At 53.3% G+C, this 57,671-nt stretch carries 50 protein-coding genes and 3 pseudogenes (1 of these 53 only partly in view); 28 read left to right on the top strand and 25 right to left on the bottom strand.

What is annotated here, in order from left to right; genetic code table 11:
• Positions 1-227 precede the first annotated feature (227 nt).
• Both AAH446_RS12365 and AAH446_RS12370 read left to right on the top strand, forming a co-directional pair.
• Positions 228-1,109 carry a dihydrodipicolinate synthase family protein gene (locus AAH446_RS12365; RefSeq protein ID WP_342906980.1) on the top strand — a complete coding sequence of 294 codons (882 nt, stop codon included), beginning with the start codon at positions 228-230 and terminating at the stop codon, positions 1,107-1,109.
• A gap of 57 nt (positions 1,110-1,166) precedes the next feature.
• Positions 1,167-2,063, top strand: coding sequence for a PhzF family phenazine biosynthesis protein (locus tag AAH446_RS12370; protein WP_342906981.1), 897 nt, complete (start codon positions 1,167-1,169; stop codon positions 2,061-2,063).
• 184 nt (positions 2,064-2,247) lie between these two features.
• On the opposite strand, the gene AAH446_RS12375 is transcribed toward AAH446_RS12370, so the two are convergent.
• Complete coding sequence (locus tag AAH446_RS12375) at positions 2,248-3,483, bottom strand: MFS transporter (protein ID WP_342906982.1); 1,236 nt, start codon at positions 3,481-3,483, stop codon at positions 2,248-2,250.
• Between the two features lie 802 nt (positions 3,484-4,285).
• On the opposite strand from AAH446_RS12375, the gene AAH446_RS12380 reads away from it, so the two are divergent.
• Both AAH446_RS12380 and AAH446_RS12385 read left to right on the top strand, forming a co-directional pair.
• Positions 4,286-5,197 carry a LysR family transcriptional regulator gene (locus tag AAH446_RS12380; RefSeq protein WP_342906983.1) on the top strand — a complete coding sequence of 304 codons (912 nt, stop codon included), beginning with the start codon at positions 4,286-4,288 and terminating at the stop codon, positions 5,195-5,197.
• An 828-nt stretch (positions 5,198-6,025) separates the two neighbouring features.
• Positions 6,026-6,958: a DMT family transporter gene (locus AAH446_RS12385; RefSeq protein ID WP_342906984.1), complete on the top strand. Its 933-nt coding sequence runs from the start codon at positions 6,026-6,028 to the stop codon at positions 6,956-6,958.
• A gap of 39 nt (positions 6,959-6,997) precedes the next feature.
• Here AAH446_RS12385 and AAH446_RS12390 read toward each other — a convergent pair whose 3' ends face one another.
• Complete coding sequence (locus tag AAH446_RS12390; protein WP_342906985.1) at positions 6,998-7,264, bottom strand: hypothetical protein; 267 nt, start codon at positions 7,262-7,264, stop codon at positions 6,998-7,000.
• A gap of 458 nt (positions 7,265-7,722) precedes the next feature.
• On the opposite strand from AAH446_RS12390, the gene AAH446_RS12395 reads away from it, so the two are divergent.
• Entirely contained in the window at positions 7,723-8,586 is an 864-nt protein-coding gene (locus AAH446_RS12395; RefSeq protein ID WP_342906986.1) for an alpha/beta fold hydrolase, read from the top strand.
• An 83-nt stretch (positions 8,587-8,669) separates the two neighbouring features.
• Here AAH446_RS12395 and AAH446_RS12400 read toward each other — a convergent pair whose 3' ends face one another.
• The 4 genes from AAH446_RS12400 to AAH446_RS12415 all read right to left on the bottom strand — a co-directional run bounded on the left by AAH446_RS12400 (position 8,670) and on the right by AAH446_RS12415 (position 10,935).
• Positions 8,670-9,065 carry a VOC family protein gene (locus AAH446_RS12400; RefSeq protein WP_342906987.1) on the bottom strand — a complete coding sequence of 132 codons (396 nt, stop codon included), beginning with the start codon at positions 9,063-9,065 and terminating at the stop codon, positions 8,670-8,672.
• 182 nt (positions 9,066-9,247) lie between these two features.
• A complete protein-coding gene (locus tag AAH446_RS12405) occupies positions 9,248-9,748 on the bottom strand; it encodes a GNAT family N-acetyltransferase (RefSeq protein ID WP_342906988.1) in 501 nt (166 codons plus the stop codon).
• 192 nt (positions 9,749-9,940) lie between these two features.
• Positions 9,941-10,369 (bottom strand): organic hydroperoxide resistance protein, encoded by a 429-nt coding sequence (locus AAH446_RS12410; RefSeq protein ID WP_342906989.1) that lies wholly within the window; start codon positions 10,367-10,369, stop codon positions 9,941-9,943.
• 101 nt (positions 10,370-10,470) lie between these two features.
• Positions 10,471-10,935: a MarR family winged helix-turn-helix transcriptional regulator gene (locus tag AAH446_RS12415; protein ID WP_342906990.1), complete on the bottom strand. Its 465-nt coding sequence runs from the start codon at positions 10,933-10,935 to the stop codon at positions 10,471-10,473.
• A gap of 63 nt (positions 10,936-10,998) precedes the next feature.
• Between AAH446_RS12415 and AAH446_RS12420 the strand changes: the two genes are divergently transcribed.
• Both AAH446_RS12420 and AAH446_RS12425 read left to right on the top strand, forming a co-directional pair.
• Positions 10,999-11,595, top strand: a complete 597-nt coding sequence (locus AAH446_RS12420) for an HD domain-containing protein (RefSeq protein ID WP_342906991.1) — start codon at positions 10,999-11,001, stop codon at positions 11,593-11,595.
• A gap of 148 nt (positions 11,596-11,743) precedes the next feature.
• Positions 11,744-12,376 carry a hypothetical protein gene (locus tag AAH446_RS12425; protein ID WP_342906992.1) on the top strand — a complete coding sequence of 211 codons (633 nt, stop codon included), beginning with the start codon at positions 11,744-11,746 and terminating at the stop codon, positions 12,374-12,376.
• A 114-nt stretch (positions 12,377-12,490) separates the two neighbouring features.
• Here the strand turns inward: AAH446_RS12425 and AAH446_RS12430 are convergent, their stop codons facing one another.
• From AAH446_RS12430 to AAH446_RS12440, 3 genes and pseudogenes are all read right to left on the bottom strand, one after another.
• The gene (locus tag AAH446_RS12430; RefSeq protein ID WP_342906993.1) at positions 12,491-13,132 is read right to left on the bottom strand and encodes an RpiB/LacA/LacB family sugar-phosphate isomerase; all 642 of its coding nucleotides are present in this window, start codon (positions 13,130-13,132) and stop codon (positions 12,491-12,493) included.
• Between the two features lie 25 nt (positions 13,133-13,157).
• The gene (gene kduD, locus AAH446_RS12435; protein ID WP_342906994.1) at positions 13,158-13,919 is read right to left on the bottom strand and encodes a 2-dehydro-3-deoxy-D-gluconate 5-dehydrogenase KduD; all 762 of its coding nucleotides are present in this window, start codon (positions 13,917-13,919) and stop codon (positions 13,158-13,160) included.
• A gap of 251 nt (positions 13,920-14,170) precedes the next feature.
• Positions 14,171-14,278, bottom strand: a pseudogene (locus AAH446_RS12440) (IS6 family transposase); the annotation flags it as partial.
• A gap of 530 nt (positions 14,279-14,808) precedes the next feature.
• On the opposite strand from AAH446_RS12440, the gene AAH446_RS12445 reads away from it, so the two are divergent.
• Positions 14,809-16,188 carry a colicin-like pore-forming protein gene (locus tag AAH446_RS12445; RefSeq protein WP_342906995.1) on the top strand — a complete coding sequence of 460 codons (1,380 nt, stop codon included), beginning with the start codon at positions 14,809-14,811 and terminating at the stop codon, positions 16,186-16,188.
• A 29-nt stretch (positions 16,189-16,217) separates the two neighbouring features.
• On the opposite strand, the gene cui is transcribed toward AAH446_RS12445, so the two are convergent.
• The 5 genes from cui to AAH446_RS12470 form a co-directional block, all read right to left on the bottom strand.
• A complete protein-coding gene (gene cui / locus AAH446_RS12450; protein ID WP_342906996.1) occupies positions 16,218-16,736 on the bottom strand; it encodes a colicin immunity protein Cui in 519 nt (172 codons plus the stop codon).
• Between the two features lie 307 nt (positions 16,737-17,043).
• Positions 17,044-17,583: an isopentenyl-diphosphate Delta-isomerase gene (idi, locus tag AAH446_RS12455; RefSeq protein ID WP_342906997.1), complete on the bottom strand. Its 540-nt coding sequence runs from the start codon at positions 17,581-17,583 to the stop codon at positions 17,044-17,046.
• Between the two features lie 32 nt (positions 17,584-17,615).
• Positions 17,616-18,464: a class I SAM-dependent methyltransferase gene (locus tag AAH446_RS12460; protein WP_342906998.1), complete on the bottom strand. Its 849-nt coding sequence runs from the start codon at positions 18,462-18,464 to the stop codon at positions 17,616-17,618.
• Positions 18,461-20,689 carry a cytochrome P450 gene (locus AAH446_RS12465; RefSeq protein ID WP_342906999.1) on the bottom strand — a complete coding sequence of 743 codons (2,229 nt, stop codon included), beginning with the start codon at positions 20,687-20,689 and terminating at the stop codon, positions 18,461-18,463. The genes AAH446_RS12460 and AAH446_RS12465 overlap by 4 nt, the downstream gene beginning before the upstream one ends.
• Positions 20,690-21,614: 925 nt before the next feature.
• Complete coding sequence (locus AAH446_RS12470) at positions 21,615-23,177, bottom strand: MFS transporter (RefSeq protein WP_342907000.1); 1,563 nt, start codon at positions 23,175-23,177, stop codon at positions 21,615-21,617.
• A 372-nt stretch (positions 23,178-23,549) separates the two neighbouring features.
• On the opposite strand from AAH446_RS12470, the gene AAH446_RS12475 reads away from it, so the two are divergent.
• From AAH446_RS12475 to AAH446_RS12495, 5 genes are all read left to right on the top strand, one after another.
• Complete coding sequence (locus AAH446_RS12475) at positions 23,550-24,734, top strand: oligogalacturonate lyase family protein (protein WP_342907001.1); 1,185 nt, start codon at positions 23,550-23,552, stop codon at positions 24,732-24,734.
• Positions 24,735-24,743: 9 nt separating this feature from the next.
• A complete protein-coding gene (locus AAH446_RS12480; RefSeq protein ID WP_342907002.1) occupies positions 24,744-25,070 on the top strand; it encodes a cupin domain-containing protein in 327 nt (108 codons plus the stop codon).
• A 324-nt stretch (positions 25,071-25,394) separates the two neighbouring features.
• Complete coding sequence (locus AAH446_RS12485; RefSeq protein WP_342907003.1) at positions 25,395-25,859, top strand: STM2901 family protein; 465 nt, start codon at positions 25,395-25,397, stop codon at positions 25,857-25,859.
• Positions 25,853-26,179 carry a DUF1493 family protein gene (locus AAH446_RS12490; RefSeq protein WP_342907004.1) on the top strand — a complete coding sequence of 109 codons (327 nt, stop codon included), beginning with the start codon at positions 25,853-25,855 and terminating at the stop codon, positions 26,177-26,179. Before AAH446_RS12485 ends, AAH446_RS12490 begins: the two co-directional genes overlap by 7 nt.
• Before the next feature lie 20 nt (positions 26,180-26,199).
• The gene (locus AAH446_RS12495; RefSeq protein WP_342907005.1) at positions 26,200-26,685 is read left to right on the top strand and encodes an Hcp family type VI secretion system effector; all 486 of its coding nucleotides are present in this window, start codon (positions 26,200-26,202) and stop codon (positions 26,683-26,685) included.
• Between the two features lie 597 nt (positions 26,686-27,282).
• On the opposite strand, the gene AAH446_RS12500 is transcribed toward AAH446_RS12495, so the two are convergent.
• Positions 27,283-27,807 carry an RcnB family protein gene (locus tag AAH446_RS12500; protein WP_342907006.1) on the bottom strand — a complete coding sequence of 175 codons (525 nt, stop codon included), beginning with the start codon at positions 27,805-27,807 and terminating at the stop codon, positions 27,283-27,285.
• A gap of 383 nt (positions 27,808-28,190) precedes the next feature.
• Between AAH446_RS12500 and AAH446_RS12505 the strand changes: the two genes are divergently transcribed.
• The gene (locus AAH446_RS12505) at positions 28,191-28,733 is read left to right on the top strand and encodes an isochorismatase family protein (protein ID WP_342907007.1); all 543 of its coding nucleotides are present in this window, start codon (positions 28,191-28,193) and stop codon (positions 28,731-28,733) included.
• Between the two features lies 1 nt (position 28,734).
• Complete coding sequence (locus tag AAH446_RS12510) at positions 28,735-29,658, top strand: GlxA family transcriptional regulator (RefSeq protein ID WP_342907008.1); 924 nt, start codon at positions 28,735-28,737, stop codon at positions 29,656-29,658.
• Positions 29,659-29,680: 22 nt separating this feature from the next.
• On the opposite strand, the gene malM is transcribed toward AAH446_RS12510, so the two are convergent.
• The 3 genes from malM to malK form a co-directional block, all read right to left on the bottom strand.
• On the bottom strand, positions 29,681-30,568 hold the full coding sequence (gene malM / locus AAH446_RS12515; RefSeq protein ID WP_342907009.1) for a maltose operon protein MalM: 888 nt from the start codon (positions 30,566-30,568) through the stop codon (positions 29,681-29,683).
• Between the two features lie 102 nt (positions 30,569-30,670).
• Positions 30,671-31,969, bottom strand: a complete 1,299-nt coding sequence (locus tag AAH446_RS12520) for a maltoporin (protein WP_463322806.1) — start codon at positions 31,967-31,969, stop codon at positions 30,671-30,673.
• Positions 31,970-31,993: 24 nt separating this feature from the next.
• A complete protein-coding gene (gene malK, locus AAH446_RS12525) occupies positions 31,994-33,103 on the bottom strand; it encodes a maltose/maltodextrin ABC transporter ATP-binding protein MalK (RefSeq protein ID WP_342907010.1) in 1,110 nt (369 codons plus the stop codon).
• Between the two features lie 365 nt (positions 33,104-33,468).
• Here malK and malE point away from each other — a divergent pair, with 365 nt between their 5' ends.
• The 3 genes from malE to malG all read left to right on the top strand — a co-directional run bounded on the left by malE (position 33,469) and on the right by malG (position 37,196).
• A complete protein-coding gene (malE, locus tag AAH446_RS12530; RefSeq protein ID WP_342907011.1) occupies positions 33,469-34,668 on the top strand; it encodes a maltose/maltodextrin ABC transporter substrate-binding protein MalE in 1,200 nt (399 codons plus the stop codon).
• Positions 34,669-34,736: 68 nt separating this feature from the next.
• Complete coding sequence (malF, locus tag AAH446_RS12535) at positions 34,737-36,296, top strand: maltose ABC transporter permease MalF (protein WP_342907012.1); 1,560 nt, start codon at positions 34,737-34,739, stop codon at positions 36,294-36,296.
• A 9-nt stretch (positions 36,297-36,305) separates the two neighbouring features.
• Positions 36,306-37,196: a maltose ABC transporter permease MalG gene (gene malG, locus AAH446_RS12540; RefSeq protein ID WP_342907013.1), complete on the top strand. Its 891-nt coding sequence runs from the start codon at positions 36,306-36,308 to the stop codon at positions 37,194-37,196.
• Between the two features lie 481 nt (positions 37,197-37,677).
• On the opposite strand, the gene malQ is transcribed toward malG, so the two are convergent.
• Together malQ and malP are read right to left on the bottom strand one after the other, a co-directional pair.
• Complete coding sequence (malQ, locus tag AAH446_RS12545) at positions 37,678-39,765, bottom strand: 4-alpha-glucanotransferase (protein WP_342907014.1); 2,088 nt, start codon at positions 39,763-39,765, stop codon at positions 37,678-37,680.
• Positions 39,766-39,774: 9 nt separating this feature from the next.
• On the bottom strand, positions 39,775-42,177 hold the full coding sequence (gene malP, locus AAH446_RS12550; RefSeq protein ID WP_342907015.1) for a maltodextrin phosphorylase: 2,403 nt from the start codon (positions 42,175-42,177) through the stop codon (positions 39,775-39,777).
• Positions 42,178-42,488: 311 nt separating this feature from the next.
• Between malP and malT the strand changes: the two genes are divergently transcribed.
• On the top strand, positions 42,489-45,215 hold the full coding sequence (gene malT, locus AAH446_RS12555; RefSeq protein WP_342907016.1) for an HTH-type transcriptional regulator MalT: 2,727 nt from the start codon (positions 42,489-42,491) through the stop codon (positions 45,213-45,215).
• A gap of 9 nt (positions 45,216-45,224) precedes the next feature.
• Here the strand turns inward: malT and AAH446_RS12560 are convergent, their stop codons facing one another.
• Both AAH446_RS12560 and AAH446_RS12565 read right to left on the bottom strand, forming a co-directional pair.
• Positions 45,225-45,545 (bottom strand): CcdB family protein, encoded by a 321-nt coding sequence (locus AAH446_RS12560; RefSeq protein WP_342907017.1) that lies wholly within the window; start codon positions 45,543-45,545, stop codon positions 45,225-45,227.
• Positions 45,542-45,787, bottom strand: coding sequence for a type II toxin-antitoxin system CcdA family antitoxin (locus AAH446_RS12565; RefSeq protein ID WP_342907018.1), 246 nt, complete (start codon positions 45,785-45,787; stop codon positions 45,542-45,544). The genes AAH446_RS12560 and AAH446_RS12565 overlap by 4 nt, the downstream gene beginning before the upstream one ends.
• Positions 45,788-46,061: 274 nt before the next feature.
• On the opposite strand from AAH446_RS12565, the pseudogene AAH446_RS12570 reads away from it, so the two are divergent.
• Positions 46,062-46,456 (top strand): annotated as a pseudogene (locus AAH446_RS12570) (type II toxin-antitoxin system RelE/ParE family toxin).
• Positions 46,437-46,766, top strand: a complete 330-nt coding sequence (locus AAH446_RS12575; RefSeq protein ID WP_342907019.1) for a helix-turn-helix domain-containing protein — start codon at positions 46,437-46,439, stop codon at positions 46,764-46,766. The pseudogene AAH446_RS12570 and the gene AAH446_RS12575 overlap by 20 nt, the downstream one beginning before the upstream one ends.
• Before the next feature lie 67 nt (positions 46,767-46,833).
• Here the strand turns inward: AAH446_RS12575 and AAH446_RS12580 are convergent, their stop codons facing one another.
• On the bottom strand, positions 46,834-47,829 hold the full coding sequence (locus AAH446_RS12580; protein ID WP_342907020.1) for an acyltransferase: 996 nt from the start codon (positions 47,827-47,829) through the stop codon (positions 46,834-46,836).
• 162 nt (positions 47,830-47,991) lie between these two features.
• On the opposite strand from AAH446_RS12580, the gene glyQ reads away from it, so the two are divergent.
• From glyQ to AAH446_RS12595, 3 genes and pseudogenes are all read left to right on the top strand, one after another.
• Positions 47,992-48,900 (top strand): glycine--tRNA ligase subunit alpha, encoded by a 909-nt coding sequence (glyQ, locus tag AAH446_RS12585; protein WP_342907021.1) that lies wholly within the window; start codon positions 47,992-47,994, stop codon positions 48,898-48,900.
• A gap of 9 nt (positions 48,901-48,909) precedes the next feature.
• Positions 48,910-50,979, top strand: a complete 2,070-nt coding sequence (gene glyS / locus AAH446_RS12590; protein ID WP_342907022.1) for a glycine--tRNA ligase subunit beta — start codon at positions 48,910-48,912, stop codon at positions 50,977-50,979.
• 125 nt (positions 50,980-51,104) lie between these two features.
• A pseudogene (locus AAH446_RS12595) lies at positions 51,105-51,440 on the top strand (NAD(P)-dependent alcohol dehydrogenase); the annotation flags it as partial.
• A gap of 33 nt (positions 51,441-51,473) precedes the next feature.
• Here the strand turns inward: AAH446_RS12595 and AAH446_RS12600 are convergent.
• Entirely contained in the window at positions 51,474-51,767 is a 294-nt protein-coding gene (locus AAH446_RS12600; protein ID WP_342907023.1) for an HTH-type transcriptional regulator, read from the bottom strand.
• 509 nt (positions 51,768-52,276) lie between these two features.
• Here AAH446_RS12600 and AAH446_RS12605 point away from each other — a divergent pair.
• Positions 52,277-52,993 (top strand): DUF3053 domain-containing protein, encoded by a 717-nt coding sequence (locus tag AAH446_RS12605; protein ID WP_342907024.1) that lies wholly within the window; start codon positions 52,277-52,279, stop codon positions 52,991-52,993.
• A 248-nt stretch (positions 52,994-53,241) separates the two neighbouring features.
• Positions 53,242-53,664 (top strand): GNAT family N-acetyltransferase, encoded by a 423-nt coding sequence (locus AAH446_RS12610; protein WP_342907025.1) that lies wholly within the window; start codon positions 53,242-53,244, stop codon positions 53,662-53,664.
• A 43-nt stretch (positions 53,665-53,707) separates the two neighbouring features.
• Here AAH446_RS12610 and AAH446_RS12615 read toward each other — a convergent pair whose 3' ends face one another.
• The gene (locus tag AAH446_RS12615) at positions 53,708-54,178 is read right to left on the bottom strand and encodes a GNAT family N-acetyltransferase (RefSeq protein WP_342907026.1); all 471 of its coding nucleotides are present in this window, start codon (positions 54,176-54,178) and stop codon (positions 53,708-53,710) included.
• A gap of 483 nt (positions 54,179-54,661) precedes the next feature.
• Between AAH446_RS12615 and AAH446_RS12620 the strand changes: the two genes are divergently transcribed.
• Positions 54,662-56,596, top strand: a complete 1,935-nt coding sequence (locus AAH446_RS12620; protein ID WP_342907027.1) for a PTS mannitol transporter subunit IICBA — start codon at positions 54,662-54,664, stop codon at positions 56,594-56,596.
• Positions 56,597-56,697: 101 nt separating this feature from the next.
• Positions 56,698-57,671, top strand: the 5' portion of a protein-coding gene (mtlD, locus tag AAH446_RS12625; RefSeq protein ID WP_342907028.1) for a mannitol-1-phosphate 5-dehydrogenase. It continues 175 nt past the right edge of the window; 974 of the gene's 1,149 nt are visible here — the first part of the coding sequence; its start codon is at positions 56,698-56,700; the stop codon falls past the right edge of the window.

The raw sequence follows: 57,671 nt of genomic DNA on the forward strand, positions 1-57,671 counted from the left end.
TCACGCATCACACTGGTATGGCTGCTGATAACAGGCCATGCCAGTTTCCTTCAGCAGATAGATGATGGTTCTGAATCAGCCGGTTGAATATATTTCATTTACCCCCAGCAAAAATTTGCCGCTCTAATAAAGGAGAAACGACGATATGGCGAACTCTTCGCCTATTTACAGCCCCTTTCCGGCGCGTCAGGGCACTGGCTCCGGTGATTCTTAAATAAGGATATCCAGTGTTTAACGGCTTATGTGCTTTTCCCCTGACTCCGATGAACGAATCCGGAACGGACGATCGCGCTTATTTACAGCTCCTGAGTCGCCTTGTGGATGCCAGCGTGGACTCAATATGCGTATTGGGATCCACAGGCAATTACGCCTACCTGCCGCCTGAAGAGCGCGTAAGGTTAATTAAGCTCGCTACAGAGACGGCTGGTCCCATACCTGTCATGGCCAGCATCGGCGCATTGCGCACCCGCGACGTGCTTAATGCTGCGGAAGATGCTCAAAAAGCCGGTGCTCAGGCCCTGCTTCTGGCTCCCCTTTCCTACCAGAAGCTGACGGAAGAAGAAGTTTATTCTCTCTATCAAACCGTGGCGCAATCTCTATCCGTACCTTTATGCGTCTATGAAAATCCGGGAACCACGCATTTTCATTTCAGCGATGAGCTACTTATCAGAATTGCTCAACTCCCTGCTGTCGGTTCAATCAAGCTGTCAGGCGGCTATCCCGATAAGGAAGGCTATCTGGACCGCATCAGAAAACTGCGTTCGGCCCTTCCTGAGCGGGTTTCACTGGGTATCAGTGGAGATGTTTTTGCGGCGTCAGCATTGAATGCTGGATGCGACACCTGGTACTCCGTTACCGGCGGCCTTTTCCCGCAGGCAGCAATGACTATGACACGCCAGGCTTTAAACAGGGACGGCGATGAAGTTAACAGGCAGCTTGAACCCGTCTGGGAATTATTTCGCCAGTACGGCAGCCTGCGGGTTATTGCCGCTGCTGCAGCCATTCTTGGATTGACGCAAAAGAACAATCTTCCCCTGCCTCTCACTCTGCCCGGAGAAGAGGCAATTCAGAGGATTAGCAATATCCTGCGTCATCTGAACCTGGCTTAACCTGTCTGTCGTTAGCCTCTGCCAGTGACTCATTACAAATAAATCTCAGGTGAAATAATGAAAAGACGTTATGTTATTGCGGATGTTTTTACAGATAAGCCTTTTAGCGGAAATCCCGTCGCCGTTGTTTTAGATGCAGAGGGAATGACCAGCGGGCAAATGCAGCTGCTCGCCGCTGAGTTTAGCTACAGCGAAACGACTTTTGTGCTTCCTCCTGAAGATTCATCAAATACGGCCCGCGTGCGAATTTTTACCCCGACGCGTGAGATCCCTTTTGCCGGCCATCCTAATGTCGGAACGGCTTTTGTGCTGGCAAATCAGGCCTCGTTAAATGATAAGCCGCTGCCTGAGACGCTGCTGTTCGAGGAAGCAGCCGGACTGGTGCCAGTCAGTCTTATTAAAGATAACGGTATCATCACCGGCGCGGAACTCCTTGTCCCTGAAACGTTATCCTGCCGCTCTGAAGTCAGTCCGGAAAAGGTTGCCGCCTGCCTTTCTCTGGAACCGGGTGATATTCGCACCGAAGTGCACATGCCGCTTGTCGCCTCGGTTGGGCTGCCTTTTCTTGTGGTGGAGCTGGCTACCCGCGATGCGCTTCGTCGCTGCGTACCGAATCTACAGGGTTTCCGGGCGGTACTGCCTCTCGACGGTGCGGTTTCCGTTTATGCCTACACGCTGGAAACGAATCCAGAAGATCGGTGTGAGCTACAGGCCCGCATGTTTACTCCCCGCATGACGGAAGATCCGGCGACGGGCAGCGCGACAGCCGCCGTTACCGCCCTGCTGGCACAGCGTCGTAATAGCACCGTGCTTTCGCTTCGGGTACGCCAGGGCGTTGATATGGGACGGGCAAGCTTGCTGCATGCAAACTATGACGCTACCGCTGCAAAACCTTCTGTCCGGGTGGGCGGTAACACCGTCATCGTGATGGAGGGTACATTTCACCTGCCCTGATACGCGTCGTTCATGAAGATAGCGTCACGGGTAACAGGCTGAATGCTTTCGTCTGACTTTCAGCTACGGGCGACAGCTCAACCTGCTCGCCTGGCCTGCACAGGGATATTTAACTAATCCTGATAGGGAATTGACGACAGGGCCGCAAAATATTTTTACCGGATTGCGCACTATTTTATTTGCATTAATCCTCGTAACATCCGTTTGTTCTTCCTTTTATATTCCTGAACCCTACAATATAAATTATAATTGTAGCTAATAACAGAACATACCATGAAGCATTTTTATCAAAATCCATAAGTAAGCCAAACAGGGCGGGTGCTAATGTCATTCCAACAGACCACGTCATCTGAAATGCCGCCATATAGCTCCCATTATTTGATTTTGGCGCTAAATGAATACTTAAAATATTTACAGATGGAGTAGATAACATCTCTGCAATGCTATAAATGATCATAGCAACAATCAAAATAAAGAAAACTATTGCCTGATGATTTATCACTAAACTTGCTGCCCAAAAAAGGATAAATGAACTAACATTAAGTAAATATGAATTTCTAATATTCTTTACCGCATCACTTTTTTTCGTCCAGGATGCAACGTGAGTACTCATTACAGCCACCATACCCGTATTTAAAATAATGAGTGCACCAGAAAATAAGGGAGGGAGCCCAAGTTGCCCGGTGGCATAGATCACTATTATTAGTGGAATTACCATTGCTGCCAGAACTAATCCAAAATTTATTATTAGTAGACCCCGGTATTTTCCATCAGAAATGACTTTTCTTACGCTGTATCTTTCCTTAATGCAATTTTGATTGCTTTCAATAACCTCCTCTTCAGGGCGCCATAGAAAGAGAGCAATGCAAGAAAGAATATAGAGGGAGGCGGAAGAAAAGATAACGAAATATAAATCTTCCAGGGCATTTCTTGAGAAAGCCAACGAAGCAATAACCGTCCCCGAGCCCAGGCCTATATTTCTTATTGAAGCGATAAGGCCAAACCATGTTTGCATACCCTCTCCCTTTGATGCCAGTGAAACCAGTCCCCGGTTACTAGTCCAGAAAACATGGGATCCAGCTTGCGTAAGAAATTGGGTAAGCATTATCGTCACGGGATCCTTAGCGAAAATACATAAAATAAACCCCACTCCGCTAACAAAATCGCCCCATATCGATAATTTCCTGGGCCCAATACTATCAAGTAAGCGACCAATAAAGAGAGGGGCAATAGAAGATAAAGCTCTACCTGTAGCGATTGCAAACCCAATCACTGACAGACTAAGCGTCGTTGTTCGCTCAAAGTAAATCATCATAAATGCCATAATAAGCCCGCCTCCTGTTGCATTTAAAACGGTTGATGCAACAAAAAGCCTGGAACGGTGAATATTTGGCACTGTTACTTTAAATATTTTTTTCACACAGATCCCCAATCGGATGAAATAGTTAAAGATTATTTTCAGAATCCCCTATCATTAAAAATTCCTCATAACCCGAGTCGTTATATTATTTCTCCCTTTTGAAGTTCCCTAACATTTACATTTCCGGCTAAGATATATAAGTGCGAATATATGAAAATAAGAACCACCCCTCCATATAACCCATAATTATATTTTTACTAAGATACAATCTCATAACCAATATTAAGGCCAGGGTGTCATCACTTTCGCGATCAGAACCTGAGAATGCAACAGCCATTGCAGGTTTTTGTCATGAATAAATTTATCGCTAAGGTAGAATTTCCTTCGATTGATGAACTGTAATCTCCCATATGTTCGGCCAGAACATTAGAATAGCCTTTTGCATATTAATGAATTTCAAAGAATTTGTGACATCATGCATCCAGACCAAAATTTAACCTGAAAAATGGATCTTCGACCTATTACTTAATGTATTAATAGGGATAATATTATGCGAAATTTCACCCATAAAACCCCTATAAAAAAAGTCTCTATAAAAATATGTCAGGCATTCCATCTGATTTAATGAAAGATGATAATTCATTATGTGAAAATACATTTTCCTATACTTAATAACTTATCTGACTCTTCTATAACTTTCTGATGTAACAGTCAGTTTAAGATGTCCTTTTTGCAATTCAGAAATGCTTTCATTTGACTATTTATTTTAAGTTCTTACCAAGACTAAAATCACTATGGCTCATTGTAAATATCTGTCACTGTACTTACATTAAGGAAAAAAATTCCTCAATACGGTGCGCTAATGGAAAGCTTAAAAAGTATCAATGTTTTCGTCTATGCTGCAGAACTTAGAAACTATGCTGCTGCTGGCAGGGTATTGGGCATCTCTTCTTCCGCGGTTGCTAAGAGTGTGGCACGTCTTGAAGATGAACTTGGTGTAAGGCTCTTCCATCGAACAACTCGCAGTATTGGCCTGACAGAAGAGGGCATCGTTTTTTATGAACGGTGCAAAATCATCCTTGATGAAATCCGTCATGCCCGGGCACTTATAGCTGAAACCAGGGCAAGGCCTAAAGGCAGGTTACACGTAAGCGTACCGCAAATTTTTGGGCACACTCTATTGATGCCATTACTTCCAAAATTTCTGCAAAAGTATCCAGAAATACAACTCGACATTGATTTTAAGGATCGTGTTATTGATATTATTGCTGAGGGAGTTGATGTCGCGGTACGAAGCGGAGAGCTGGCCGACTCACGCCTGGTTGGAAGGAAACTAGGCGAACAATATTTTGTTGTTTGCGCTAATCAAGATTATTTTAAAAGTTATGGCATTCCGGAGTCGCCAGCTGAGTTACTGAGCCATCGTTGCATTCATTTCAAATATCCTTCAAGTGGCCGTATAGCAAGCTGGTCTTTTAAGACTCCTTATGAAAATTTAGAGCTTCCGGTAAATCTTATATTTAATAACACACATGCCGGTTTGAGAGCCGCTATCGACGGATTAGGTATCGCTCACCTTCCTGTTTATGTCGCTGAAGAAGCATTTAAAAACAGATTACTATTACCTGTTTTAACAAAATATATGCTACCTCTGGGCTCCATGTCGTTAATATGGCCATCAAATCGACACTTATCTCCAAAAGTGAGAGCTTTTGCAGACTTTATGAGTAGTGAGTTGCCTCAGACTCGTTATTTTAGCGAAAAATCTGTCTGACTGCGAAAGCTATAATGTTCAGGATGCAACCATTCCATACTTCCTTATAAAATTATTTCTTACCCATCTGCGCTTAAATTAAGGCATTTTACTCCACAATAGCTCTCTATTATTTACGTTGGCTTAATGCTAACCTCATGAGTTGTAACAAGTATGATGAAGTTTTCGCATAAAAAAGCGTGTTAATTGAACTTTTCACCGAAATACCTTACATGTTTATGGAGTCTCTATTGATTATGTGTCATTGATGATCATTTATTACCCTCACCTAAAAAAGTAATGAATATTTCTCGACAGCCCTTCGATTTAAAGAGGATTATAATTTTTATTTATTAGAACTAAAAATGCGAGATCTTTTCCGATATCGTAAGTCATTGTAAAGTAAGTTACTGGCAGAAATAATATTGTAGTCAATGCGATGGTACTTTCGGTCTATTCTAAGGGAATTACGCTGGGCCTAAATCCTTACGTACAACTATCAGAAAATAGTAGGTTCGTAGCTTCGCTAACATTAGTGATAAGCACACCCGCTTTTATCCTCCTCCGCACGCTTCCATGTCAAACGCGGTATTACGGGTGCCGGGTAAAATTATCAGCTAAAAGGCCCCTCAACTTTCTGTCGCAGAACGGCAGCAGATCGCTACCGTCGTCGGTTGCTCAATCCTTTTTTGTAGATAGACTGGTCTACCTACTTATCCTGTAAGGAAGCCGTTTTATGCCACCGCGCTCTGCAAGCTCAGAAACCGCTTATGAAAAGCTGCCAGGTGCGGCACGCATACTGTTTTACAGCAACGGCATCATCGCCAGACAGATGATGGAGGCATACTGATGCTCTCATCAGGGCAACGTTTGGGCGGCACGGCGGGCGTGCTCGTCGCGGCCATCCTCTGGGGTACCACCGGCACGGCCGCCACCTATGCACCCGATCTTAGCCCGCTGGCCGTAGGCGCGGTTGCCATGGGGATTGGTGGGCTGCTGCAGGGGCTTATTGCTGCCGCCAGCATTACCCGTCAGCGCCGCCTGATTGCCCGCCACCGGCGTTTTCTGCTGACCGGCGCCGTTGCAGTGGCGGTCTACCCTCTCGCCTTCTACGCCTCCATGCGCTATGCCGGTGTCACGGTCGGCACCGTGATTTCCATTGGCTCTGCGCCGCTGCTTTCCGCACTGATTGAATACCGCCTTGACGGGCTGCGCCTCACCAGGCAGTGGATATGCGGCGCGGCGGCAGGCATTGCCGGAATGGTTCTGCTCTGCCTGGCGGAAGGCGGTGAGCACGGTAGCGGGAATAACCATGTCGTGGCGGGCATGCTATTGGGGCTGCTGGCGGGCTTCACCTATTCCCTCTATTCGTGGTCAGCGCGGCGGTTAATGCAGGGCGGCGTGGCTCCCCGCGCGGCGATGGGCGCCACCTTTGGCGCTGGCGGTCTCCTGCTGATGCCGGTGCTGCTGCTGACCGGCGCGCCGCTGCTGGCGGCCTGGAATAATGCCGCCGTCGGCATTTATATGGCGCTGGTGCCGATGTTTGTGGGCTATCTCTGTTATGGCTACGGGCTGGCGCGAATTCCCGCCAGCATGGCGACCACCATTACTCTGCTGGAGCCGGTGGTTGCTGCCCTGCTGGCCGTCCTGCTGGTTGGGGAACGACTGCCGCCTTCCGGCTGGGCCGGGGTCGGCCTGATCGTCGCCTGCCTGGCCGTGATTACCTTACCGCCCGGCCTGCTGCCTTTCAGACCGGGCAGGCGCCGCACCGATACGGTTTAAGGCGTTAACAACGAAGGAAAAAGCTGAATGCCGCAGGCGCTACCAGTAGCCCAGACTAACCATCAATAGCCAGGTAGCAAATCCTGTCATGGCTGTTCCTCCGACAATATAAAAGAAGACGTTAACGTAAAAGCTAATATCGCCGCGGTAGTAGTAATCTTTAACGGAAGTCCCTTTCCGGGACTCAATAATAAGACCCGTCTGATAACCTCTGATGCCGTGCAGAAGCATCCAGATAGCGCTGACATAGGAAACAGAGGCAAGAGCAACGCCTTCAAGATCCATATTAGTGAATACTGTATTCATAATTGGTCAAACCAGAGCCAGACAGCAAACCCGATAAGAAAGCCTCCCAGCAGAATATTTCCGACTATTTTAGGGATAAAGGTGCTGTCGCCCCTGTAGTGGTAAATATAGGGAGCCATTTTCCGATACTCTTTAAAAATACCCTTCTTGTATGAAAGATAACTGTCGATAAACGTCCAGAGACCGAATATCAGGGACATGAAAAAAATCGATAAAATCATTTTTTAATTTAGTTAGTTGCCGTTGATGCGAAGAGTGTACCCGCCAGCGCCGCCATCTAGATTGTCAGGCAAATAACCGCAATATCTCACGCCCGGGAAAATGATAAGGGGAATAATAATCGCTGCTGAAGGTAAAGTCGATCCGGGGGATCCTGTTTCTGACGGCGTTTGACCGGGCTGAGGGCCAGGCAGACAAAGCGAGCTATAGTTCAGACTTACAACAAGGGGAACGATGACATGTTTGAAGGATTTGTGCAGGAGAAGATCACCCTTTCCGGTGCCGTTCTGAATGTCCGCTATGGGGGTAATGGCCCACCTGTACTCCTTCTGCACGGTCATCCCCGTACGCATGCAACATGGTCAAAAGTCGCTCCGATTCTTGCCGCGCACTTTACCGTTGTTTGCCCCGATCTGCGGGGATTTGGTCAGTCTTCTAAGCCTTGCGACCTGCCAGACCACGCCAGTTCATCCAAGCGGGCTAAGGCAAAAGACTGCGTAGAACTGATGAGCAATTTAGGATTTCATCAATTTGCCATCGTCGGACACGACCGGGGAAGTTATACGGCCTATCGTGCCGCGCTGGATCATCCTGAAAAAATCACGCGTCTGGCAGTGCTGGATTGTGTGCCAATACTTGAGGCGCTTGAACGTTGCGATGAACGCTTTGCACGACAGTGGTATCACTGGTTTTTCTTCGCCCAGCGGGATAAACCGGAACGGGCGATTTTGTCAGATCCGGATGCATGGTACGGTGGTCAGCCGGTAACTATGGGTAATGAGGAGTATCAGGACTTCCGGCGGGCGATACACGATCCCGAAACTGTTCATACCATGCTGGAGGACTATCGGGCAGGCTTAACCATAGACCGGCTTCATGAAGAAGAAGACCGGAGAAATAACCGAAAAATAGCGTGCCCCGTACTGTGCTTATGGTCTGAACATGATGATTTAGGCGAACTATATGCTGATATTCCTGCCATATGGAAAAACTGGGCCAGTGATGTCCGTAGTGGAACCTTAAACAGCGGACATCATATGGCGGAGGAAGCCCCGGAAGAACTTGCCGCTAAACTGAGTCTGTTTCTGATGGGTAAAGACTAAGCTTCTAAAGAACCAATGGAAATGCGCACGTTACCGGACGCTGGCCGGACGTAACAAAAAACCGCCGGGCGGCGGTTATTCAGTCAGGCATTCTGGTAGAGATCCCAGCGGTTACCGTAGATATCCTCAAAAACCACAACCGTTCCGTATTCTTCCTGGCGCGGCTCCCCACAAAAATGTACGCCGTTTTCCTTCATGAAATGATAATCGCGCCAGAAGTCATCGGTCTGAAGAAAAAGAAAAACGCGGCCCCCACACTGATTGCCAATAAAAGAGGCCTGATGATCATTCGACGCTCTGGCAAGAAGAAGGTTGCAGCCGCTGTCAGGGGCTGGCGTAACAACTACCCAACGCTTACCCGGCTGTGGCGTATCCTCCACAAGATGAAAGCCTAATTTCGTGGTGTAGTAGTCGATTGCACGATCGTAATCATCTACCACTATGGCGACATAGCCCATACCTCTTTTCTGCGTTCTCAATGTTATTTTCCTTTTAGATGACCAAGACAGGGGTGGCTTAACACATATTTTAACCTACTGAAAATTAGCGACTAACTGACTGAACCCAAATTAGACAGTACTGAGGAAATACGGGCATCCTGCCAGATAAAAAACCGTAATCCCGCCTGCGTTTTTAGGTATCAGGCAGGCGTTCCGCCCTGTTAACACACATCATAGGTAATGAAGTGCATCTGCAAGTCATCATCGGTCTGGATTTGCTCTGTAAAGTCACCCTGAGTAAGCGCGCCAATAGCAGAACGCCAGAACTTAAGCGCCGGCAGGTTTTCCAGCATCACTCTTGTTTGCCATCTCCCCGGAAAGTTTTTTACGGCTAAATTGAATGCTGCCTTGCCCACGCCTGAACCCATAAATTTGCGGATGATGAAGAATTGATCGATATCGTAACGCTCAGGGTTAAAAGGATAGCGTCGTAACAGGCAAAAACCGGCCAGCTCATTATCCTGATAGATCAGATAAGGCCAGTGATCGTCACGCTGCCAGTGGGGGTCGAGTAAGGAGGCGTTGAAGGTATAAACGCCCTCAGCACTACAGGGCCATTTGCCCATTGCGGCAAGTTCATAGACGTAATAGTGAAAAAGGTTTTCAACGACGTGCCGCTGAGCCTTTGCAGGCACCAGACTGACTTGATTGTTCCCGGTCATAACGCCTTCCAGAACAGGTAAAGCCTGATGCTAACACAGCTCTCTTTCTGCTTAGCTGTTAGCTGTTAAGCAGTTGGCGCTGTGCCACATTACAGGCATTTTGCCTGCGTATAAGCATGTTCTGTGGGAAAAGCGGAAGGAGGGAGCGCATAAGAAAACCGGGACGGCGTACGCCGGCCCGATTCGGAGGACTTAGCTGATGATGTTCAGCGTCACATCAATATTGCCGCGCGTTGCGTTGGAGTAAGGACAAACGATATGGGCGGCATCCACCAGCTTTTTCGCTTCCGCTTCATCCATCCCTTCCAGGTGGATATTCAGCTTCGCCTCAATGCCAAAACCGGTTGGAATCGGACCGATGCCCACTTCACCCTCAATAAACGCCTCTTTAGGCATCGCAATCTTGTCGCGACCGGCAACAAACTTCATAGCGCCCAGAAAACAGGCTGAGTAACCGGCAGCGAAAAGCTGCTCTGGGTTAGTCGCTTCGCCGCCCGCGCCGCCCATCTCTTTGGGAACGCCCAGCTTCACATCCAGCACGCCGTCGGAAGAGGTGGCGCGGCCGTCACGACCACCGGTGGCTTTCGCTTTTGCGCGGTACACTACGTTTTCTAAAGTCATTCTGTCACTCCTGGAGATGAGAAATAAATTATATGCGCTATTTAATAGCGCGCTATTTATAGCATCGTCACAATTTTCAGTATAGCGGCACTCTGCCGCCGTCATGCCTGGCCGTTGAGTTTATTTCGCAGGCTTTCCAACTCTTTTTTCAGCGACTGCAGCGTTTCGCCATCACAGGATGTGGCGCAGAACACCGCGTCCGGGATTTCCTGAGCTTCGCTGCGCAGGCTGCGGCCCTGTTCGGTCAGCGTCACGACCACCTGGCGCTCATCCTTTCTTGATCGCTGACGGTTAAGCAACCCTGCGGCTTCGAGCCTTTTTAACAGGGGCGTCAGCGTCGCAGAATCCAGGAACAGGCGCTCGCCGATATCAGAAACCGTCACATCATCCCGCTCCCACAGCACCAGCATAACGAGATACTGTGGATAGGTAATATCCAGCCGCGTCAGCAGCTTCCGGTACAGCTTGTTCAGCGCCAGATTGGCGGAATAAAGAGCAAAGCAGAGCTGCTGGTCAAGCAACAGTGGCGAGATTTGCCCTTTTTTGTCATCTTGTTGAAGTGTCATGATCAAAATATAAATAGCGCACTACATAATTGCAAGCGAATTTTCGCCATAAGGGAGAAGCTCATGGACTCACTGGAAGAACGGGCCCGGCGCTATGCGACCAAAGCGCATGCGGAAGCAGGCCAGCGCAGAAAATATACCGGTGAACCTTATATCGTACATCCGGCAGCGGTAGTGGAACTGGTACGCAGCGTAACAAGTAACGAGATTATGCTGGCGGCGGCCTGGCTGCACGATACCGTAGAGGATACGTCAAGTACACCGGGCGATATTGAGAGCCACTTTGGACGCGACGTGGCAAGCCTGGTAGAGATGCTGACCGACAGCGCCCAGCCGCAGGCAAAAAACCGGGCGGCGCGTAAGGTGGCACACTTTCGCCATACGGCTGAAGCTTCCGGTGATGCGCAAACCATCAAGCTGGCCGATATCATTGATAATACACGGGCCATCATTCAGTTTGATGCGCACTTTGCCCGCGTCTATCTTGTGGAGAAGCGCGTTCAGATCGCCCTGCTTACCGCAGGCGATCGCGAACTCTGGCAGCAGGCGTCCACGATTATTGAGCGCGGCATAGAGACGCTGACCCAGCCGCCTTACCGGGTTCCCGCGGCCTGGTTTACCAGGCAGGAACAAAAATATGCCCCTCCTGAAGAACGTTAACCTTCCGGATGACTAGTTTTTATCCATCTGGCGCAGCGTTGTACATCAGCCATTACCCGTATGTGCGGTACGCGACTATCTGGCATTAATTGGTAAGCCAACACATTCCTCATTCCTATAATCGCCCTCCTGATAACAAGAGGGCATTATGCAATCCGATATAACTTTTATCCGTAACCGGGCGCTGGCATTTATTGCCTGCGCCGTTTTCCTTTGCGCCATGATGGGGCTGGTCTTTATTGACGTACGCTACGTAAACAATGCCATTCATGAAAACTCCCTGACCGAGATGGCGCAGGAGCTGATGCTGCTGGTTATCGCTCTGCTGTTCTTCTGGCACGCCTACCGCCACCGCGGCCTGCGCCCGTCGCTGACGCTGGTCGGTGGCTTTTTCAGCTGTATGCTGATCCGCGAGCTGGATTTTCTGTTCGATGAGATTTCACACGGGAGCTGGGTCTGGTTTGCGCTGGCGGTAACGGCGCCCTGTGTGGCCATCGCCGCGCTTCAGCCTGCACGCACCTTCGCCGGGCTGGCTGATTTTTTACGACATCCGGATTGGGGCATGATGGCCGCAGGCCTGCTGGTCGTGCTGGTTTTCTCACGGCTGTTCGGTATGCACGAGTTCTGGCGGTACCTGATGCAGGGCGACTATAACCATGCGGTAAAAAATATGGCTGAGGAAGTCTGTGAGCTGCTGGGCTACAGCCTCTGCCTGTTGGCCACCTGGCGCTATTTATATGGCGCGGAAAGCGTAACGGCCAGTTCGCGACTCGTTGATTAACGGCATCGGTGCGACATCAGAAGCGAATATTTAACGCAGCGCCGGATATTCGTTGAAAAAACAAAGTATCCCCGTCAGCGGCAAAGGGCAGCTGACGGGGGAATTACCGGAAAATCAGCTGTTCAGCAGGCTGCGTACAAAGCCAATAATTTCCTGATTTTTACCCTGTTCAAACAGGCATTTCTGGAAGCGCTCACCGCTGACGGCGGTTTTCACCAGCTCCGGGTCGATGGCGCGCAGGGTATCCAGATAGTTCTCCTTCATCACCGCGTTTTTAACCTGGTTAAGCAGGCCCGCATTGCGCACCTGTGGCTCTTTACGCTCCGGCGGATAGCCTTCGCCTTTACGGCCGGTAAAGGCTTTCTCAAAGATATAGCGTACGTTCAGCTCCGCGCCCCAGCCGAAGCCCTTGGCGAACGGCAGCGCCAGCGCGTTGCCGTTATTAATCTGGGCAAACAGAAAGGCGTCAGCCGGGTCGATGCAGTAGCCGCAGGTCACACCGGGGTGAATGTTCAGCGACAGCAGCGCGCCCTGGCCGGTACCGCAGCCGGTCACCACAAAATCGACCGCTTTTGCGTTAAGCAGCAGGCTCGCCATGATGCCCAGGTGAATGTAGGTCAGGTGGTGATCCTGCTCATCGCTCATACCAACGTTAAAAACGGCGTCGTTATTCTGCTCCGCCACGGCCTGAAGCTGGGCCAGTACGGCGGCGTTTTTGGCCGCCTGGCTGTTTTCCATCATTAATGCGATATTCATGAAATTCTCCTGAAGCAGGTCTGAGTTAACGGGCCAGCCAGCCGCCGTCCACCGCGAGGGTGTAACCATTTACGTAGTCTGATGCCGCGGATGCCAGGAAGACGACCGGCCCCATCATATCGTCCGGCAGGCCCCAGCGCCCGGCAGGGATACGCTCAAGGATAGCCGCGCTGCGCGCTTCATCTGCCCGTATCTGCTGGGTGTTATTGGTCGCCATATAGCCCGGAGCCAGCGCGTTAACGTTGATATTGTGCTGCGCCCATTCGTTCGCCAGCAGGCGGGTGACGCCCATCACCGCACTCTTCGAGGCGGTGTAGGAAGGAACGCGGATGCCGCCCTGATAAGAGAGCATAGAGGCGATGTTAATGATTTTTCCGCCGGTTCCCTGCCTGATAAAAATCCGGGCAACGGCCTGAGACATAAAGAACACCGTTTTGATGTTCAGATTCATCACGTCGTCCCAGTCCTTTTCGGAAAAGTCGATCGCATCCTGGCGGCGGATAATCCCGGCATTGTTGACCAGAATGTCAATGTGACCAAACTCCGCCACCGCTTTTTCAAGCAGTGCCGGCAGCGCCGTCAGATCGCTCAGATCTGCTTTCAGGCTCAGGAAGCGGCGACCCAGCGCGGACACTTTTTCTGCGGTTTCCACCGGATCAACCACGTTGATGCCGACGATATCGCAGCCTGCCTGCGCCAGTCCTGTCGCCATTCCCTGCCCTAGCCCCGTGTCGCAGCCGGTAACGATCGCCACTTTATCCTTCAGTGCAAAACTATCAAGAATCATGCTCTCTTCCTTTGTGGGTGCAGAAAAGGGCGTTACGGCGCGGCAGTGTACTGTGATCGCAACCCACACCCTTAGGGTGACATCCGGGCAACGGTTTGCCCGGCAAAGAATCCACAGTTTAACGCGGCTGCGAAGCACATTCAAATTAATATGAAACAACGTTTCTTTTTTAATAAAATGCCATATCAACAACCACCCGAGCTTAGCTATATCGTGCAACGCTTGCAGGATGCGGGCTTTACGTCTGAGCCTTATATTTCAAAACCTCTGCTCATCAGACGCATTTCACCTTGGTACTGACCAAAGTAAAATGACTTTGCCTGCCCCTTACGCAGCGCAAACATCACTTTAAACCCCCTTTATCGACGGCGCGATACAGATAACCCCAGCGGCGTAATTAGATCCGGGCGAGGGAAATATTACCCATAACAGTCAGACTGTATGGCGGTTTACTTCGCCTGTTAATACTCATATTTTTTGTTGGAATATTTCCTGGTGAAAACTGTATACCTGCCAATTTCTATAGATATCAGATAAATATAAATTTTATCTTGCGACTGATTTTGTTTTGGTTTATAAAATGGTTTTTGCAGGTAATGTAGGCCACTAAAGTTTAAAGATTAATGGAATGAACTACTAATTATTCGGATGATGTTAACTATGACAGGCGTCATTAATATTTAGATAACGTCATCAGTGAATCCAGATGTACTGGTAATTCTGGATGAACAGGCATTCACTTTTTTGCTGGGATAAGGCCAAAAAAATGTCCTGTCAAAAGACATTATTCTTTAAACCGTAATTGATAATTCGATTCTAACTATGTTTTTTGGGTAAGTTAATAAGCTAATTAACACTAATATTTCTTAAAATTGAGAAGGAGAATTATATGCCCGGATTTAGTTATGGTGGACTTGGTGATGGTACGAACTGGAGCTCAGAAAGGGGTGACGGGCCTGCACTTGGTGGCGGTTCTACTGGTAATAGCGGAAACAACAATGCCAGCAGTTGGACAGGTACTGAGGCCTCGTCTCCCGCGTTAAAGCAGATTATAGCCGTGCAGAGAGACTCTGCATTTCGTACTAAACTGGGAAAAATGTTAGTTGCTGCGCGACAGATTAATCCTTCTGCGAAATTTTCAATAGCTCGTATCTCTCCCGACGGGATCATGGTCTTGGTGGTTACGGGATTGAATGCTGAACAGGGTAAAAAATTAGGTCTTACTGGCCTGGTCATGGGGTTCAGCAGCCCCGGACTTATTGGAGTCGTCGGTGATATCGATACAGGCCATCGCTACACAGTAAAAACACCGCAGAAAAACAGTTTACTGGGGGATGGAAATGTTGATTCAACTGAGTTCTTTTCTGGTAAATTACCAAATGTACAGAAAAATTATAAAAACTGGCAATTTTACCGGGAAGGAGCATTCTCTTATACTGGCCAGGATGTTGCAATTAAGCTCTTGAGACATCTCACTTATTCTACTGTTAATGGTACAGATACCTATACTCTGCACTATATGGATAAAGGAAAGGATCTCAGTTACAAAGTGATTGTGAGGAACGGTGACCTCAATAACATGGCCATTACAGCAAATGGTAATATGCCTTCATTACTTTCAGTCAGCAATGCCAAAAAAACAGTCCAGAATTTTGCACCACTCATAAAAGAGTCTGAAAAAGAAACGATACTGAAAGCCAGTGAGGTCATTATCAGTGCAGGTGATAAGGCCGGGAATTATCTCGGGAACAGATATAGTTCTCTTGCAAGAGAACTGTCTGGAAACATAAGAAACTTTCAAGGTAAAACAATCCGAAATTATGAGGAGGCTTTAGAATCTTTAAATAAATTACTCGCAAATCCTAACTTAAAAATAAATGCTGCCGATAAAAGTGCTATTATCAATGCATGGCAGGTCCTGAATGCAGATGATTTGAGTAACAAGTTCTCGGCTCTTGGAAAGACATTTAAGGTAGCAGATTACGCAATAAAAGCTAACAATGTTAAAGAAAAGAGTATTGAGGGGTATAAAACAGGAAACTGGGGGCCTTTGTTGCGTGAGGTCGAGGCGTGGGTAGTGGGCGGTATAGCCTCATCTGTAGCGCTGGCAATTTTCTCTGCAACGGTCGGCGGAATGCTTGTACTTGCCGGTGTGCCTGCTGTTGCAGTGGGTATTCTTGGGATTATGATGGCCGCTATAATTGGTGCTATGATTGATGATAAATTTATTAATAAACTGAATAGTGAAATCATCAGTTCGGCCCACTAGAGAGGTAACAGGAGGGGAGCAGTTTACTGTTACCTCTCTTTATATAATTTAAGTGATATTACTGGAACGTAACATACTGCATAAGTCATAAAAAAGATAACAATATATATCATTAGGTAAGAGAAAAGTAAGCCTGTATTATTCTCGGACATCATTTTTAATGGTCTGCCTGCCATGGTTAATTCGAAATTACGAAACATGAGAAGATACATGCAAATGGCATAAACAAATGGGCTGAATAAGCAGGACCGAACAGTATTTCCTCTGTTAAATATTTTCAGCGTTTTTGTTTTTTTAAAAGTCAGGGAAAAAACAAGTAATGCAAGTAAAGGGGCGCTCTTGCAGTATAAGTCCATTGCCTTTGTCATTAGCGGATTGAATGCAGAAGTCACCGAGGGAATGTTTTTTGTGTTAATAAAAATATAATGAAAAATAGAACACTCAGGATTAACAAAGTACGTTAAAAAAATTAAAATTAACGGAAACACACCAAGAAAGGTAAAAGTAAACAATAAAGTGTTACCTGGTTTCTTATTAGTATTTTTCATAATAAAACCCTTTAAAATCTTCACGATTTATAATTTACAATAGTAATTAAAAATATTATATCTTTATTAAGTCAATGTTGCAAATAGCCAATGATGATATTTAGCTGACACCAGGTGCCCGGTTTATACCGGGCTTTTTGCTTAGAAAAAAGTGTTCCTCATTTAATACTAGCTTGAGCTACTGCGAAACCTGCGCCAGAACAATCCTACGCCACGACTGTTTTTTAAACAAAATGAGGCTGACAAACTACTTTGATCGAAAAGCTGACGTTGCATTACAACAATGTGCCTGAATGGGCGCCCGGTTTTAGTTGGCCGTTACAGTGTCAAACGAAGGGTACACAGATAAAAGACGACGCCACTCCATTCGAAACCAGGGTGTGAATTGCGCCTCTGATTCTGAAAGCTGGGCTGATATTTCAGCTCGGGTCTTCCACGTGATCTCGCTGACTTCTTCAGTCGAAGGGGAGACCATATCGTCAGATTGAGCAACTAATACATGACATAATTCATGTTCCGCACCGATCGAGCCAAAGAGAGCATGATACTCAAAACTGTATATGAAGCGACAGGAGGCAGATATCCCTAATTCTTCACGCAGGCGACGAGACGCAGCATCCATAATCGTCTCACCAGGTGCCGGATGACTGCAGCAAGCATTCGACCAGAAATCTGGCCAAAGCATTTTTCCTGCAGCACGACGCTGAAGTAGATGACGCCCGGCGCTGTTGATTAGATGCACCGAAAATGCGCGATGGAGCTGTCCCGTTCCCAGGTGTGCGATGCGTTTGTCACAAACACCGATTTGTACATCTTGTGCGTCAACTAACACGACATCATTGATCATTCTTGTTCCCTTCTGGCAATTGCGCACCCGTTCTACACAGAGGTGTCAGTGTGCGGGGACAGCACTGCGCCTTTCAACCCAAGTCCGGGGACTTGTCCCCAGGCGCTGACTAGTGTCAAAGCTGCGTCAGTAAATTCGGGATCGGCACGCAGGTTGGCCATGGCATCAAGGTCTTTTTGGGTGAGTAGCCCAAGTTTCAGCAGCGCTGGTCCAGCCTGAGCGGTGGTTGCAGCCCAAAAGGTATCGGCTGGGCTATTGTCGCCGATGTGGCCTTCGAGAGTGCGATTCCCTATTTGGGATAGCCCCCTGGCACGTAACCGGCTGGAGAGAGTATCGGCCCAGAGCATATCGGAACCAATGGACCGCTCCAGGAGAGTGATTCCAGCTTGGGCAATTTTCCGGAATAATGGGTTCGTAGTTCTCAAACTCGGTTGCAGACTCACATCCTCTATCACCAACCAACCGCCTGGACGGACCCAACTGACGGCTCGAGTCAATATTTCTTCGCGGTCGGTGAGGTGACACAGGAGCGCCCGAGCGTGCACCACGTCAAAGGAAGCAGCAGGAAAATCCTCGGTCACAACATTATGGGTTATCACCCGAATGCCGGGTATATCTATAAGGAATCGGGTGTCAATGTCGGTGGCGGTGACTGTAGCATCGGGATATCGCCTGGCCAGCCAGCCTGCCAGAGATCCGGCACCAGCACCAAGATCAAGGATGCTGGACTTGGCCGGAAGATCTAACTGGTCAAAAACCGTTTTACTTAACGGGTCAAAGGCATATTCCAGGGTGCGAAGTCGTGCTAATTGACTGGCGCACTGATCACCGAGATAACTTTGGGTATAGCAGGGTTCCCCTGCGGAGCCGGTGACGGTCACAGTATTACCTCCAGTCGATTGGGACAACGGTTGAGAAATCCGTATTCTGTTGGCTGAAACCCCGGAGCCCAACGCACATTTGGAAAGGCTTGTAGCAACATACGGCTGGCAGTCGTAATCTCCATTTGAGCCAGCATTGCTCCCAGGCAGAAATGACGTCCTGCACCGAAAGCAAAATGGCTTGTCGTCTGATTGGGCCGCAACATATTAAAGGTGTCGGGGTCGGGGAATTTATCGGGATCACGGTTGGCCGAGCCGATTAGACATGCAAAGGTCGCACCAGAAGGGAGTGTTCCTGACGGTAAATCCAGTGATTCAGTAGCTTCCCTGAGTACGAGTTGCAAAGGAGGATTACGCCGCAGAGTTTCGGTGAGCGCATTATCCATCAGGTCGGGATTAGCCATTACCGCATCTTTAACACCAGGCTCGCTCAACAGATTAACAATAAGATTAGCTAAGGCTCCGTGACTGGTCTCGCTGCCCGCTGTCATCAAGATTGCACAGTAAGCCCGGATGAACGTCTCGGATAAAGGCTGATTATCAATCCGTGCCGCCAGGAAATGCGAGATCAAATCGTCTGTGGGCTGGGCACGACGTGCGTCGATATATGGCTGAATGAAGTCATAGAAACTATCCCGGTTGGATAACCCGCCAGTCAACAGTGCCGGATCCTGTCGATAGTTACCCAAATAAGAGAAGCCGATGGCACACCAGTTTTTTAGCTGTTCCACTTCGTGGGAAGTTTCAGCCGGGAGACCCAGCGCACGCGCTATTACGCGTACCGGCAACACCGAGGTAAAATCGGCAATGAGATCAACCTGAGTTCGACCATGCATCTGCGCCAGCAGGTCGGCAGTAACAGACGTGATGGAGTCTCTGAGTACTTCAAGTGCTTTGCCGCGAAATGCCGGGCTAAGCAACGCTCTGTGTTGAGCGTGTTCACAACCGTCCATAGCGACAATAGTGCGTCCCAGCAGTGGTCCAATCTGCCATGTGTAATTGTTATTGCTCACGTTTGGGTGGGTCAATGCGGCTTTGACATCCACGTACCGACTGATAAGCCATACATCCGTGGGCTCGTCGTATACGATTGGCATAGTAGTCCGTAAACGCTCATACAAGGGGTAAGGGTCGATTTCGAATTGCCGGGATTTCAGCGTGGGAGGAGTAAGTTTCAGGTCCACCTGCCGACTGGACTGCGCCGTAGAATTTGTGTTCTGCAGGTGATAACGAGAAACGGTTCGGTGCCAGTCGCCTGCCGCGCGGACAATATGACGTAGGCGATCAGGGTCAGTCGCGTTGGACAGCGGGTAATTGATATGCTGGGCAGCGGCTGCGGTGAATTCTGCAACAGCTGTTTTCACCATCTGATGGGCGGATTCCATCGCGGTAGGCCAGTCGATGCCAGTGGTGTCCGCTAGTATCGATACCAAGTTGAAGCGCTCACCACAAACCACATCTTTGGCAACCGAATGGATATCGTTCGTCCATGCAATGATATTAGCGCAGTGTTCACGCAGTGTGTTCCACCATTCGATGTCCGCTGAATGTTGGTACGGGTCGAGAGTTTCGGCCGCATCGATAAGATCAAAGAAGAACAGTGATCCAAACGAATCCCGCCGCAATGGCAAATACTTGGCCAACGTAACCGCTGCGTCGATTTCCCGCATTCGTACCAGCGTCGCTTGTGCGCGGAGATGCCGGACCAAATGTTGCACGAGCTGATCCCGCCAACGATCGTCACCCAAGTATCGGGTTCGCGGCCACAAATCATCGACAAGGACGGTGAGCATTGGGTCATCAAATTGACTGTTTTTACCCGAAAGAGTAGCACGGTCTTCGTTCCCGGTCACAGCCTGCACCGCGGTGACGAAACGCTCCAGCGCCCCTTTTTCCGCCCATGGTCCATCATCGATACGGTCATCGAGAATAAGCGCCCAAAGATACCAGCACACCAGAATTTCGGCGCGTTCTGTGGGAGCTCTCCCGCATAACGCGAACCCCAGTTCGAGCAACGGTGTAACGCTCAGCCGATGTGCCCCGCGGCGGCCAATCAAGCCGTATCGTTGCGCCCAAGTGAGAGCATGCGTCCGCAACTGCTCACTGTCAGAACGCGGAGGCGGGGCGGGGAAAGGAAACTGAATATCAGGAACGATCAGCGGTGTCGACGGTAAATTACAATCGTGACTGATGCCTGGATCACTTTTACTGTGTACTTGTTTCATGATGCTCTCCTTTTGGAACAACTTTTCCTTAAAATTTTCCTTCAATTTTCCTGTCATCAAAAGGCTAAGCCTGCGATAACACTCTACCTCCCTGAATGAACAATGAGTAAGCACTATTGCAAGCATTTCACAGATGCGTAGTTTTTAATTAGATCCAGTTCAAAAAGCAGAATTCGCATTTTTCAGCTTCTTTCCCACTGGGCCCAGTACAAATGTTTATTATGTTTAAAACAACAAGTTCATAAAGGGTAAAGGGATCCTTTTTTATCATCTCATTATCAAAATTCCTTAACGTAAGTTTTCGTTTTACTGAGCGTCAGCCTCCTAAAACATCACAGGAGTGACATTATGGCCGTGAGGCTTGTCAGGAAAAAATCGCCACGCAGACGGCTCTGTCGCCATCTGAGTCGTGGTCGTCAGCTTTCGGAGATCGGCCGATTCTTGCCCCTGATCACGCAGGAAGAGCAGCAGCACCTGGTGCAACAGCTGGAAAATCCGGCTTTACCCTGGCCTGCAAAATGTGGCCGTAATTTTTACCAGATTTTCATTTCTGATAACGTGACGCGTGACGAGGCACTTTCAGGTTCCGAAGTGAGAGGTGGTGTTCACCCCTGAAAAAGGGAGCATCAGCCCGAAGTCTTTACTTGAAAAAGCCTCTTTTCGATTACACGGTCACAGTAGATGATGAGACAGGATTTATATTGCCTGATTTTATTCCCGAAGCGACAACCCACATCGGTGAAAAACATATATTTGTCATTGAGACAATGGGCTATCAGGATGAAGACTATATAGAGAGAAAATCTCGCCAACGCAGGGGAATGAGAGTACTCAGCCAGCTACAGACTCTTTCCCCCCTTCCCTCAGCGATCCTGTACATAAAGCGTCGATCTTTTACAGCTGTCCAGGACCAGATCCGTTTCGATCACACGGGCTGGATACGATCCTCAACATCCACCCTTTCCGGCGCCAGCTTCATTTTTTTGCAAATGACGCTGTTACCCCAGCACTCTTCGTAGGGATAGCCCACCAGATTTTCAATCACCACCCGCGAAGCGGGAGGAATATCGCTCAGCCGCCCACCCGCTTTAATACGGGCCACTTCTTCCAGCACAACCCTGTGCGTTTTGCGGTTGAGCTTCATCTGCTGGCTGAACACAATCGCCGTCAGGGCAAGGAGGGTAACGCCGCCAAAAAAGACCCAGGAGATCGCCGTTATCGCGCTTTCCGGCTGAACGTGCGTATTCGACTGAAAGCCGTAATAGCTGAGGATTACGCCCATGGCGAAAACAATAATGGATCGCACAATTTTGCCGGAGAAGGTCATCGCGCCCGCATAAATGCCCTCACGCCGGCGGCCGGTGAAGACCTCATCCACATCGGCCAGGAAGGTGTAAACCGTCCAGGGAATGTAATAGACGCCGCCCGTCCCCAGACCAAACACCACGGTAATCGCGATAATGGCAACGGAGGATAAATAGACCGGCAGATGGAAGAAATGCAGCAGCGAATAGCAACCTACAGCAAAAATGACGATGCTCAGCGCCCAGATATAGGGTTTGCTGAAGCCTTTTTTCACGCAGATACCGATAAAAATGGCGGTGGAGAAAAGTTGCAGGATGGCGTTGAGGCTGTTCAGTCCGGCCAGGATTGAAGGATCGTATTGCAGAACAAAAATAACGTACCAGGTAAATACCGATGCGAACAGCCATTCCGCGCCGAAGCCAAACAGGTACATCCCTAAATGCTTCCGGAACACGCGCAGATAAAACGTTGACTGCATATCGCGCGCCAGGCAGATCAGCGTTTTCCACAGCGACTGCTTCTGCCGGACCACTTCTTCATTTTTTCGCTCCCACGTAAAGAGATAAAGCAGGCCGATGGCAATAAACAGAATCGCGCCATAGGTCAGGCCGGTCAGTAAAAAAGGCGTGGCGGAATCTTTGCCGTAAAAAAGAATATACTGGCCCGGAATAAAGGCCGCGAGGAAGTTAGCTAACTTGCCGAATATCGCCTTAAAGCCGGTGAGCCTGGAGCGCGTGGCGAAATCATCGGTCATTTCCGTCGCCAGCGTCTCATAAGGCACCATCACCGAAGTATAAATCAGTTCAAAAAGCACGTAGGTGCCCAGGTAATACCAGAAGCCGAAGCCTTCCACCCATAATAACGGATAAACCATCATCAGCGGCGCGCCAATAAGCAGGAAGAAACGACGGCGGCCAAAGCGCTTACCCAAGCCGGTGTTGCCAAATTTATCCGTCAGGTAGCCCATCACGGGATTACTGATTGCATCGATAATGCTGGCTGCGGAGAAAATAAAAGAGGCCTCCAGCAGCGTCAGCCCACAAAACGTCGTATAAAAATAGAGGAGCCAGGCGCCCGCAATTGCCAGCGCGCCGCTGCCCAGTAAATTGCCGCCACCGTAGGCAAGCTGATGACCCAGCCTGACCTGACGAGCCTTACTGTTAAGACTTTCATTTATCGTCATAGCAAAAAGCTCCATATATATTTAAAACATTGTTTCAAAAATAATTAAGAGGGGGTTTTATACTTTTACCGGCAGGCTAATAATGTGATTAAACTCACGCAGAAATAATGACTACACGAAACTAAAAATAAATCTCTCAACAGTTTTCGAATGAATAAAAATAGTAATCAATCGGTTAGCGGAAAACAGGGCATATCCGCTGTAGAAAGGAGACGTGCGTCCAAATGCATTTATGTGAGAAACCTCCCATAACTTAACGCTGGCCGTTTGCGGGCGACCTAATCGCAGTATTATCTGAACTGTTTTTTGAAACATCGTTTTGAATTTAAAACAGACCCATTTGTCGTTCGCTTACTTAATAAGGGAGGTCGTGTGGCTAAGGGTTCATGCATTACGCTTCATTTCCAGACGTCCAGAGATGCGCAGACCGGTGCGGAGATCGTGCGCCTGACGCCGCCCGACGTCCTCTGTCACCGTAACTACTTTTATCAGAAGTGTTTCACGCGCGACGGCAAGCAGCTGCTGTTTGCCGGTGAGTTTGACGGCGCCCGCAACTATTATTTGCTGGATATCCGGCAGCAGCAGGCCGTACAGCTTACCGAAGGGACGGGCGACAACACCTTCGGCGGTTTTTTATCGCCGGACGATCGTCATCTTTTTTACGTCAAAAACGAGCGGGAGCTGCGTAAAGTGGATCTGCACACGTTCAGGGAAACTGTGGTTTATCGCGTTCCTGAGGAGTGGGTCGGTTACGGCACCTGGGTGGCGAACAGCGAATGTACCAGCCTGGTCGGCATCGAAATCGCCCGTGAAGACTGGATGCCGCTGACGGACTGGAAGGTGTTTCACACCTTCTTCACCCAAAAACCGCGCTGCCGCCTGCTGCGGGTCGATCTGACCAGCGGCGAGTCACGAATGATTCATCAGGATAACGTCTGGCTGGGACACCCTATCTACCGCCCTTTCCAGGATGCCTGCGTGGCGTTCTGCCACGAAGGCCCGCACGATCTGGTGGATGCCCGCATGTGGCTGGTCAACGAAGATGGCACTCACGTCCGCAAAGTGAAAAACCACGCGCCGGGCGAAAGCTGCACCCATGAGTTTTGGGTGCCGGACGGATCGGCGCTGATGTACGTTTCCTACCTGAAAGGCCAGCAGGCGCGCCATATCTGTCGTTTCGATCCGGACAGCGGCCATAATGAGGTGGTGATGGCGATGCCCGCCTGCTCCCACCTGATGAGCAACCATAACGGCACGCTGCTGGTCGGTGACGGCTCCGGCTCGCCGGTCGACGTGCAGGATGCGGCAAGCTACGCCATTGAAAACGATCCCTGGCTGTACGTGTTCGACAGTCAGCGGAAGCGGACCGCGCGCCTGGCGGCCCACCACAGCTCATGGCGGGTGCTGGAGGGCGATCGTCAGGTGACCCATCCGCACCCTTCTTTTACGCCCGACGACAAACAGGTGCTGTTTACCTCAGACGTTGAGGGCAAACCCGCGCTCTATCTGGCCAGGCTTCCGGACGATCTGTTCGATCGCGCCGGCACTTACTGTTGAGGAAAGGCTATGTTCTGCTTTAAAGAAGAGACCGTTTTGCAGGATCTGGGCGCGGGCGTCACTCGGCGCATTCTGGCGCACGGCGGCAAAATGATGGCGGTAGAAGTCACTTTCGAAAAAGAGGCTGTCGGCCCGCTGCACAGTCACCCGCATGAACAGCTGACCTATGTCCTTTCCGGGCGGTTTCGCTTCACCATCGCGGATGAAACGCATGAGGTGAAGGCAGGGGATACGCTCTATAAAAAGCCGGACGTGATACACGGCTGCATCTGTCTGGAAGCCGGGACGCTGCTCGATACCTTTACCCCTCAGCGTGAAGATTTCCTGGCAGGCTGATTCACGAAGCTGAGAGGTAAAAACCTGAAGTCGGGCGCACATTTATCCTGAATAATTCAGGCCGCAGGAAGGCGGCAAGTGAGGGAATCCCGGATCGCTTATTTAAGTAAGCGATCCGGGTGATTGAACCCGGCCAACGGAACGAAGATGTACGTTAAAGAAGTAATACGTTATTTGTCCTGAAGTTTAATAATCTTATTTCTTCTTTCAGTATAAAAATTCAGAAGTCAGGATTTGAAATACGGGGTTAAAATGCTGCTCTTCTCGCATCCCTTACAGGACGTTATTACTGGTATTACATAAGCTCAAAAGATAGGGAAATCCATGGATACAGTAGAGGAACTTAATGGGACATATTTTTATGCGGGAAAATCAAATCTAACCGCTGCTGAACTTCTGTTCATGATTTTTTGTGAGAATACAGCTAGTCAATTTGGAATCGGCGCCGCTGATTTTGGTGCTATTGTTGCCATTGTCTCAGGGAGAAACAACTTAGGCACAAGAGGCAAATTCGCCAATGCTACCAAAGGCACATCTTACGCTTCTAAAGGAGCAAGAGCGGTATTTGGGAAAACAAAATTTCCCTTTGGTATATCGTTACCTACCTGGCTTGGTGGCTACACTCCGTGGACAGCCCACCATGTTATGGTTCGCAATATTGCCCCATTTGTTGGGCGTTCGATACCCTTGATTGGCGTAATTATTCTTGCTTCTGATATGACACAAATTACCTACCGCACCATTCGCGACTACAACACCATAGCACGAGGCAGTGATAAGTTATGGTAAATAGTATTGAGCAAAGCGTTTATGAGCTTGTACGGCCTTATGCTGGCACGTATTTGTTCAACATAAAGAAGGTGAAGTTATCGCCTGAAACTGACCTCGATACTGATTTGAGTATTGATGAACTTGAGGCTGAAGATCTGATGAATGCGTTTTTCGAAACTTTTAATGTTGAACGGGGTAATTTCAATATTAAAACCTACTATCCTGATGGACCTTTCTCATGGAATCCGTTCAAAAAATTCCCCCCTATACCCGTACCCGATTTCACTATCGGTATGCTGATCGAATCAGCCAAAGCCGGGCGCTGGTTATATGACTAAGCATAAGCAAGGAGCTTAAAATGGCTGTACCCGTTCACTTATTTTTGACCGATGATGGCGGCGCAGTAATTCGTGGTTCTTCCGATGTGCAAGACCGCGAAGGAAGCGTGGAACTCAGAGGATTGCATCACAACTTAACCCTTCCCACAGACCCTATGACAGGCAAGGTTACGGGAACCCGTCAACATTCACCTTTTCAGTTCACCAAAGAACTTGATAGTTCTTCTCCCTATCTCTTTAAGGCTGCGGCAACGGGCCAGACGCTAAAATCTGCTGAATTTCGCTTTTATCACATTAATGATGCCGGGCAGGAAGTGGAGTATTACCGGATCACGCTGGAAAATGTGAAAGTGATTTCAGTCAGCCCGGTCATGCATGATACGCGGGGATGTCCGGGTACAGGGCACATGGAAGAGATCGCACTGAACTATGAGAAGATAAGCCACCTGTATAAAGACGGCAATCTGCTCGTTCATGACGCCTGGAATGAGCGCCCCACAGCGTAGACAAATGACTTTCGAAACTTGTCCCAAAAGTTCGTAATTTTTCTGACAACGAAAGCCATCGGACACAAAAGGATCTTGCATGGGTCCTTTTGTTTACCCTAAATAATTCAGCCGGCAGGAAGGCAGCAAGTGAGGGAGTCCCGGTGAGCTTACTTCAGTAAGTGATTCGGGTGAGTGAGCGCAGCCAGCGCATCTGCCGTCTGAAGTATGACGGGCGTTTTATCCTAAATAATTCAGGTGGCAGGAAGGCGGCAAGTGAGGGAGTCCCGGTGAGCTTACTTCAGTAAGTGATTCGGGTGAGTGAGCGCAGCCAGCGCATCTGCCGTCTGAAGTATGACGGGCGTTTTACCCTAAATAATTCAGGCGGCAGGAAGGCGGCAAGTGAGGGAATCCCGGTGAGCTTACTTTAGTAAGTGACCCGGATGAGTGAGCGCAGCCAACGCATCTGCCGTCTGAAGTATGACGGGCGTTTTACCCTAAATAATTCAGGCGGCAGGAAGGCGGCAAGTGAGGGAATCCCGATGAGCTTACTTCAGTAAGTGATTCGGGTGAGTGAGCGCAGCCAACGCATCTGCCGTCTGAAGTATGACGGGTAAATTACTGATAGATGATATCGCCGGATAACACCTTCAAAATTTTGCCTTCGGCATCGGTAATCAGCACGTAATCCCCGCCCATATAGGTCCAGTGGCTGCCCTCTTCAGGCGGCGTCAGATGCCTTTTCTGCCACTCCCCAATCTTATAGTGCGGCTGGCGGTAGCTTTCTGGCGCAATATCACCGATATGGAACTGTTTGAAGTCGGCGAAAAAGGAGGTTTTGTCATACTTTCCTTTCGGCTGTGCTGGTGCCGTTTCACCGTCCGGATTGATGGCCGAAGGTTGCTGAGACTGGGGGGCTTCTCCGGCGTCGGGAGTCTCCGGGCTGGCAGAACCGTCGTCGTCGGCATCGGGCGCCCGCGCGGATGATTCGGGCATCTCAATCTGTGGCGCGGGCACGGCAGGGTTACCGGCCTGAGCGCTCTGGGAAACCGCAGCCTGTTCGCCTTCGGCCCAGGCCGAAGAGATCACCGGCATTGTGCTCACCAGCACGGCTGAAAATAGTGCGATAGTAGATTTACTCATAGTTTCTCCGGTGAGAAAAAGTAACATCATGAAACGGGAGCGAAAATTGTTCTCTCCCCAGAGGGAAACACTATCTCTTCTCCTGCGACAAGGCAATTTGCTTCTCCATGCGGCCGGTCACGCCACTGGGCAGAGGGTTAATAGTCAGCGCGAAGCTTCAGGTAAGCGTGACCTGGCTGATAGAGATGCCTTTCGCCTGTTCTTTACCTGCCTGTCTCCTCAGAAAGACCAGCCGTCGCTGTCTCCTGCGTGTTCCCGGCATCCCATTATGGCGCTTTATCGCAACCTGTCTCTCTACGGTAGTAGCCTGTCCGGTTTTGGCCTTCTTATGCCTGCCGATCCGCGCCACTATGGCTTCTCAACTTATTTGCAGGAGTCCAGAAATGGCCCAGACCTTACTTTTAGTGATTGACGCCCAGCAGTCCTTCCATCATCGTGGCTACCTCAGGACAGCGGAGACACCCGCTTTTGAAGAGCGTCTCAGCGCGCTGATCGAAGGCTGCCGCATGCGCGATATTCCCGTGGTGGACGTTTTTCATGTGGAAGAGGATGGGCCGTTCTCGCTGGCGTCGGGACTGGTTGAGCGCCTGCCTTTTCTCCACCACCAGGCAGCGAAAACCGTTCATAAGCGCGTGCACAATGCGCTGACCGACTCAGGGCTGGATGAATGGCTGCGCGCCCAGATGGCGACGCATCTGATTATCTGCGGCCTGCGCACCGAGCAGTGCTGCGAAACCACGGCGCGGGTCGCCTCGGATCTGGGCTACAGCGTGACCTTTGTGACCGAAGCCACGCTGACGTTCCCGATTACCCATAATGGTATTACGCTGAGCATCGCCGATCTGCGGCACCGGACGGAGAGCGTGTTAATAAACCGCTTCGCCGCGATCCGCACCGTTGAGGCGTGCCTGGAGGAGCTTACCTGACATGACCATTCCGGTGTGGTTTTTAACGTTGCCCGGCGTGATGATGCTTGATATCACCGGTCCGGCGGAAACCCTGAAGCTGGCCGGTGACGCCTTCAGCCTGCACTACATCGGGCCGGAGGAGAGCGTTCTCACCTCAACGGAGATGCAGGTGGCGCAGATAACCCCGCTCCCGGAAAGTTTGCCTTCCGGCAGCCTGCTGATTGTGCCGGGCGCGGCCGACTCGCGCGTGGCGTTTGCCACGCCGCAGGCCGATATCGCGCGCCGCTGGCTGAGACGTATCCAGCCTGCAATCCTCAGCGGCGATATCACGCTGATCTGTATCTGTTCCGGTTCGCTGCTGGCGGCGCAAAGCGGTCTGCTGAGCGGCGTACAGTGTACAACCCATCACGAGGTCATCGCGCGGCTGAAAGCCGCCGATCCTGCTGCTATCGTCAGAGAAAACCGTATTTTTGTTGAAGATCGCGGCATCTGGAGCAGCGCGGGGATCACGTCAGGCATCGATCTCTCTCTGCATCTGATCCATCGCCTCTGTGGCGCAGCGCTGGCGCTGGACGTGGCGCGTGAAATGGTGGTCTGGTTTCGCCGCTCGGGCGACGATCCGCAGCTTTCTCCCTGGCTGCGCTATCGTAACCATCTGCATCCGGCCGTTCATCGCGCCCAGGATTTATTAATTCAGCAACCGGAACAGGAGTGGCCGCTAGAGGAGGTCGCCAGACGCGTACACGTCAGCGCCAGGCATCTGACAAGACTGTTTCGCCAGCACCTCGGCATCACCGTCAGGGAGTATCACGAGCAGCTCAGGATCGCGATTGCGCGACAGCGCCTGCAACAGGGAGAAGGTGCAGAAAAAGCGGCGCTGTCGGCAGGATTCTCCTCTTCGCGTCAGCTGCGCCGCGCCCAGCTGCGTTGGGCAACGTTCTGACCGCCGCCCGCGGCAAACGATCTTAACGCTTCACGCTGTCGATAAAGGTCTGGCGGGCCGTCTTCGATCCCAGGCGTTCAGCCTCATCCAGTAATTTCAGTGCCTTATCCACATCCCCCGCCCTGACGGCCTTTTTAATGGAGGCGTTAAAGTAAGCTTCAGAATCATCCAGCATCGGCTCCGCGGATTTAGCTGGCGCGGCGGCTGGCTGGGTGCTGCCCACCACCACCGGCGCGGCTGCCGGCGCACCAGACGACGGCAGGAACTGACCAATCATCACGTTCCCGGATTTCTGCTCGGCGGTCACCTTCAGGCTCAGCGTTCCCGTTGGCGTATGACGGGCGACGGGATCGGGAATGTCCGGCACGGCGTTGCCCACGCCTGACGCGTAGGCCTTAGCCGGGTTGACCATTTGCGTGCTCTTGCCCAGATCCTGGCGCGTGGTATAGACCAGCACATAGATTTGTTTCTGACCCAGCGCTGGCGTCAGCTTCAGCGTCCCTTCCAGGCGATCGCTGGAGACAATACCGGGCTGCTCGTAGGGAAAATAGCTGGCAGGATAAAATGCCGCCGGGCGCATCTGCTCGTCGAGCACCAGCACGTTAGGCGCATAAACCGTTTTGCCGCTCACCACGCTGGTCAGGACAATTTCCAGCGATCCGCGATCGGCGGGCAGGGAAAATGCCGCAACGGCGCCCTGGATTTCACCCTGATTAATCTGGCTGCCCGTAGCGCCAAGCTTCACTTCCTGCGTCACTGGCGGCACCAGCGGCGTCCACGAAAGCTGGCGTAACGTCTGGCTGGAGATGGCCGGCGCCTTAGCGGCATCCTGCTGAGCCGCAAAGGCGGCGTCGGGCAGCGCGGCCAGCAGGCTTAACGACAGGCAGAGTGACAGCAGCGTCTTTTTCATGATGGTTTCCTTTTCAATTACTGAAGGCTGGCGGAAATCCGCCAGCCAGTACAGCATTATTGTCGTTCTGAATACCGTTGCACGGCGGCTACGGCTGGTGAATTACCACCAGATTTCCATCTGCGCACCGAAGGTGATCTCATCATCATCGCCACGGCTGAAGGTTCTGACGCTGCTGTCGTTCATCGCCAGGCCATTATTCACACCGGCGTCGCTGTCATAGCCCCACTTCTCATCCCAGTTCGCATAGGTGGCGAACACGCGGATAGCCGGACGGGACCAGATGCTGTCGCCAGCCTGCCACTGTTGCGCCAGGGTCACTTTGTACTGCCCGTTGCGGTCGCCGGTACGCTGGGATTTCACGTTGTCGTAGCCCGCTTCCAGCAGGGTACTCATGATTGGCGTCCATTTGTACATCGGACGCACGCCCACGGTGTACCAGGTGGTGCCGTTATTGTTGTCGCGATCGGTGTCCTGATACATCGCCACGTACATCAGGCTCCAGGTGTCGTTGAAATCCATGGCGCCGTGGTCCAGCACGCGGATCATGCTGCCGTTGTTATTGATGGATGCGCCGTTAGCGTGTCCGTTGGCGGCTCCGGTGTTGGGAGAGGTCATTGAATCCGCGGCGTACTGCACCACAAATTTGTTATAACCATTGTAGATACTCTGGGTGTGCTCGGCGGTCAGCAACCAGCCATCTTTGGTGGCATCGTCAGCCAGCGAGTAGCCGTCGCGTGCGTTGGCGCGGCCATAATCCACACCCAGCTCCAGCACGCCGCCAGGGTTGGTTTGCAGCCCGGCGAGACGCACATCGAACACGTCGTTGGAAGTGGCAACTTCGTCACGCTGATCGGCGATATAGCCAAAAGAACCGCCGCTTTCAGTGTTGCGAGTGGCGGCGAAAGAGAGCTTACCAAAGCCCAGATCGATATCTTCCAGACCGGCACCAGGACCCGAAATATCCCAGTAGTAGAAGTCAATCATGTGCACATCATGACGCTGGTAGAAGCGCTTACCGGCCCAGATGGTGGAACCCGGCAGCGCTTCGATCAGGTTTTTCCCCTTCACGTTCGCTTCACGGAAGGCGGGATCGGTGCCTTCCCAGTCATTTTGCTGCGAAACGGAGTAGGCGACGTTGGTGTCAAAATAGAAGCTCTTATCTCCCTCTTTCCAGACTTCCTGCCCCAGCTTTAATTCTGCATAGGTTTCACATTCGTTACCGAGGCGGTACTTGCTCTGCGCGCCCGTGGCCTGGAAGCACTGCTGTTCGCCGCCGCTGCCGGACCAGCCGATACCGGAACGGGCATAACCGGCAAAATCTACCGCCATCGCCTGGGTGGACATTACGCCGGCAGCCACTGCAAGCGCGAGAGTGGAAAGTCGTTTAGTTATCATCATCTTCTCCTGTAGGGGACATGTGCTTTAAACGCCCGGCTCGGGATGCAACCGGCGGCAGGCCGTCCCGTCTTCACGGAACAGATGACAGCGGTGTGGCGGCAAGCCGATGGCGAATGTGGCACCTTCTTCTACCAGCACCACGTCGTTCTGGCGGTAAACCAGGTTTTGACGAATTGCCGGAATCTGGATATGGATCTGCGTTTCGTTCCCCAGCTGCTCGACGACCTGCACCTCGCCGGAGAGCCGGATTTCAGCCTCTTCGCCCGGCAGCAGATGCTCGGGGCGAATGCCCAGCGACAGGTTGCTGCCCGCCGTGACGTCACTGCCCGCTACCGGCAGCCAGACCCACTGGCGGTCAGGCAGCTCCACCTGAACGCGCTCTGGTTCTGCGGCGATGACTTTGACCGGCAGGAAGTTCATTTTGGGGGAGCCGATAAACCCGGCGACAAAGCGATTGGCCGGATAGTGGTAGAGCGCCAGCGGCTTGCCGATCTGCACAATGCGTCCGGCGTTAAGCACCACGATCTTGTCGGCCAGCGTCATCGCCTCAACCTGATCGTGGGTGACGTAAATCATCGTGCGCTTCAGGCGCTTATGCAGGCGGGAAATCTCAATACGCATCTGCACGCGCAGCGCGGCATCGAGGTTAGAGAGCGGTTCATCCAGCAAAAACACCTTCGGCTCCGCTACCAGCGTGCGGCCAATCGCCACGCGCTGACGCTGACCGCCGGAGAGCGCCTTGGGGCGACGTTCCAGCAGATGCGCGAGCTGGAGCACTTCCGAGACCTGGCTGACGCGCCGGTCAATCTCCGCTTTTTTGGTCCGCGCCAGCCGGAGGCCGAAAGACATGTTTTCCGCTACCGAAAGGTGCGGATAAAGCGCGTAGGACTGGAATACCATCCCGATGCCGCGATCCGCAGGCGGCACCTCATTCATCCGCCTGTCGCCAATTTTCAGCTCGCCGGAGGTAATCTCCTCCAGCCCGGCAATCATCCTCAGCAGGGTCGATTTGCCACAGCCTGAGGGGCCGACAAAGACGACAAACTCGCCCTCCTTGATCGCCAGATTGATGTCGCTGGAAATCACCGTGTCGCCAAAGGCTTTACAGACGCCGCTAAGGGTAACGCTCGCCATCCTGAACTCCTGTCGGTACTGCGGAAAAGATAGGGAATGAAGGGAAGAGTGCGGGCTGCGCGGCAAAACGTAATCATCCGCAACCGGGTTTTTCATGGGGGAGAGACGGGGAGGATGGGATGCGGGCTGCGCCGCCGGGAAGTTCCGTTTAAAAGCCGGTTTCGTGATCGGCGCTGCAAAAAACGATGGCGGTTTGCTCCTCAGAAGCGGCATTAGAGGCGACTGTGTTAAGCGGGTCACATTCTGAAAGGTGGGGGCGTAGAGCGGGGGAGGATGAAGCCCGGCCGGCCTGACCCCACACTGACACCGTACCCTCTCACTCCCTCCGTCACGCGAGCAATCGCCGGAAATAAAAGGACTGGATTATGGCCCTCAGCATAAAGAATGTCGTGCAACGCACCCTTGCCCTGTCAGCGCTGGCTTCGCTGGCGATGTCAGCCGCCGCCTTCGCCAAAATAGAAGAAGGCAAGCTGGTTATCTGGATCAACGGCGATAAAGGCTACAACGGCCTGGCGGAAGTCGGTAAAAAGTTCGAGCAGGACACCGGCATTAAAGTCACCGTTGAACATCCGGACAAGCTTGAAGAGAAGTATCCTCAGGTCGCGGCCACCGGTGACGGGCCGGATATCATCTTCTGGGCGCACGACCGCTTCGGGGGCTATGCGCAGTCTGGCCTGGTGGCGGAAATCAGTCCGGACCAGGCGTTTAAAGACAAGCTGTTCCCTTTCACCTGGGACGCGGTAACCTTCAATGGCAAGCTGATCGGCTATCCGGTGGCCGTCGAGTCGCTCTCGCTGATCTATAACAAGGATTTAGTGAAAGAAGCGCCCAAAACCTGGGAAGAGATCCCGGCGCTGGATAAAAAACTGCGCGCCCAGGACAAGAGCGCCATCATGTGGAATCTTCAGGAACCCTACTTCACCTGGCCGGTTATCGCGGCTGACGGCGGCTACGCCTTCAAATACGCGGAAGGCAAATACGACACCAAAGATACCGGCGTCAACAACGCGGGATCGCAGGCTGGCCTGCAGTTCATCGTCGATCTCGTGAAAAATAAACATATCAGCGCCGATACGGACTACTCCATTGCCGAAGCCGCCTTTAATAAAGGCCAGACGGCGCTGACCATCGATGGTCCCTGGGCCTGGTCTAACCTCGACAAGAGTAAAATTAACTACGGCGTGGCGCTGCTGCCCACCTTCCACGGCAAGCCGTCCAAACCTTTCGTTGGCGTCCTGACGGCGGGCATCAATGCCGCCAGCCCGAATAAGGAGCTGGCGAAAGAGTTTCTGGAAAACTACCTGATCACCGATGAGGGCTTAAGCAAGGTCAACGGCGATAAGCCGCTGGGCGCCGTCGCGCTGAAGTCTTACCAGGCGCAGCTGGAGAAAGATCCGCGTATCGCCGCCACCATGGCGAACTCGAAAAACGGTGAAATCATGCCGAACATCCCGCAAATGAGCGCGTTCTGGTATGCCGAACGCAGCGCAATTATCAACGCCGTCAATGGCCGTCAGACCGTGCCGCAGGCATTAAAAGAAGCGGAAACCCGCATCAGTAAATAAACACCGCCACTGCTGAACTGCGGGATGGGCCAGCCCTGGCGCATCCCGTGCCGAGAAGGATTGTCGCTATGCCCTTTACCCAGACCGCTGACAGAAAAAAACGGCCGATAAACAACGCGATCGCCTGGAGCTTCCTCGGCCTGTTTGCCCTGCTAGCCGGTTATCTGATTGTGCTGATGTATGCGCAGGGGGAAATTCTCTTTGCCATTCTGACGCTGGTTCTCTCAAGCCTCGGCTTATTTATTTATGGCAACCGCCGCGCCTATTCCTGGCGCTATGTTTATCCTGGCCTGGCGGGAATAGGCCTGTTCGTTCTGTTTCCGCTGGTCTGCACCATCGCCATTGCGTTTACCAATTACAGCAGCACCCACCAGCTCTCCCTGGAGCGCGTCCAGAACGTGCTGATGGACAGAGAGTTTCGCGAGGGTAAAGCCTGGAACTTTGCGCTTTATCCCACGGGTGAACAGTGGCAGCTCACGCTGACCTCCCCGGACAACGGCGATCTGCTGGTATCAGAACCTTTTGCTTTTTCGCCTGACGAACCGCAGCAGCTAAAAATGACGCCGCAGCCCGCACCGGCTTCGGCAAAGGCAGGTCTGCGCGCCGTGACGCAAAACCGGCAGGCGCTGGGCCAGCTGGCGGCGGAACTCCCCGACGGATCAACGCTGCGTATGAGTTCCCTGCGGCAGTTTTCCGGCACCCAGCCCCTTTATAAGCAGAGCGAGGATCGCAGCCAGCTGACCAACAATCAGACCGGAAAGATCTACCGCCCCAATATGACGACCGGCTTTTATCAGCAGGTAGACAGCCAGGGCGCGTGGCAGGAGGAAGTGCTCAGCCCCGGCTTTACGGTCAGCATTGGCTGGCAGAACTTCCTGCGCGTGTTTCAGGATGAGGGCATCCAGAAGCCGTTTCTGGCGATTTTTGTCTGGACGCTGATCTTCTCGCTGCTCACCGTTATTCTGACCGTGGCCGTGGGCATGGTGCTGGCCTGCGTGGTGCAGTGGGAGGCGCTGAAAGGCAAAGCGGTTTATCGCCTGCTGCTGATCCTGCCCTATGCGGTGCCTGCATTTATCTCCATCCTGATTTTTAAAGGATTATTTAACCAGAGCTTTGGCGAAATTAACCTGATGCTCTCCGCGCTTTTCGGCATCAAACCGGCCTGGTTCAGCGATCCGCTGACCGCCAAAACCATGCTGGTGATCGTCAACACCTGGCTCGGCTACCCCTACATGATGATCCTTTGTATGGGTCTGCTGAAGGCGATCCCTGACGATCTTTACGAAGCTTCGGCGATGGATGGCGCCACGCCGTTTCAGAACTTCTTCCGCATCACGCTGCCGCTGCTGATTAAGCCGCTGACGCCGCTGATGATCGCCAGCTTCGCCTTTAACTTTAATAACTTCGTGCTGATCCAGCTGCTGACCAACGGCGGGCCGGACAGAATCGGCACGACCACGCCGGCAGGCCATACCGATCTGCTGGTCAGCTATACCTATCGCATCGCCTTTGAAGGCGGCGGCGGGCAGGACTTTGGCCTGGCGGCGGCCATTGCCACGCTGATCTTCCTGCTGGTTGGGGCGCTCGCGGCCATCAACCTGAAAGCCTCACGAATGAAATTTGATTAAGGATCTCTTATGGCGATGGTTCAACCGAAATCGCAGCGCGTCAGGCTGCTGGTCACACATCTGTTATTACTGGGCTTTATCGCGCTGATCCTGTTCCCGCTGCTGATGGTTTTTGCCATCTCGCTGCGGCCCGGCAACTTTGCCACAGGCAGCCTGATCCCGGACAGCGTCTCCTGGGATCACTGGAAGCTGGCGCTGGGGATACCGGTCACCCACGCCGACGGTAGCGTTACGCCGCCGCCCTTTCCGGTGATGCTCTGGCTGTGGAACTCAATCAAGATTGCGGTCATCACGGCCATTGGCATCGTGGCGCTCTCAACCACCTGCGCCTATGCCTTTGCCCGCATGAAGTTTCGCGGTAAAAGCACGCTGCTGAAAGGCATGCTGATTTTCCAGATGTTCCCGGCGGTTCTGTCGCTGGTGGCGCTTTACGCCCTGTTCGACCGGCTGGGCATCTACCTGCCCTTCCTCGGTCTGAATACCCACGGCGGCGTGATATTCGCCTACCTGGGCGGTATTGCGCTGCACGTCTGGACGATCAAGGGCTACTTTGAAACCATCGATAACTCGCTGGAGGAAGCGGCATCGCTGGACGGCGCCACGCCGTGGCAGGCTTTCAGGCTGGTCCTGCTGCCGCTTTCGGTACCGATCCTGGCGGTAGTCTTTATTCTCTCGTTTATCGCCGCCATTACCGAAGTGCCGGTCGCCTCGCTCTTATTGCGTGACGTCAACAGCTACACGCTGGCGGTGGGTATGCAGCAGTACCTTAATCCGCAGAACTATCTGTGGGGCGATTTTGCGGCCGCGGCCATCCTCTCCGCCATTCCCATCACGGCGGTCTTCCTGATAGCGCAGCGCTGGCTGGTTGGCGGCCTGACCTCGGGCGGCGTGAAGGGATAATGTCAGCGGGCAGGAAGAAAGTGCCGGTAATTATTTATTGAGAAGTTCTTTGAAGAAGTCTTTGCCGTTTGTCCTGTGTCTCTGGTGGCCGTAAGGCCACCTTTTTTATTTATCCTTCTTCATTCTGTCCTGCAACGCCAGGCCATTTTCCCCTAAGCCAGGCCTCTTTAAAGCTATGTCCTCACTCCCTTACAGCCCCTGTAGCTACCAGTCAGCCATTTATGACACAGGCATTGCTGAACGTTAACAGGAATAAAAAAGAGCCACTACTGAGGCGCAGCGTTGGTGAATAAATGAGAGGGGAGTTCGGGAGAAAAAGCGAAGCCTGAAGCCAGGCGCTGGGGTCATTATGATGAGGAATACGCTTACAGTTAAATGGAAGTTCGCCTGACTTGTCACATGTCCGCTGTCGGGTTAAAACATCGCCGTAATAGTCAGTTGGGGTTCAGCATCAAACCCCGCCTGATATTTACCTTCCGGTCTAACTTACCGAGACTTTCCGGCGTCGCTTATCCAGATCTTTGATCAGTTTATTCACTTCCGGGTCAGCAAACATCGCTTCAAGCGTATGCGAGAGTTTGCGCCGCCAGTTGGGATATTCGCTGCTGGTGCCGGGCACGTTTACCGGCGTCGGCATATCGAGCCAGTCTTCCGGCTGCAGCCCCAGCAGGGCGCAGGCGCTGTCGGCCACGTAGCGCTGCATACCGCGCCGCAGAACGGGCGTCAGGGGCATAAACGCCGCCTGACGGCCCGTCCCCTTCGGCACGCAGCCGTAATGATGCAGGCTGTCAAGCAGCCCCTGCCGCGCCCTGGCCCGTTCCGCATAGAGCGCCTGCAGCACCGTCTCATCACGATAGAGGCCGAGCTTTTTCCCCAGCGTCAGATCGTCGCTCTGCCAGTAGCCGCGCAGCGTGGGCAGATCGTGAGTGGTGAGCGTCGCCATCGCCTGTACCGGATAAGATTGTGGCGCGCGGAAGGTGCACTCCGCATCGCGTTCAAAATAGAGCACTTTATAGGAGTAGACGCCGCTTTCACGCAGCTTGCTGATGATTTCCACCGGCACGGTGCCAAGATCTTCGCCAATCACCATACAGCGGTGGCGCTGGCTTTCCAGCGCGAGGATGGCTAACAGATCGTCAATGGGATACTGAACGTAGGCGCCTTTATCCGCCGTGCCGCCAGCGGGTATCCACCACAGACGCAGCAGCGTCATCACATGATCGATGCGCAGCGCGCCGCAGTGGGTCATGTTTGAACGCAGCATATCGATAAACGGCTGGTAGGCGCGGCTGACCATCGCCCAGGGGTCCATTGGCCGTAAATCCCAGTTCTGCCCCTGCGGGCCAAGAATATCCGGCGGCGCGCCGACCGATGCCTTCAGGCAGTACAGCTCGCCATCGCTCCAGGTTTCAGCACCGCCTTCCACCACGCCGACGGCGAGATCGCGGTAGAGCCCGATAGACATCCCCGCCAGCAGGCTGGTTTCGTAGCAGCCAGCAAACTGGATTTCCGCCAGCCATTGAAGCCAGAGATAGAACTCCACCTCGCCGGCGTACTGCTCACAAAACGCGGTTACCTCTGGCCCGCGCGCGTTGCGGTAAGCCTCCGGCCAGCCATTCCAGCCCTGCGCCACGCCGGTCGCTGCCGCCAGGTGGGCATAAAGCGCGTCGTAAGCCGCCTGCAAATAGAGGCTTTCGCCTCCTTCTCTGACGAAGCGGGCAAACGCCTGCCGCTGCTCATCCTGCGCTTTCCGGGTAGAGAAGTGGGCATTTGCCAGCCGCAGCCCCTGTAATTTCAGCGCCATGACGCTGCTGTAATCGACCCACTCCGCCTGACGCGCCGCCTCAACGGCTTGCTGCGTCTCAGGCTCACTCCACCAGCGCCGCGCCGCCTCGCTGAGGCGAAAGTCTTCCACTGCACCCACGTCGATATAGATGACATTCAGCCAGCGACGGGAGGAGGGGCTGTAAGGGCTGGCCGCTTCCGGATTGCCGGGATAGAGCGCGTGAATAGGATTAAGGCCGACGTAGGCGCCGCCCCGATCCGCCACGTTCGTTAACAGCTGCTGTAAATCGCCAAAATCGCCAATGCCCCAGTTATGGACGGAACGCAGCGTGTAGAGCTGGACACATGCGCCCCACAGCTTTTTACCGGCCAGTAGCGCATCCGGCTCGTAGCAGCGCTGCGGCGCAACGATCACGCGGCACTCCCAGCTTTGATCGGCCTGGGTCAGCGTCAGCCGGTGATAGCCGGGCAGAATGCGGCCGGAGAGCGCCAGCGTCATTCTGCCGTTCACCCGCCCCTGCTGCACCGCCCCGCCTTCCTGCTGAAAATGCCAGTGGTACTCGCCTTCACCGTTTACCGGCAGCGCGTAGCGGCTGCCTTTGGTGAAGACTTTGACCGCCGGCAGCGGGCTGGTCAGCGGCCGGCGGGCGGTGTTCCAGCCCATCGCATTCAGCAGCTCGCGCTTGGTTTCGCTGGCTATCGCCTGCTGCTTGCCGTGAGCGTTGATAAAGCCGGAAGCGATCCCCGCTTCAAGGGCGGCCTGCTCCAGTGCGTGATTTTCCATAAGGCCCCCTTAGCGCTTCGCCTGCCAGATCCGCTGCTGGTAGTCGCGGATTGAACGGTCGGAACTGAACATACCGACTCGCGCCGTATTCAGAATGGTGCTGCGCGTCCACTGCTGCGCATCGCGGTAGAGCGCCTCAATTTTCTCCTGGGCCGCCAGGTAACTGGCGAAGTCGGCCAGCACCAGCCAGTGATCCCCGCCGGCGAGCAGGCTGTCGAGCATCGGCCGGAAAGCCTCTTTATCGCCGTTACTGAAGAAACCGTTCTCCAGCTCTTTCAGCACTTTATCAAGATGCTTATCTTTTTTGCGCAGCTTCAGCGGATCGTAACCTTTCTTCAGCAGCGCCTTCACGCCATCGACGGTGAGGCCGAAAATCACGATATTCTCTTCGCCTACCTGTTCGGCAATTTCCACGTTCGCCCCGTCAAGGGTGCCGATGGTCATCGCCCCGTTCAGCGCCAGCTTCATGTTGCCGGTGCCGGAGGCCTCTTTCCCGGCGGTGGAAATCTGCTCCGAGACGTCCGCTGCCGGAATAATCAGCTCGGCAACCGACACCTTATAATCCGGAATGAACACTACTTTGAGGCGATCGCCCACCAGCGGATCGTTGTTAATCTTCTCCGCCACCTTGTTAATGGCGTAGATGATATTCTTCGCTAGGTAGTAGCCCGGCGCTGCTTTCGCCCCAAATATGAAGACGCGCGGCACGCAATCTTTCTGCGGGTTATCCCGAATCTGGCGGTAAAGAGAGAGAATGTGCAGCAGGTTGAGATGCTGGCGTTTGTATTCATGCAGGCGTTTGATCTGCACGTCAAAAATCGCGTCAGGGTTCAGCGCGATCCCCATCGTCTGCTGGACGTAATGCGCCAGCTTGACCTTATTCTCGCGCTTAATTTGCTGATACTGCTGCTGGAAATCTTCCTCTTCCAGGAAGGCTTCCAGCCCCTTCAGCGCGTCCAGGTCAGTCACCCAACCGGTGCCAAGCTTGCTGTCGATCAGCGCCGACAGCGCAGGATTACACTGCTTCAGCCAGCGACGCGGGGTGATGCCGTTGGTGACGTTATGGAATTTCTCCGGCCAGAGCTGGTGATACTCCGTAAACAGATCTTTGACCACCAGATCGGAATGCAGGGCCGCCACGCCGTTGACGGCGAAACCGCTGACCACGCACAGGTTAGCCATTCTGACCTGCTTGTCATGATGGATAGCGAGCTTTTGCCACACGGCGCTGTTGCCGGGCCAGCGTGCCTCAACCACTTTTTTGAAGCGGGCATTCATGGCTTTGATCAGCGAGAAATGCCGCGGCAGCAGGCTGCGAACCAGCTTCTCATCCCAGCATTCCAGCGCTTCTGGCATCAGGGTATGGTTGGTATAGGCAAAGGTCTTGCTGACGATATCCCAGGCCGCATCCCACTCCAGCTGATGCTCATCCAGCAGGATCCGCAGCAGTTCCGGAATGGCGATTGTCGGGTGCGTATCGTTAAGCTGAATCACTTCAAACTGCGGCAGGGCTTCGATACGGCGGCCCAGAAAATGGTGGCGGCGCAGAATATCCCGCACCGAACAGGCGCACTGGAAATACTGCTGCATCAGGCGCAGGCGCTTGCCCGCCAGATGGTTATCATTCGGATAGAGGACTTTGGTCAGCTTCGCGGCATCAATCCCGCTCTGCTCGGCCTTAAGAAACTCGCCGTCGTTAAACAGGCCTAAGTCAAAAGGCTCTGGCGCGGTGGCCTCCCAGAGCCGCAGCGGCTGCGTGATGCCGTTCTGATAGCCGACCACGGGCAGATCCCAGGCTTCTCCACGTAACGTGAAGGCGGGCTGCCACTGCTCGCGCCCCGCCGCATCTTTAATCAGTTTGCCGCCGAAGCTGACGTCCACCGCCAGCGCCGCGTTATGGTTAGCCCAGGGATAGCTTTCACGATGCCAGACGTCGGGCGCTTCCTGCTGTTTGCCCTGCCGGAAGGACTGACGAAACAGGCCGTACTGATAGTTCAGCCCGTAGCCGATCGCCGGCTGGCCGACGGTGGCCATCGAATCCAGAAAACAGGCCGCCAGCCTGCCCAGCCCGCCGTTGCCCAGCGCCGGGTCCACTTCCTGCTCAAGCACGTCGGCCAGATCCACACCTTCCGCTTTCAGCGCTTCGCATACCGTATCGTACCAGCCGAGGTTGCTCAGGTTATTGGCGGTCAACCGCCCGATCAGAAATTCCATCGAGAGGTAATTCACGTGACGCAGCGGCGTTTCACCTGCCTGCTCCTGGGGCTGGGCGTTCAGCTGCTCAGAGAGCGCCGCGCTGGTAGCCTGCCACCACTGATGAGGCGTCATATCCTGCGCCTGTTGCAAACCAAAGCCCTGCCACTGGCGCTTTAGCGCGGCCAGAAATTGCGTTTTATCCAACGTCACCTGCATCACATACCCTCACTGTCCGGAAATATTGGGGGGAAATTTTTGACTATGCTGCATCGGCGTTGAGCGGGCGGCATCCTCCCGGCGGAGTTTAGTCAGGGAGGAGTGGCGGGGCGTAGCCGGAGGAAGACGGCGCAGAGGAAAAAAGCCGGAAAGTCCGATTTTTAGAATTGTGACGAAGTACGACTAAACGAAACAGAATAATGAAACTAACTTGCAATCAATGCATTGAAGGCAGACTTTAGGAAACAGATTAATTACGCCCTCTAAAATAAATAAAAATCCCACTGGGCTCCGTCATAAGAACTGAAACTATGCTTATACCTTCGAAGCTGAGCCGCCCGGTGCGGTTGCAAAATACGGTGGTGCGCGAACGTTTACTGACGAGACTCTCCGCCGCGCCAAATTACCGGCTGACGCTGATCGCCAGTCCGGCAGGCTACGGTAAAACGACGCTGATGGCGCACTGGGCATCGGGAAAAAATCATCTCGGCTGGTACTCGCTGGATGAGAGCGACAATCAGCCTGAGCGTTTTGCCAGCTATCTGATCGCCGCCGCCCAGCAAGCCACCGGCGACTGGTGTAAAAAAAGCGAGGCGCTGAGCCTCAATCACCAGTATGCCAGCCTCTCCGCGCTGTTCGCCCAGCTGTTTGTCGAGCTTTCCGAGTGGGACGCGCCGCTGCTGCTGGTGATCGATGATTATCACCTGATCCACAACGACGCGATCCATGAAGGAATGCGTTTTTTCCTGCGCCATCAGCCGGAAAACGTCTCGCTGCTGGTGCTTTCCCGCACCCTGCCGCCGCTGGGCATCGCGAACCTGCGCGTCCGTGACCAGCTGCTGGAGCTGAATGCGGACCAGCTCGCCTTTACGCATCAGGAGACGCAGCAGTTTTTTGACTGCCGGCTGCCCGACCCTATCGATCAGGCCGACAGCAGCCGCCTGTGCGATGACGTGGCGGGATGGGCCACCGCGCTCCAGCTGATCGCGCTCTCTGCCCGCCAGTCCACCACGCCTGCGCAGCAGTCCACCCAGCAGTCAGCCCGCAAGCTCTCCGGCCTGAACGCCAGCCATCTTTCTCAGTACCTGGTAGAAGAGGTGCTGGATCGGGTAGATAAATCTACCCGCGACTTCCTGCTTCGCTGCTCCCTGCTGCGTTCAATGAACGATGCCCTGATTGTCCGCCTGACCGGCGGTGATAATGGCCAGGAGCGGCTGGAGGCGCTGGAGTGTCAGGGGCTGTTTATTCATCGCATGGATGACACCGGAGAGTGGTTTAACTTTCACCCACTGTTTGCTTCCTTCCTGCGCCAGCGCTGCCAGTGGGAGCTGGCGGGCGAGCTACCGGCGATCCACCGGGCGGCGGCGGAAGGCTGGCTGGCGCAGGGCTTTCCGGCCGAGGCGATCCATCATGCGCTCGGCGCGGAGGATATCACGCTGCTGCGGGACATCCTGCTACAGCACGCGTGGTCCCTGTTCAATCAGAGTGAGCTGGCGCTGCTGGAGTCCTGCCTGAACGCACTGCCTTACGATTGTCTGATTCAGAGTCCTAAACTGGTGCTGCTTCAGGCCTGGCTGGCGCAGAGCCAGCATCGCTATGCGGAAGTGGAAGCCCTGATCGCCCGCGCCAGCGATGAAATGCAGCAGTGCGATATCACCGTCGAGCGGGAGCTTGCCGCCGAATTCGACGCGCTGCGCGCCCAGGTCGCCATTAACGATGGTCGCCAGGAGGAGGCTGAGCGGCTGGCCACCGAAGCATTGCGTTATCTTCCCTACGACAGCTACTACAGCCGCATTGTGGCGACCTCGGTCACCGGCGAGATCCTGCACTGCCGGGGCGACTTCGCCCGCGCCCTGCCGATGATGCAGCAAACGGAGCAGATTGCGCGGCGCTATCAGGTTTACCATTACGCGCTCTGGGCGCTGTTGCAGCAGAGTGAAATCCTGATTGCGCAGGGCTTTTTACAGGCGGCTTACGAGATGCAGGATCGCGCCTTTGAGCTGGTGCGCGAGCAGCATCTGCAACAGCTGCCGATGCATGAGTTTCTGCTGCGCCTGCGTTCACAGCTGCTCTGGTCGTGGTCACGCTTCGACGAAGCCGAACAGGCGGCGAGACAGGGCGTCGAGGTGCTGACGAATTTCAATCCTCAGCAGCAGTTACAGTGCCTGGCGATGCTGGCGAAATGCTCGCTGGCCAGGGGGCAGCTCGATAACGCCCACCACTACCTTCAGCGCTGTGAAGCCCTGCTGAAAACCGGTCACTATCACGTTGACTGGCTGACCAATACCGATAAAACCCGCGTCATTTACTGGCAGATCACGGGGGATAAAGCAGCCGCGCGGCTCTGGCTTCAGCAGGCCGCACGCTCGGGCGAAGCGAGCAACCACTTTCAGCAGGGGCAGTGGCGCAATATCGCCAGGGTGCAAATCCTGCTGGAGAAATTTGAGGAGGCGGAGGCGATTCTGGACGAGCTGAACGCTAACGCCCGCCAGCTTCGCCTCGCCAGCGATCTCAACCGCAACCTGCTGCTGCTCAATCTGCTCTACTGGCATACCGGGCGGAAAAGCGAAGCCCAGGTCGCGCTGATTGAGGCGCTGGAGCTGGCAAACCGCACCGGCTTTATCAGCCATTTTGTGATTGAGGGCGAGATCATGGCCCAGCAGCTGCGACAGCTGATGCAGTTAAACCTGCTGCCGGAGCTGGAACGCCGGCGCGCCCAGCATGTGCTGCGTGAAATCAATCAGCATCATCGCCACAAGTTTGCCCACTTTGATGAAGGGTTCGTCAGCAAGCTTCTCAACCATCCGCAGGTGCCTGAACTGATCCGCACCAGCCCGCTTACCCAGCGCGAATGGCAGGTGCTGGGGCTTATCTATTCAGGCTACAGCAACGATCAGATTGCCAGCGAGCTGGACGTGGCCGCCACCACCATCAAGACGCATATCCGTAATCTCTATCAGAAAATGGGCATCGCGCACCGTCAGGACGCCGTTCAGCAGGCGCATCATCTGCTTGCCGTGATGGGGTATGGGGCTTGAGCAGGGGCGCTAAATGCCCAAAACTAACAAATCTATGGCGGAGACAATCCTATCCCGCAGCTCAACAGCGTTCCGGACAAAATTCTGTTCGCTCAGGTTTTTAACCTCCGTGGTGGTGAGCATTGAGGTCAGCACCACGTAGTCGTATTCACCGATCGTCATCTGCGGAGTAAGGGATTTGACCTGGGAATTAGTTTCTGACTTTCGTGCCAGCGGCATAACCAGCCTGGTCGAAAGATGGCTCAGTAAATCGGACTGGACGGTAATAAAGTAAGGATAATTCTGGCGGTTTCTTCCCTGATTTTTATAAACTGAAAATTGTTCCATCATAAAACCCTGAAGTCATCGTCATCCGCAAACAGGCCTGTTTCTTCAATAAAGCCGTTCAGGGCATCCAGTCCTGCCCGATTTTCAGCCAGCCACCGTTCCCGCTGCCGCTCTTTCACCGCCTTTTCCAGGGCGCTGTTGAGCGTGGCAGACAAGTTCAGATCCAGCGCTTTTGCCTGATCGATCAGTTCAGCACTGAGATAGACGTTAGTACTGCGTTTTTTAACTGTATCAGCCACTCTCATAAGAATTCCTGTGCCATTTTTATGCGCATAATTATGGCGCATAAAGTGGTTAAAAACCAGCCAAAACAGACTCTCTCTAACTCACCAGATGGGTTTTATCAATCCGGCGCAGCAGCGTTGCCAGCAGCAGGCTCATCACCTGCTTGCCGTAATGGGGTAGGGGGCATAAGGTTTTTAACGACACGCTGGCAGAAATTTCCCTTACTGCTTGCGTTGAAAACTACCGTAATGAATACTACAGTAATCATTGCGGGTTAATGATAAGGCTAAGGGAATGGCTATTTATGTGACACGAAAAGTCGATCGGGCTTTCAGCAAATCCGATCTCCAGGATGACGATTTATGTCTTGCGGCGTCCGGGGTTATGTCAGGTCAGTACGAGGCAAATCTTGGTGGCGGGGTAATAAAAAACGTCTTCCCCTCAAAGCAGGAAAAAGCGGTGGCGCCCGTACAATTATTTTTTTCAAAACGGGTAAGCATCTCTTCTTTGTCGATGCCTGGAAAAAGAGTTCTACCTCCAGTGCGAAAAGAGAAATAGAAGAGGATGAACTGGCTACCTATAAGGATCTGGCGAAAGAGTTCTTTCGCTACGCTCCCACTCTGTTGCTTCGCCTGATATCGCACAAATTTCTCAGAGAGGTTATCTGTAATGGCGGCAAATCTGCTTGAACTCCAGCAAATGGCTCAGGAGTTAAACGAGCTCGGTGCAATGCCTGATGAAACGCTGCAACGCATTAATGCCCGGGTCAGGGTGCGTGAATGGCGCGAGCGCATCGGAGAGGTTCAGGTAATGAACGGTGAGCAAATCAAAGCGATGCGTAATCGCTATGGCATGTCGCAGTCAGCACTGGCTTATACCCTGAGTATGTCGGTAGAAAGCGTCTCTAAATGGGAGCGTGACCAGATCCGTCCAAGCGGCCCTGCCTTGAGATTGCTGAATATTATCGATGCCAGAGGACCGGAGGTTTTTACCCGTTAACTCCCTGATGCAAAAAAGCCCTTAACAGGGCTTTTTTGCTATTTACAGTTTATCAGGCTTAAACCGGTCAACTTACCAGATGAGTTTTATCCAGCCGACGTAACCCCAGCGCCAGCAACAGGCTGCCAAACAGCGTCACCGTAAACACCAGCGGAATATCGATGAACGGATGGTCGGTGTTATCAAGATGATGGGTGCGGATAAAATGGATAAACAGCGCGTGAAAACCGTAAATGGGCAGGGAATTGCGCGAGATCAGCGCTAAAAAAGGCAACGGGCGTTGATTCAGGCAGTTCTTGAACAGCACCAGCAGGCTGACCGCCGCGATAAAGACCACCGGGCCGCAGTAGAGGTACCAGGTATCGGCGAAGGCGCCGTTGATCGCCATCTGCTTTTTCGTCCCCAGTGCAATGCCCGCCACGCTGGCAATAAACAGCAGACCGGCCAGCCAGCTGACGCCACGTCCCCGGGTATTCATCATGCCGATGGCCCGCCCAAACAGCGCGTAGAGCACGTAATAAAAGCTGTCTCCGCTGAGATAGAGATTCAGCGGCAGCCACTGGAACGGCCCGATGGCGCGATCGACGGTATTCGGGTTAGCGAGCACGGCCAGCACCAGCGTCACCGCGGCCAGATAGCCAGCCGTCACCGGCTTGACCTGAATCAGCGGCGAGAGCATGTAGATGCCGATGATGGCAAAGAAAAACCAGAGATGATAGAAAACGGGCTTCTGAAACAGATTTTTAACCGAAAGCCCTTCGTTAATGGGCGTCAGCCAGGTGATGTAGATCAGCGCGACCGTGCTGTAGAAGAGCAGGCAGAGGACAATGCGCAGAAAATGGCGTCCCTGCGCGCTACGCTCGCCAAAAAACAGGTAGCCCGAAATCATAAAAAAGATCGGCACGCAAACGCGCGAGGCGGAATTAAGCAGGTTTGAGAAATCCCAGGTCGTCTCGCTCACCGCCCCGGCATTGGTCACATACCAGGTGGTGGTGTGGATCATGATGACCATCAGGCAGGCGACCGCACGCAGATTATCTATCCAGTTAACCTTTTCCTTCATCTCATCCTCATTCACCCTACTTCAATGCGTACCAGAGGGTAGCCAGTCTGCTGATAATCAACAACCTCCGGGGACGAAAATCAGATCGGGCTGACTATCGCCCGGTCAAAGGGTATACTGGCGCCCACTTTTTATAACTACTGTCTCGCGTGCGAATCCAACATGCAAAAGTTTGATACCAAGACCTTTCAGGGACTGATCCTGACCTTACAGGATTACTGGGCGCGCCAGGGCTGCACCATTGTTCAGCCTCTGGACATGGAAGTGGGTGCGGGCACCTCTCACCCGATGACCTGCCTGCGGGCGCTGGGACCAGAGCCGATCGCCGCCGCCTACGTGCAGCCTTCACGCCGTCCGACCGACGGACGCTACGGTGAAAACCCGAACCGCCTGCAGCACTATTATCAGTTTCAGGTGATCATCAAGCCGTCGCCCGACAATATTCAGGAACTCTATCTCGGCTCGCTGAAAGAGCTGGGCATGGATCCGACCATTCACGATATCCGCTTCGTGGAAGATAACTGGGAAAACCCAACGCTGGGCGCATGGGGCCTGGGCTGGGAAGTCTGGCTGAACGGCATGGAAGTGACGCAGTTCACCTATTTCCAGCAGGTCGGCGGCCTGGAGTGTAAGCCGGTGACCGGCGAGATCACCTACGGTCTGGAACGCCTGGCGATGTATATTCAGGGCGTGGACAGCGTTTACGATCTGGTCTGGAGCGATGGCCCGCTGGGGAAAACTACCTACGGCGACGTCTTCCATCAGAATGAGGTTGAGCAGTCGACCTATAACTTCGAACACGCGGACGTGGATTTCCTGTTCACCTGCTTCGAACAGTATGAGAAAGAGGCGCAGAGCCTGCTGGCGCTGGAGAAACCTCTGCCGCTGCCGGCCTACGAACGCATTCTGAAAGCGGGTCATACTTTTAACCTGCTGGACGCCCGTAAGGCGATTTCCGTGACCGAACGTCAGCGCTATATCCTGCGCATCCGTACCCTGACCAAAGCCGTGGCTGAGGCCTATTATGCGTCCCGCGAGGCGCTGGGCTTCCCGATGTGCAAAACGAAATAAGAGGCAGCCATGACTGATAAAACTTTTCTGGTGGAGATCGGCACCGAAGAGCTGCCGCCAAAGGCGCTGCGCAGCCTTGCCGAGTCTTTTGCCGCGCACTTTACCGCTGAACTTGATACGGCGGGCCTGACCCATGGCGAGGTGAGCTGGTACGCGACGCCGCGCCGTCTGGCGCTGAAAGTGGCAAACCTGAGCGCCGCGCAGCCGGATCGCGAAGTGGAAAAACGGGGTCCGGCGATCGCCGCCGCGTTTGATGCCAACGGCGTCGCCACCAAAGCGGCCGAAGGCTGGGCGCGTGGCTGCGGCATTACCGTCGATCAGGCCGAGCGTCTCGCCACCGATAAAGGCGAATGGCTGCTTTACCGCGCCCTTGTGAAGGGCGAAAGCGCTCAGTCGCTGCTGCCGGCGATGGTCGCCACCTCGCTGTCGAAGCTGCCGATCCCAAAACTGATGCGCTGGGGCGACTCCGACGTGCAGTTCGTCCGTCCGGTGCATACCGTCACGCTGCTGCTGGGCGAAGAGAGTATCCCCGCCACCATCCTGGGGATCGACTCTGCGCGCACCCTTCGCGGTCACCGCTTTATGGGCGAGCCGGAATTCACCATCGACAATGCCGATCAGTATCCGCAGATCCTGCTGGAGCGCGGCAAGGTTCAGGCGGATTACGAGGCGCGTAAAGCCCAGATTAAAGCCGATGCCGAAGCGGCAGCGCGTCAGATTGGCGGCATTGCCGACCTGAGCGACAGCCTGCTGGAAGAGGTTACCTCCCTGGTGGAGTGGCCGGTCGTGCTGACGGCGAAGTTCGAAGAGAAGTTCCTTGCGGTACCGGCCGAAGCGCTGGTTTACACCATGAAGGGCGACCAGAAGTACTTCCCGGTCTACGACAGCGCCGGCAAGCTGCTGCCAAACTTTATCTTCGTGACCAATATCGAGTCGAAAGATCCGCAGCAGATCGTCTCCGGCAACGAGAAAGTGGTTCGCCCTCGCCTCGCGGATGCGGAATTCTTTTTCAACGCCGATCGCAAAAAGCGTCTGGAAGATCATCTGCCGCGTCTGGAAACCGTGCTGTTTCAGAAAGAGCTGGGTACGCTGCGCGATAAAACCGACCGTATTCAGGCGCTGGCGGGCTGGATTGCCGGTCAGATCGGTGCGGATGTGAACCACGCGACCCGCGCTGGCCTGCTCTCCAAGTGCGACCTGATGACCAATATGGTGTTCGAGTTTACCGATACTCAGGGCGTGATGGGGATGCACTATGCGCGTCACGACGGTGAAGCGGAAGACGTTGCCGTTGCGCTGAATGAACAGTATCAGCCGCGCTTCGCCGGTGACGATCTGCCTTCCAGTCCGGTCGCCTGCGCCCTGGCCATCGCCGACAAAATGGATACTCTTGCCGGTATCTTCGGGATTGGTCAGCACCCGAAAGGCGACAAGGACCCGTTCGCACTGCGTCGCGCCGCGCTGGGCGTGCTGCGTATTATCGTTGAGAAGAACCTGCCGCTCGATCTGCAAACGCTGACCGAAGAAGCGGTTCGCCTCTACGGCAGCAAGCTGAGCAATGCCAAAGTAGTGGATGAGGTGATCGACTTTATGCTGGGCCGCTTCCGCACCTGGTATCAGGAAGAAGGTCACAGCGTCGACACCATCCAGGCGGTGCTGGCTCGTCGTCCGACCCGCCCGGCGGACTTTAACGCCCGGATGAAAGCGGTCTCCCACTTCCGTACGCTGGAGGATGCGGCCACGCTGGCGGCGGCGAACAAGCGCGTTTCCAACATTCTGGCTAAATCAACGGAGCCGCTGAATGAGAGCGTTCAGGCATCGCTGCTGAAAGAGAATGAAGAGATCAAGCTGGCGACTTACGTCTCCGCCCTGAGCAGCAAGCTTCAGCCCTGGTTTGCCGAAGGCCGCTATCAGGATGCGCTGGTGGAACTGGCCCAGCTGCGTCCCGCCGTCGACGCCTTCTTTGAGAAGGTGATGGTGAATGCGGAAGATCGCGACGTCCGCATCAACCGCCTGACGCTGCTGGCTAATCTGCGCCAGCTGTTCCTGCAGGTGGCGGATATCTCGCTGCTACAGTAATCCAGCTTCCGCTTTATGCTAAAACAACCCGCCTTCCGGCGGGTTTTTACTTTCTGCCCTATCCCCTGACAATCCCGCCTTGCCCTGCCCGCCACATTTCATATGGCTGTTGGCTCTGTCGATCCGACTTTATTCCCGACTGCGTCGCTGCGCCACACAATCTTGATCCCGGCCTCAGCCCCTTAAAGACCCATGAACAGCCGGTGCTGGCGGGTATCCTCGACGCGCCTCACAAAGCGCCGGACGTCACACCGATTGTTTTCCGTCGCCTGGGCATTTCCGGCACGTCGTCAGGCAGCATTCGCGAAACCCAAAAGGTGCTGGATTTTTCCGGCGCGCACAATGTTGTGTCGGAGGTGGAGGTGATTCGTCTGGATGAGGTAGAGATGGCGTTTGAACGGCTGTTGAAGGGCGACCTGGAGTACCGTTTTGTGATGGGTATGAAACCGGGGTGCCCCTGAAAGACAAAACCCGCCAGGTGGCGGGTTCTACTGCTATGCCAGCAGCTCGCGGCTGAGGCAGGGATTCGATTGAATGAGCTGCATCAGCTTCTGGGCGCTGCGCGAAGGTTTAGTGCGCTTGGCTTCCCAGCTTTTTACCGACGAGACGCTCACGCCCATAGCGAGGGCGAACTCAGTAATTTCCATGCCAGTAATTTCACGGATGCGTTTTGGCTCTGGCGTGGAGACTTCACCCTTTAATGGGGGTGCCGCTTTAATAACTTCACGTGTTAAAACAATATGTTCGAGACTGGACAGCAATTCAGTCATAGGATCTTTAGTTTCCATAAAGCACTCCTCATAAAAATCACAAAATGTGAACAACCAGAGGGAAGAACCTGAGCCTCAGGTTCATAAAACTGGCGGGCATCCGCCGCTGAGAAGCTCTTGTCAGGAAGCGCAGGGGCAGCTCAAAGAAACGCCAGGAACATAATTATTAGATCAAAATCGCCAGTTTGCGTTATGTTTTTTTGACTAATTTTTGATCTTGCCTCTTGCCCGGAATGCCGCGGAGACAGCGGGATTAGCTGCGGTAAGGCTTCCTGCCTGACCTGGTAACGGTTACAGTTTCAGGAAGCATTGCTAATCATTAAAAACACTTTAGGAATATTCTGGAGCCACCCCGGCAAGGTTGCCCTTCTCCTGCGCGATTTTTGAGGTGACAGCGATATTTCTTCCCGCCCCGATCCGGCTTTTCATATCTTCCCCAGGCGAGTTAGACTATTCTTTAGACGCGGCGTAAGCCTCGCTTATCTGTGCCAGATAAAAGCCTTTTTTATTTACAGGAGTTACTCCCAATGATCTCAGGAATCTCACGCGCCTGGACGCGTCTGCTGGTGCCTTTTGCAACACTTATACTGGTTTTCCAGCTGACCGGCTGCGGTGACAATGAAGCCGACCAGCGCAAAGCCTTTAACGACTTCCTGCAAAATACCGTCATGCGCAGCGGCGAACATCTGCCGAGCCTGAGCGAAGATCAGAAACAAAAGTTTGGCAAATATGTCACCGATTACGCCATTATTTATGGTTTTTCCCAGCAGGTTAACCGTGCGGTTGACACGGGTATGAAGCCGGTCGTTGATGAATTATCTGCCATCCGTACCCCGCAGGATTACCTGATCCGCCGTGACTCGCTGCGCCAGGCGAGCGGCTCGCTGAACGTGCTGGCTCAGCAGATTCAGTCAGCCAGAAGCCAGGCAGACAGCAGCAAAGCGGCCCTGGAACAGCCTGACGATCTGAAGCCCGTCTACGACAAAGTTTATACCCGGGTGGTGACGCAGCCCTCCGACACGCTGACCACGTTACTGCCCGCGTTGCAGTCGCTGAGTGAGAATGCGGTACAGGCCGGGGACTTCCTCCAGCAGCAGGGTGAGCAGGTGACGTTTAACGGCCCGGATATCCAGTTCCCTACCCAGCAGCAGGCCACGCAGTACAACACGCTGATGAATAACCTCTCCGCTAACGCGCAGGCCCTGACTCAGGCGCAAAGCGCCCTGCAGCAGGACTTCCGGTAATTTTCCGGCGGCGTTTAACGCGTTTAAAAGCAGCCCACCCGGGCTGCTTTTTAGCATCTAACGATTAAGGCGAGTCAGTCATCGCCGATCGTAAGACACAATAATTATTTTCCGCATTTATACCCGGCCTTTCCGGTATTTTTTTCCATAACATCAGATGAAAAACCTTCAGTTATGAAATTAAGCCTGAATGGCAAACGCATTTAATTTTTTTGATATTCCATTCAATAGCAATAATGGTAATTAATATGCAGATAGCAATAGCGTCGCAGATTACAGATGCAGAAAGAAAAGAGTTATTTAGTGGGTTAGGAAGCCATAACCGCCAGTTTATCAATACTGAATCCTGGGGCCAGTTCGGTGTTTACAGCAGGGACGAATCAGGCGCTATGGTGGGCGGATTAATAGCATCAATAAAGGGATTATGGCTCTGCATCGATTATTTGTGGGTAAGCGAAAGCGTCAGAGGTTCCGGCCTCGGGAGTACGCTTATTGCCATGGCGGAGCAGGAAGGGAAGCTCAGGGAATGCAGGCATGCTCTGGTTGATACATTCAGTTTTCAGGCGTTGCCATTTTATATCAAGCAGGGTTATCAATGCCAAATGACGTTGCCCGATTTTCCCGCTTCAGGCATGCAGAGGCACTACCTCACCAAATCAGATTTACCCTGATATCCGGGCGGAAAAGCGTCACCAGGCACCAGGCATGAATCAATTACAGTCTGATAGCCATATGCATACAACGCAGATCGGACCGGGCAAGGGCTGATGGATAGAGACTTTCCCGAAGCGGGATAAACCCATGCTTCTCATAGAAAGATTGTGCATTAGGAGTTGAGGCTAATGTTAATGCCTTAAAACCGCGCCTACGCGCGTCCTCTTTAATCGCGTTAATAATCTGGCTGCTAAAACCGCGCCCGCCATACGCTGGCAGCGTAAAAACGGCCTCAACGCTGCCGGAAGTGAGATCAAGATAGCCGGTCGCTGCGGGTCGGGCATCCGGGCCTTCAACAATGAAAAAGGGATTGGCGGCGATGACTATCCGGAAACTTTCCGGCATCGCTTCAGGCGTCCAGGCATCGATCACCGCAGCGTCATAGCTGCGCTTACAGCCGTGGCGAATAGCCTGGTTTCTGATATTCCAGCACGCTTCTGCGTCAGCGGGCGTCGCCAGCCTGATATTCATCGACTTCCCTCTCCTGGTTTTAGCGCTGATAAACGTCTCTTTTATCCGAAGATACGTTATTAGCCGGACACAAAAAATGCGTAATTTTCTTACGTACGGCTGTTCAGCAAAATTGCGGCCAGAGGAAACTGTGATCGTACGCATTTCAGCCTGAAAATATTTTGTGATACTCGTCACACTTCAATCAGAAACCTGCCTCCATAAAAAGTGATGACAATCACACTCGAAGGCGATTTCTGCACGTTTTTACGCCGCTGTCTTTTTTTTACACCGCATAAACGTGATCAATGTCACTAAAATCAGCCCTAAAGGCCCGCCAACTTAGTGATCTAAGTCACATTTACCCCGGTCGCTACGCAGCGTCATATTCGCGTGCTAAAGTCCGCCTGCATACAGTGATACTGACGGTTAAACCGTAATGTCCTCAACATAAATAGCGCGCTCTCTTATTTGTCGGCGCGTACCAATAAGGGGTGTGTTTTTATGTCCTCATCAGATATTAAGATCAAGGTTCAGAACTTTGGTCGCTTTCTGAGCAACATGGTGATGCCAAATATCGGGGCGTTTATCGCCTGGGGTATCATCACCGCACTGTTCATTCCTACCGGCTGGCTGCCGAATGAAACCATGGCCAGGCTGGTCGGCCCGATGATTACCTACCTGCTGCCGCTTCTGATCGGTTATACCGGTGGACGTCTGGTGGGCGGCGATCGCGGCGGCGTGGTCGGTGCGATCACCACCATGGGCGTGATTGTCGGCGCCGATATGCCGATGTTCCTCGGCTCGATGATTGCCGGTCCGCTGGGCGGCTGGGCGATTAAAAAATTCGACAGCGTTGTTGATGGCAAAATCAAAAGCGGCTTCGAAATGCTGGTCAACAACTTCTCTGCCGGTATCATCGGTATGCTGTTGGCGATCCTCGCGTTTCTGGCTATCGGTCCGCTGGTACAGGGTCTCTCTCATATTCTCGCCGCTGGCGTGAACCTGATGGTGCAGAACAACCTGCTGCCGCTGACCTCCATCTTTGTTGAACCCGCTAAAATCCTCTTCCTGAATAACGCGATTAACCACGGCATCTTCTCGCCGCTGGGCATTCAGCAGGCCAGCGAAGCCGGTAAATCAATCTTCTTCCTGATTGAAGCGAACCCAGGTCCGGGTATGGGCGTGCTGATGGCCTATATGTTCTTTGGCCGCGGCAACGCTAAGCAGTCTGCGGGCGGTGCAGCCATCATCCACTTCCTGGGCGGCATCCACGAAATCTACTTCCCGTACGTACTGATGAACCCGCGTCTGATCATCGCCGTTATTCTGGGCGGTATGACCGGCGTGTTTACCCTGACGCTGCTGAACGGCGGTCTGGTTTCACCTGCCTCGCCGGGTTCCATCCTGGCCGTACTGGCCATGACGCCAAAAGGCGCTTACTTCGCCAACATCGCGGCGATTGTGGCTGCATTTGCCGTCTCCTTCGTGGTCTCCGCTATCCTGCTGAAAACCAGCAAGGTGAAGGAAGATGACGATATCGAAGCCGCTGCCCGTCGCGTTAACGAAATGAAAGCGCAGTCGAAAGGTCAGAACGGCACGCCAGTAACCGGCGGCGCGGATGGCATGAACAGCGATCTGAGCCACGTTCATAAAATCATTGTCGCCTGCGATGCCGGTATGGGTTCCAGCGCAATGGGCGCAGGCGTCCTGCGCAAAAAAGTTAACGATGCTGGCCTGACGAACATCTCCGTCACCAACACCGCTATCAATAACCTGCCGGGCGATGTGGATCTGGTGATTACCCACCGCGATCTGACCGAACGTGCGATGCGCCAGGCCCCACATGCTCAGCACATCTCCCTGACGAACTTCCTGGACAGCGGCCTCTATACCGATCTGACCTCCCGCCTGGTTGATGCGAATCGCAGCGCAGGCCATCGTGAGAAGGTGACGGCGGCCCTGAGCGACAGCTACGACGACAGCCAGGAACACCTGTTTAAGCTGAGCGCCGCCAATATTTTCCTTGGCAACCAGGCGACGCAGAAAGAGCAGGCGATCCGTTTTGCCGGTGAGCAACTGGTAAAAGGCGGCTACGTTGAGCCGGAGTATGTTGAGGCGATGCTGGATCGTGAAAAGCTGACCCCAACCTACCTGGGTGAGTCTATCGCCGTGCCGCACGGGACGATTGAAGCGAAAGATCGCGTGCTGAAAACGGGCGTGGTGTTCTGCCAGTATCCTGAAGGCGTACGCTTCGGCGATGATGAGGACGATATTGCCCGTCTGGTGATCGGGATTGCTGCCCGCAATAACGAGCACATTCAGGTGATCACCAGCCTGACCAACGCGCTGGATGATGAAAGCGTTATCGCCCGCCTGGCCAGCACCACTGACGTTCAGGAAGTGCTGGACCTGCTGTCCGGTAAAAAGCCAGCGTAACGCAGCCAGACAAGTCAGATTCACCCCAGGGCCGGGCATGCCCGGCTCATTTTTTCGGGTCGGGTTTGCCCGGCCCTCGATCGTTGATACGGGAAAAAATTATGAAAGCATTACATTTTGGTGCCGGTAATATCGGCCGCGGTTTTATCGGTAAATTACTGGCTGACGCTGGCGTCCAGCTGACGTTCGCCGACGTGAATCAGGTGGTGTTAGAAGCGTTAAACGCGCGACATGAATATCCGGTTCACGTTGTGGGCGAGCAGGCGCAGGTGGAGATTGTTAAGGGCGTTAACGCCGTCAGCAGCGCCAGTGATGAGATCGTCCCGCTGATTGCCGAAGTTGATATCGTTACCACGGCGGTTGGCCCGCAGATCCTCGAGCGTATTGCTGGCGGCATCGCGAAAGGAGTGGCCAAACGCAGCGATAACGGTAACACCCGCCCGCTGAATATCATCGCCTGTGAAAACATGGTGCGCGGCACCACGCAGCTGAAGGGCCATGTGCTGAAGGCGCTGCCTGAGCAGTATCATGCCTGGGTGGAGGAGCACGTCGGCTTTGTGGATTCAGCCGTCGATCGCATCGTGCCGCCTTCTGCAGCGGGCACGACCGATCCGCTGGAAGTGACGGTGGAAACCTTCAGCGAGTGGATCGTCGATAAAACGCAGTTTAAGGGCGATCTGCCTGCCATTCCCGGTATGGAGCTGACCGATAACCTGATGGCCTTTGTGGAGCGCAAACTCTTCACCCTGAACACCGGTCACGCCATTACCGCTTATCTGGGCCAGCTGGCGGGTCATAAAACGATCCGCGACGCGATTCTGGATGAGAAAGTGCGTGCGGTGGTGAAAGGAGCGATGGAAGAGAGCGGCGCGGTGCTGATTAAGCGCTACGGCTTCGATGCCGATAAGCACGCCGCCTATATCCAGAAAATCTTGGGCCGTTTTGAGAACCCTTATCTGAAAGATGACGTTGAGCGCGTGGGCCGCCAGCCGCTGCGTAAGCTGAGTGCAGGCGACCGCCTGATCAAGCCGACGCTTGGCACCCTGGAGTATGGCCTGCCACATGCCAACCTGGT

It is taken from the genome of Erwinia psychrophila, from assembly GCF_039023475.1.
In the GTDB taxonomy this organism is placed as follows: Bacteria; Pseudomonadota; Gammaproteobacteria; order Enterobacterales; family Enterobacteriaceae; genus Erwinia.

Coding starts and splice junctions, on each gene's coding strand:
- AAH446_RS12425 (WP_342906992.1), top strand. CDS start 11,744: ATGCAATCCGATATAACTTTTATCCGTAACCGGGCGCTGGCATTTATT.
- AAH446_RS12420 (WP_342906991.1), top strand. CDS start 10,999: ATGGACTCACTGGAAGAACGGGCCCGGCGCTATGCGACCAAAGCGCAT.
- AAH446_RS12385 (WP_342906984.1), top strand. CDS start 6,026: ATGCTCTCATCAGGGCAACGTTTGGGCGGCACGGCGGGCGTGCTCGTC.
- AAH446_RS12390 (WP_342906985.1), bottom strand. CDS start 7,264: ATGAATACAGTATTCACTAATATGGATCTTGAAGGCGTTGCTCTTGCC.
- idi (WP_342906997.1), bottom strand. CDS start 17,583: ATGATCAATGATGTCGTGTTAGTTGACGCACAAGATGTACAAATCGGT.
- malM (WP_342907009.1), bottom strand. CDS start 30,568: ATGAAAAAGACGCTGCTGTCACTCTGCCTGTCGTTAAGCCTGCTGGCC.
- AAH446_RS12610 (WP_342907025.1), top strand. CDS start 53,242: ATGCAGATAGCAATAGCGTCGCAGATTACAGATGCAGAAAGAAAAGAG.
- glyS (WP_342907022.1), top strand. CDS start 48,910: ATGACTGATAAAACTTTTCTGGTGGAGATCGGCACCGAAGAGCTGCCG.
- AAH446_RS12405 (WP_342906988.1), bottom strand. CDS start 9,748: ATGACCGGGAACAATCAAGTCAGTCTGGTGCCTGCAAAGGCTCAGCGG.
- AAH446_RS12510 (WP_342907008.1), top strand. CDS start 28,735: ATGACCATTCCGGTGTGGTTTTTAACGTTGCCCGGCGTGATGATGCTT.
- AAH446_RS12465 (WP_342906999.1), bottom strand. CDS start 20,689: ATGAAACAAGTACACAGTAAAAGTGATCCAGGCATCAGTCACGATTGT.
- malT (WP_342907016.1), top strand. CDS start 42,489: ATGCTTATACCTTCGAAGCTGAGCCGCCCGGTGCGGTTGCAAAATACG.
- AAH446_RS12490 (WP_342907004.1), top strand. CDS start 25,853: ATGGTAAATAGTATTGAGCAAAGCGTTTATGAGCTTGTACGGCCTTAT.
- malF (WP_342907012.1), top strand. CDS start 34,737: ATGCCCTTTACCCAGACCGCTGACAGAAAAAAACGGCCGATAAACAAC.
- AAH446_RS12580 (WP_342907020.1), bottom strand. CDS start 47,829: ATGAAGGAAAAGGTTAACTGGATAGATAATCTGCGTGCGGTCGCCTGC.
- AAH446_RS12480 (WP_342907002.1), top strand. CDS start 24,744: ATGTTCTGCTTTAAAGAAGAGACCGTTTTGCAGGATCTGGGCGCGGGC.
- AAH446_RS12395 (WP_342906986.1), top strand. CDS start 7,723: ATGTTTGAAGGATTTGTGCAGGAGAAGATCACCCTTTCCGGTGCCGTT.
- AAH446_RS12415 (WP_342906990.1), bottom strand. CDS start 10,935: ATGACACTTCAACAAGATGACAAAAAAGGGCAAATCTCGCCACTGTTG.
- AAH446_RS12520 (WP_463322806.1), bottom strand. CDS start 31,969: ATGATGATAACTAAACGACTTTCCACTCTCGCGCTTGCAGTGGCTGCC.
- malE (WP_342907011.1), top strand. CDS start 33,469: ATGGCCCTCAGCATAAAGAATGTCGTGCAACGCACCCTTGCCCTGTCA.
- AAH446_RS12605 (WP_342907024.1), top strand. CDS start 52,277: ATGATCTCAGGAATCTCACGCGCCTGGACGCGTCTGCTGGTGCCTTTT.
- AAH446_RS12500 (WP_342907006.1), bottom strand. CDS start 27,807: ATGAGTAAATCTACTATCGCACTATTTTCAGCCGTGCTGGTGAGCACA.
- AAH446_RS12370 (WP_342906981.1), top strand. CDS start 1,167: ATGAAAAGACGTTATGTTATTGCGGATGTTTTTACAGATAAGCCTTTT.
- AAH446_RS12560 (WP_342907017.1), bottom strand. CDS start 45,545: ATGATGGAACAATTTTCAGTTTATAAAAATCAGGGAAGAAACCGCCAG.
- AAH446_RS12565 (WP_342907018.1), bottom strand. CDS start 45,787: ATGAGAGTGGCTGATACAGTTAAAAAACGCAGTACTAACGTCTATCTC.
- AAH446_RS12495 (WP_342907005.1), top strand. CDS start 26,200: ATGGCTGTACCCGTTCACTTATTTTTGACCGATGATGGCGGCGCAGTA.
- malQ (WP_342907014.1), bottom strand. CDS start 39,765: ATGGAAAATCACGCACTGGAGCAGGCCGCCCTTGAAGCGGGGATCGCT.
- AAH446_RS12575 (WP_342907019.1), top strand. CDS start 46,437: ATGGCGGCAAATCTGCTTGAACTCCAGCAAATGGCTCAGGAGTTAAAC.
- AAH446_RS12505 (WP_342907007.1), top strand. CDS start 28,191: ATGGCCCAGACCTTACTTTTAGTGATTGACGCCCAGCAGTCCTTCCAT.
- malP (WP_342907015.1), bottom strand. CDS start 42,177: ATGCAGGTGACGTTGGATAAAACGCAATTTCTGGCCGCGCTAAAGCGC.
- AAH446_RS12470 (WP_342907000.1), bottom strand. CDS start 23,177: ATGACGATAAATGAAAGTCTTAACAGTAAGGCTCGTCAGGTCAGGCTG.
- glyQ (WP_342907021.1), top strand. CDS start 47,992: ATGCAAAAGTTTGATACCAAGACCTTTCAGGGACTGATCCTGACCTTA.
- AAH446_RS12485 (WP_342907003.1), top strand. CDS start 25,395: ATGGATACAGTAGAGGAACTTAATGGGACATATTTTTATGCGGGAAAA.
- AAH446_RS12615 (WP_342907026.1), bottom strand. CDS start 54,178: ATGAATATCAGGCTGGCGACGCCCGCTGACGCAGAAGCGTGCTGGAAT.
- AAH446_RS12410 (WP_342906989.1), bottom strand. CDS start 10,369: ATGACTTTAGAAAACGTAGTGTACCGCGCAAAAGCGAAAGCCACCGGT.
- malK (WP_342907010.1), bottom strand. CDS start 33,103: ATGGCGAGCGTTACCCTTAGCGGCGTCTGTAAAGCCTTTGGCGACACG.
- AAH446_RS12430 (WP_342906993.1), bottom strand. CDS start 13,132: ATGAATATCGCATTAATGATGGAAAACAGCCAGGCGGCCAAAAACGCC.
- cui (WP_342906996.1), bottom strand. CDS start 16,736: ATGAAAAATACTAATAAGAAACCAGGTAACACTTTATTGTTTACTTTT.
- AAH446_RS12445 (WP_342906995.1), top strand. CDS start 14,809: ATGCCCGGATTTAGTTATGGTGGACTTGGTGATGGTACGAACTGGAGC.
- kduD (WP_342906994.1), bottom strand. CDS start 13,919: ATGATTCTTGATAGTTTTGCACTGAAGGATAAAGTGGCGATCGTTACC.
- AAH446_RS12600 (WP_342907023.1), bottom strand. CDS start 51,767: ATGGAAACTAAAGATCCTATGACTGAATTGCTGTCCAGTCTCGAACAT.
- malG (WP_342907013.1), top strand. CDS start 36,306: ATGGCGATGGTTCAACCGAAATCGCAGCGCGTCAGGCTGCTGGTCACA.
- AAH446_RS12620 (WP_342907027.1), top strand. CDS start 54,662: ATGTCCTCATCAGATATTAAGATCAAGGTTCAGAACTTTGGTCGCTTT.
- AAH446_RS12380 (WP_342906983.1), top strand. CDS start 4,286: ATGGAAAGCTTAAAAAGTATCAATGTTTTCGTCTATGCTGCAGAACTT.